At 63.1% G+C, this 56,283-nt stretch carries 53 protein-coding genes, 1 tRNA gene, 1 pseudogene and 1 riboswitch (2 of these 56 only partly in view); of the genes and pseudogenes, 29 read left to right on the top strand and 26 right to left on the bottom strand.

Features of this window, described 5'->3' with window-relative positions:
• The 8 genes from EN861_RS01885 to EN861_RS01850 form a co-directional block, all read left to right on the top strand.
• On the top strand, window positions 1-255 hold the 3' portion of the coding sequence (locus tag EN861_RS01885; RefSeq protein ID WP_135862070.1) for a MerR family DNA-binding transcriptional regulator. Its footprint begins 207 nt before the window's first position; 255 of the gene's 462 nt are visible here — the last part of the coding sequence; the start codon falls outside the window, past its left edge; it ends in the stop codon at window positions 253-255.
• A gap of 271 nt (window positions 256-526) precedes the next feature.
• Window positions 527-2,338: an acyl-CoA dehydrogenase gene (locus tag EN861_RS01880; protein WP_135862068.1), complete on the top strand. Its 1,812-nt coding sequence runs from the start codon at window positions 527-529 to the stop codon at window positions 2,336-2,338.
• Window positions 2,339-2,383: 45 nt separating this feature from the next.
• Window positions 2,384-3,556, top strand: a complete 1,173-nt coding sequence (locus EN861_RS01875) for an acyl-CoA dehydrogenase family protein (protein WP_127279758.1) — start codon at window positions 2,384-2,386, stop codon at window positions 3,554-3,556.
• A gap of 34 nt (window positions 3,557-3,590) precedes the next feature.
• Window positions 3,591-4,799: an acetyl-CoA C-acetyltransferase gene (locus tag EN861_RS01870; RefSeq protein WP_027141981.1), complete on the top strand. Its 1,209-nt coding sequence runs from the start codon at window positions 3,591-3,593 to the stop codon at window positions 4,797-4,799.
• 13 nt (window positions 4,800-4,812) lie between these two features.
• Entirely contained in the window at window positions 4,813-7,032 is a 2,220-nt protein-coding gene (locus EN861_RS01865; RefSeq protein ID WP_135862066.1) for a 3-hydroxyacyl-CoA dehydrogenase NAD-binding domain-containing protein, read from the top strand.
• 9 nt (window positions 7,033-7,041) lie between these two features.
• On the top strand, window positions 7,042-7,587 hold the full coding sequence (locus EN861_RS01860) for a thioesterase family protein (protein WP_135862064.1): 546 nt from the start codon (window positions 7,042-7,044) through the stop codon (window positions 7,585-7,587).
• Between the two features lie 176 nt (window positions 7,588-7,763).
• Window positions 7,764-8,399, top strand: a complete 636-nt coding sequence (locus EN861_RS01855) for a helix-turn-helix transcriptional regulator (RefSeq protein WP_135862062.1) — start codon at window positions 7,764-7,766, stop codon at window positions 8,397-8,399.
• 9 nt (window positions 8,400-8,408) lie between these two features.
• Window positions 8,409-9,260: a thermonuclease family protein gene (locus tag EN861_RS01850; protein ID WP_348630734.1), complete on the top strand. Its 852-nt coding sequence runs from the start codon at window positions 8,409-8,411 to the stop codon at window positions 9,258-9,260.
• Here the strand turns inward: EN861_RS01850 and EN861_RS01845 are convergent.
• The gene (locus EN861_RS01845) at window positions 9,226-10,872 is read right to left on the bottom strand and encodes a lysine--tRNA ligase (protein WP_135862060.1); all 1,647 of its coding nucleotides are present in this window, start codon (window positions 10,870-10,872) and stop codon (window positions 9,226-9,228) included. The two genes, EN861_RS01850 and EN861_RS01845, sit on opposite strands and share 35 nt — an antisense overlap.
• A gap of 158 nt (window positions 10,873-11,030) precedes the next feature.
• Here EN861_RS01845 and EN861_RS01840 point away from each other — a divergent pair, with 158 nt between their 5' ends.
• Window positions 11,031-11,444 carry a tellurite resistance TerB family protein gene (locus EN861_RS01840; RefSeq protein WP_127279875.1) on the top strand — a complete coding sequence of 138 codons (414 nt, stop codon included), beginning with the start codon at window positions 11,031-11,033 and terminating at the stop codon, window positions 11,442-11,444.
• 44 nt (window positions 11,445-11,488) lie between these two features.
• Here EN861_RS01840 and EN861_RS01835 read toward each other — a convergent pair whose 3' ends face one another.
• Window positions 11,489-12,337, bottom strand: a complete 849-nt coding sequence (locus tag EN861_RS01835; protein ID WP_135862058.1) for a transporter substrate-binding domain-containing protein — start codon at window positions 12,335-12,337, stop codon at window positions 11,489-11,491.
• A gap of 259 nt (window positions 12,338-12,596) precedes the next feature.
• Here EN861_RS01835 and EN861_RS01830 point away from each other — a divergent pair, with 259 nt between their 5' ends.
• The 3 genes from EN861_RS01830 (at window position 12,597) to EN861_RS01820 (ending at window position 14,811) form a co-directional block, all read left to right on the top strand.
• On the top strand, window positions 12,597-13,328 hold the full coding sequence (locus tag EN861_RS01830; RefSeq protein ID WP_127279873.1) for a LuxR family transcriptional regulator: 732 nt from the start codon (window positions 12,597-12,599) through the stop codon (window positions 13,326-13,328).
• A 98-nt stretch (window positions 13,329-13,426) separates the two neighbouring features.
• A complete protein-coding gene (locus EN861_RS01825) occupies window positions 13,427-14,065 on the top strand; it encodes an acyl-homoserine-lactone synthase (protein ID WP_127870771.1) in 639 nt (212 codons plus the stop codon).
• Window positions 14,062-14,811 carry an enoyl-CoA hydratase-related protein gene (locus tag EN861_RS01820; RefSeq protein ID WP_127870772.1) on the top strand — a complete coding sequence of 250 codons (750 nt, stop codon included), beginning with the start codon at window positions 14,062-14,064 and terminating at the stop codon, window positions 14,809-14,811. Before EN861_RS01825 ends, EN861_RS01820 begins: the two co-directional genes overlap by 4 nt.
• A gap of 72 nt (window positions 14,812-14,883) precedes the next feature.
• Here EN861_RS01820 and ppk2 read toward each other — a convergent pair whose 3' ends face one another.
• Entirely contained in the window at window positions 14,884-15,792 is a 909-nt protein-coding gene (ppk2, locus tag EN861_RS01815) for a polyphosphate kinase 2 (protein WP_127870773.1), read from the bottom strand.
• 155 nt (window positions 15,793-15,947) lie between these two features.
• On the opposite strand from ppk2, the gene EN861_RS01810 reads away from it, so the two are divergent.
• From EN861_RS01810 to EN861_RS01800, 3 genes are all read left to right on the top strand, one after another.
• Complete coding sequence (locus EN861_RS01810; protein ID WP_135862056.1) at window positions 15,948-17,213, top strand: ATP-binding protein; 1,266 nt, start codon at window positions 15,948-15,950, stop codon at window positions 17,211-17,213.
• A 116-nt stretch (window positions 17,214-17,329) separates the two neighbouring features.
• The gene (gene phoU, locus EN861_RS01805; protein WP_127275608.1) at window positions 17,330-18,055 is read left to right on the top strand and encodes a phosphate signaling complex protein PhoU; all 726 of its coding nucleotides are present in this window, start codon (window positions 17,330-17,332) and stop codon (window positions 18,053-18,055) included.
• A 93-nt stretch (window positions 18,056-18,148) separates the two neighbouring features.
• Window positions 18,149-19,156, top strand: a complete 1,008-nt coding sequence (locus tag EN861_RS01800; protein ID WP_135862054.1) for a magnesium and cobalt transport protein CorA — start codon at window positions 18,149-18,151, stop codon at window positions 19,154-19,156.
• Between the two features lie 68 nt (window positions 19,157-19,224).
• Here EN861_RS01800 and EN861_RS01795 read toward each other — a convergent pair whose 3' ends face one another.
• Complete coding sequence (locus EN861_RS01795; protein ID WP_127275610.1) at window positions 19,225-19,743, bottom strand: GcrA family cell cycle regulator; 519 nt, start codon at window positions 19,741-19,743, stop codon at window positions 19,225-19,227.
• Window positions 19,744-20,099: 356 nt separating this feature from the next.
• Between EN861_RS01795 and EN861_RS01790 the strand changes: the two genes are divergently transcribed.
• The 3 genes from EN861_RS01790 to EN861_RS01780 all read left to right on the top strand — a co-directional run bounded on the left by EN861_RS01790 (window position 20,100) and on the right by EN861_RS01780 (window position 23,405).
• Window positions 20,100-21,299 carry an aspartate aminotransferase family protein gene (locus tag EN861_RS01790; RefSeq protein ID WP_135862052.1) on the top strand — a complete coding sequence of 400 codons (1,200 nt, stop codon included), beginning with the start codon at window positions 20,100-20,102 and terminating at the stop codon, window positions 21,297-21,299.
• Window positions 21,300-21,315: 16 nt separating this feature from the next.
• Window positions 21,316-22,227 (top strand): ornithine carbamoyltransferase, encoded by a 912-nt coding sequence (gene argF / locus EN861_RS01785; RefSeq protein ID WP_127275612.1) that lies wholly within the window; start codon window positions 21,316-21,318, stop codon window positions 22,225-22,227.
• A gap of 146 nt (window positions 22,228-22,373) precedes the next feature.
• Window positions 22,374-23,405: an Hsp33 family molecular chaperone gene (locus EN861_RS01780; protein ID WP_135862049.1), complete on the top strand. Its 1,032-nt coding sequence runs from the start codon at window positions 22,374-22,376 to the stop codon at window positions 23,403-23,405.
• Window positions 23,406-23,514: 109 nt separating this feature from the next.
• Here the strand turns inward: EN861_RS01780 and apaG are convergent, their stop codons facing one another.
• Window positions 23,515-23,907 (bottom strand): Co2+/Mg2+ efflux protein ApaG, encoded by a 393-nt coding sequence (gene apaG / locus EN861_RS01775; RefSeq protein WP_135862047.1) that lies wholly within the window; start codon window positions 23,905-23,907, stop codon window positions 23,515-23,517.
• A gap of 220 nt (window positions 23,908-24,127) precedes the next feature.
• Between apaG and EN861_RS01770 the strand changes: the two genes are divergently transcribed.
• Window positions 24,128-25,279: a ceramide glucosyltransferase gene (locus EN861_RS01770; protein ID WP_127870777.1), complete on the top strand. Its 1,152-nt coding sequence runs from the start codon at window positions 24,128-24,130 to the stop codon at window positions 25,277-25,279.
• 27 nt (window positions 25,280-25,306) lie between these two features.
• Here EN861_RS01770 and EN861_RS01765 read toward each other — a convergent pair whose 3' ends face one another.
• A complete protein-coding gene (locus tag EN861_RS01765) occupies window positions 25,307-26,497 on the bottom strand; it encodes an O-succinylhomoserine sulfhydrylase (RefSeq protein ID WP_127870778.1) in 1,191 nt (396 codons plus the stop codon).
• Window positions 26,498-26,553: 56 nt separating this feature from the next.
• A riboswitch (SAM riboswitch) is annotated at window positions 26,554-26,631 on the bottom strand.
• A gap of 140 nt (window positions 26,632-26,771) precedes the next feature.
• Here EN861_RS01765 and EN861_RS01760 point away from each other — a divergent pair.
• Window positions 26,772-27,866, top strand: a complete 1,095-nt coding sequence (locus tag EN861_RS01760) for a 2'-deoxycytidine 5'-triphosphate deaminase (protein ID WP_127870779.1) — start codon at window positions 26,772-26,774, stop codon at window positions 27,864-27,866.
• Window positions 27,867-27,917: 51 nt separating this feature from the next.
• Here EN861_RS01760 and araD1 read toward each other — a convergent pair whose 3' ends face one another.
• From araD1 to chvE, 4 genes are all read right to left on the bottom strand, one after another.
• The gene (gene araD1, locus EN861_RS01755; protein ID WP_127275617.1) at window positions 27,918-28,910 is read right to left on the bottom strand and encodes an AraD1 family protein; all 993 of its coding nucleotides are present in this window, start codon (window positions 28,908-28,910) and stop codon (window positions 27,918-27,920) included.
• A 203-nt stretch (window positions 28,911-29,113) separates the two neighbouring features.
• Window positions 29,114-30,400: a multiple monosaccharide ABC transporter permease gene (gene mmsB, locus EN861_RS01750; protein WP_127275618.1), complete on the bottom strand. Its 1,287-nt coding sequence runs from the start codon at window positions 30,398-30,400 to the stop codon at window positions 29,114-29,116.
• Window positions 30,397-31,929 (bottom strand): multiple monosaccharide ABC transporter ATP-binding protein, encoded by a 1,533-nt coding sequence (mmsA, locus tag EN861_RS01745; RefSeq protein ID WP_127275619.1) that lies wholly within the window; start codon window positions 31,927-31,929, stop codon window positions 30,397-30,399. The genes mmsB and mmsA overlap by 4 nt, the downstream gene beginning before the upstream one ends.
• A gap of 165 nt (window positions 31,930-32,094) precedes the next feature.
• Window positions 32,095-33,165: a multiple monosaccharide ABC transporter substrate-binding protein gene (gene chvE, locus EN861_RS01740; protein ID WP_127275620.1), complete on the bottom strand. Its 1,071-nt coding sequence runs from the start codon at window positions 33,163-33,165 to the stop codon at window positions 32,095-32,097.
• 292 nt (window positions 33,166-33,457) lie between these two features.
• On the opposite strand from chvE, the gene EN861_RS01735 reads away from it, so the two are divergent.
• A complete protein-coding gene (locus EN861_RS01735) occupies window positions 33,458-34,447 on the top strand; it encodes a LysR family transcriptional regulator (protein WP_015319281.1) in 990 nt (329 codons plus the stop codon).
• An 86-nt stretch (window positions 34,448-34,533) separates the two neighbouring features.
• On the opposite strand, the gene EN861_RS35285 is transcribed toward EN861_RS01735, so the two are convergent.
• Both EN861_RS35285 and EN861_RS36030 read right to left on the bottom strand, forming a co-directional pair.
• On the bottom strand, window positions 34,534-34,797 hold the full coding sequence (locus tag EN861_RS35285) for a hypothetical protein (RefSeq protein ID WP_189343536.1): 264 nt from the start codon (window positions 34,795-34,797) through the stop codon (window positions 34,534-34,536).
• Between the two features lie 282 nt (window positions 34,798-35,079).
• Window positions 35,080-35,412 (bottom strand): hypothetical protein, encoded by a 333-nt coding sequence (locus EN861_RS36030; RefSeq protein WP_245512003.1) that lies wholly within the window; start codon window positions 35,410-35,412, stop codon window positions 35,080-35,082.
• A 3-nt stretch (window positions 35,413-35,415) separates the two neighbouring features.
• Between EN861_RS36030 and EN861_RS36025 the strand changes: the two genes are divergently transcribed.
• On the top strand, window positions 35,416-35,898 hold the full coding sequence (locus tag EN861_RS36025; protein WP_245511999.1) for a Stf0 family sulfotransferase: 483 nt from the start codon (window positions 35,416-35,418) through the stop codon (window positions 35,896-35,898).
• 201 nt (window positions 35,899-36,099) lie between these two features.
• Here EN861_RS36025 and EN861_RS01720 read toward each other — a convergent pair.
• The 9 genes from EN861_RS01720 to EN861_RS01675 form a co-directional block, all read right to left on the bottom strand.
• Window positions 36,100-36,173 (bottom strand) — tRNA-Gly (locus tag EN861_RS01720).
• Between the two features lie 74 nt (window positions 36,174-36,247).
• Window positions 36,248-38,158 (bottom strand): acyltransferase family protein, encoded by a 1,911-nt coding sequence (locus EN861_RS01715; RefSeq protein WP_135862045.1) that lies wholly within the window; start codon window positions 38,156-38,158, stop codon window positions 36,248-36,250.
• 211 nt (window positions 38,159-38,369) lie between these two features.
• On the bottom strand, window positions 38,370-39,860 hold the full coding sequence (locus EN861_RS01710) for a hypothetical protein (RefSeq protein ID WP_135862043.1): 1,491 nt from the start codon (window positions 39,858-39,860) through the stop codon (window positions 38,370-38,372).
• Window positions 39,861-40,091: 231 nt separating this feature from the next.
• Window positions 40,092-40,793, bottom strand: coding sequence for a class I SAM-dependent methyltransferase (locus EN861_RS01700; protein WP_135862041.1), 702 nt, complete (start codon window positions 40,791-40,793; stop codon window positions 40,092-40,094).
• Window positions 40,786-41,769 carry a glycosyltransferase family 2 protein gene (locus EN861_RS01695; RefSeq protein WP_135862038.1) on the bottom strand — a complete coding sequence of 328 codons (984 nt, stop codon included), beginning with the start codon at window positions 41,767-41,769 and terminating at the stop codon, window positions 40,786-40,788. Before EN861_RS01695 ends, EN861_RS01700 begins: the two co-directional genes overlap by 8 nt.
• A 159-nt stretch (window positions 41,770-41,928) precedes the next feature.
• Entirely contained in the window at window positions 41,929-43,359 is a 1,431-nt protein-coding gene (locus tag EN861_RS01690; protein WP_127278851.1) for a HAMP domain-containing sensor histidine kinase, read from the bottom strand.
• Window positions 43,356-44,030: a response regulator transcription factor gene (locus EN861_RS01685; protein WP_135862036.1), complete on the bottom strand. Its 675-nt coding sequence runs from the start codon at window positions 44,028-44,030 to the stop codon at window positions 43,356-43,358. The genes EN861_RS01690 and EN861_RS01685 overlap by 4 nt, the downstream gene beginning before the upstream one ends.
• Window positions 44,031-44,076: 46 nt before the next feature.
• Window positions 44,077-44,463, bottom strand: a complete 387-nt coding sequence (locus tag EN861_RS01680) for a hypothetical protein (RefSeq protein WP_135862033.1) — start codon at window positions 44,461-44,463, stop codon at window positions 44,077-44,079.
• Between the two features lie 180 nt (window positions 44,464-44,643).
• On the bottom strand, window positions 44,644-45,261 hold the full coding sequence (locus tag EN861_RS01675) for an outer membrane protein (protein ID WP_135862031.1): 618 nt from the start codon (window positions 45,259-45,261) through the stop codon (window positions 44,644-44,646).
• A 455-nt stretch (window positions 45,262-45,716) separates the two neighbouring features.
• Here EN861_RS01675 and EN861_RS01670 point away from each other — a divergent pair, with 455 nt between their 5' ends.
• The 3 genes from EN861_RS01670 (at window position 45,717) to EN861_RS01660 (ending at window position 47,854) form a co-directional block, all read left to right on the top strand.
• A complete protein-coding gene (locus EN861_RS01670; RefSeq protein WP_135862028.1) occupies window positions 45,717-46,655 on the top strand; it encodes a hypothetical protein in 939 nt (312 codons plus the stop codon).
• Between the two features lie 5 nt (window positions 46,656-46,660).
• Window positions 46,661-47,494, top strand: coding sequence for a galactosyltransferase Lgt5 (locus EN861_RS01665; protein ID WP_127278855.1), 834 nt, complete (start codon window positions 46,661-46,663; stop codon window positions 47,492-47,494).
• A 96-nt stretch (window positions 47,495-47,590) separates the two neighbouring features.
• Entirely contained in the window at window positions 47,591-47,854 is a 264-nt protein-coding gene (locus EN861_RS01660; RefSeq protein ID WP_127278856.1) for a DUF6460 domain-containing protein, read from the top strand.
• 3 nt (window positions 47,855-47,857) lie between these two features.
• On the opposite strand, the gene EN861_RS01655 is transcribed toward EN861_RS01660, so the two are convergent.
• Window positions 47,858-48,760, bottom strand: a complete 903-nt coding sequence (locus EN861_RS01655; RefSeq protein WP_135862026.1) for a histone deacetylase — start codon at window positions 48,758-48,760, stop codon at window positions 47,858-47,860.
• A gap of 132 nt (window positions 48,761-48,892) precedes the next feature.
• Here EN861_RS01655 and EN861_RS01650 point away from each other — a divergent pair.
• A pseudogene (locus EN861_RS01650) lies at window positions 48,893-50,233 on the top strand (MATE family efflux transporter).
• On the opposite strand, the gene EN861_RS01645 reads toward EN861_RS01650, so the two are convergent.
• Together EN861_RS01645 and EN861_RS01640 are read right to left on the bottom strand one after the other, a co-directional pair.
• Window positions 50,226-51,305, bottom strand: a complete 1,080-nt coding sequence (locus EN861_RS01645; protein ID WP_135862024.1) for a quinone-dependent dihydroorotate dehydrogenase — start codon at window positions 51,303-51,305, stop codon at window positions 50,226-50,228. The pseudogene EN861_RS01650 and the gene EN861_RS01645 overlap by 8 nt on opposite strands.
• A complete protein-coding gene (locus tag EN861_RS01640; RefSeq protein ID WP_127870794.1) occupies window positions 51,302-51,652 on the bottom strand; it encodes a DUF952 domain-containing protein in 351 nt (116 codons plus the stop codon). The genes EN861_RS01645 and EN861_RS01640 overlap by 4 nt, the downstream gene beginning before the upstream one ends.
• 107 nt (window positions 51,653-51,759) lie before the next feature.
• Between EN861_RS01640 and EN861_RS01635 the strand changes: the two genes are divergently transcribed.
• Window positions 51,760-52,188, top strand: coding sequence for a hypothetical protein (locus tag EN861_RS01635; protein WP_127870795.1), 429 nt, complete (start codon window positions 51,760-51,762; stop codon window positions 52,186-52,188).
• Between the two features lie 121 nt (window positions 52,189-52,309).
• Complete coding sequence (locus EN861_RS01630) at window positions 52,310-52,969, top strand: response regulator transcription factor (protein ID WP_127870796.1); 660 nt, start codon at window positions 52,310-52,312, stop codon at window positions 52,967-52,969.
• A gap of 17 nt (window positions 52,970-52,986) precedes the next feature.
• On the opposite strand, the gene EN861_RS01625 is transcribed toward EN861_RS01630, so the two are convergent.
• A complete protein-coding gene (locus EN861_RS01625) occupies window positions 52,987-54,495 on the bottom strand; it encodes an MFS transporter (protein ID WP_135862022.1) in 1,509 nt (502 codons plus the stop codon).
• 132 nt (window positions 54,496-54,627) lie between these two features.
• On the opposite strand from EN861_RS01625, the gene EN861_RS01620 reads away from it, so the two are divergent.
• Complete coding sequence (locus EN861_RS01620) at window positions 54,628-55,542, top strand: LysR family transcriptional regulator (protein WP_189343535.1); 915 nt, start codon at window positions 54,628-54,630, stop codon at window positions 55,540-55,542.
• 140 nt (window positions 55,543-55,682) lie between these two features.
• On the opposite strand, the gene EN861_RS01615 is transcribed toward EN861_RS01620, so the two are convergent.
• On the bottom strand, window positions 55,683-56,283 hold the end of the coding sequence (locus EN861_RS01615; RefSeq protein WP_135862018.1) for a PAS domain-containing hybrid sensor histidine kinase/response regulator. It continues 2,909 nt past the right edge of the window; only the last 601 of its 3,510 coding nucleotides appear in the window; its start codon lies off the right edge, out of view; it ends in the stop codon at window positions 55,683-55,685.

The following is a 56,283-nucleotide window of genomic DNA, read 5'->3' as shown; positions in this document are numbered from 1 at the left end:
AAGCTGATCCTGCTCGGCCGCAAGGTCGGGTTCTCGCTGCGCGACGTCAAGCAGATGATGGACCTCTACGATCCGACCGGTTCCAACACCAAGCAGTTGCGCCTGGCGCTGGACAAGTCGGAGAAGCAGCTCGCTCGCCTGCAGAAGCAGCGGGCGCTGATCGACGACGCCATCAATGAGCTCAGCGGCTCGATGTCGGCGGTGCGTCAGATGTTGGCCGAGCGTTCGGTGCCGCAGGCGAGCGTCGCCAGCTAAGCCAGTCTGCTCACGCCGACCTGTCGGCCCTTCACCATCAAAGCCGCGTGGCCATGCCGCGCGGCTTTTCGCTATCTTTGGCCCGCTGTTTCATCCTGGCTTGCGCGATGCCGCAACGCTAGGCTCCGCGCGCCTGGCGGCGGAAATCTTGTCGCATCGAAAATATTGACGTTTACGCAAACGTCAATATTTGCTATTGCGGCTTCGACATTGGCCCGCTTGCCGCGCACGGCTTGATTTCGAGGCCTAATCCGCATGGTGGAGGAAAAGCATGCCGATCTACAGGGCCCCGGTCCAGGACACGCTGTTCGTGCTCAACGAAGTGCTGGGCTATCAGCGCTATTCGAACCTTCCCGGATTCGCCGACGCAACGCCCGACGTGCTGGAGGCAATTCTCGCCGAAGGGGCCAAGCTCGCCGAGAACGTCATGCATCCGCTCAATCGTGTCGGCGACATGGAAGGCTGCGTGCGCCATGACGACGGCTCGGTGACCACGCCCAAGGGCTTCAAGGAAGCGTTCGACCAGTATCGCGAAGGCGGCTGGATGGGTCTGGCGGCCCCCGTCGAGTTCGGCGGCCAGGGCCTGCCCTATGCCGTACACACGGCGGTGGCCGAATACATGGTGTCGGCCAACATGTCGCTGATGATGTATCCCGGCCTGACCCAGGGCGCGATCGCCGCCATCATCACCCACGGCACCGACGAGCAGAAGGCGACCTGGCTGCCCAGGATGGTCGAGGGCACCTGGACCGGCACCATGAACCTGACCGAGCCGCATTGCGGCACCGATCTCGGCCTGCTGCGCACCAAGGCGGTGCCGAACGGCGATGGCACCTACAAGATTTCAGGCCAGAAGATCTTCATCTCGGCCGGTGAGCACGACATGTCGGACAACATCGTCCATCTGGTGCTGGCCCGCATCGAAGGCGCACCGGAGGGCGTCAAGGGTATCTCGCTGTTCATCCTGCCGAAGCTCAAGCTCGACGCTTCGGGCAATCCCGGAACCAGAAACACCGTTTCCTGCGGTTCCATCGAGGAGAAGATGGGCATCCACGGCAATTCGACCTGCGTCATGAACTATGACGAGGCCGAAGGTACGCTGCTGGGCGAGGCCAATGGCGGCCTCAAGGCGATGTTCACGATGATGAACGAGGCCCGTCTCGGCGTTGGCCTGCAGGGCCTTTCGCTGTCGGAGATCGCCTACCAGAACGCAGTCGCCTACGCCAAGGACCGCTTGCAGGGCCGCTCGCTGTCAGGCCCGAAGGCGCCGGACAAGAAGGCCGACCCGATCATCGTTCATCCCGACATCCGCCGCTCGCTGATGACCATGAAGGCTTTCAACGAGGCCGGCCGCGCACTGGCACTGTGGACTGCGATCAAGTCCGACATCGCGCACCGCTCCGCCGACGACAAGGACCGCCAGGCGGCCGACGACTACACCGGCCTGATGACGCCGGTGGTCAAGGGCGTCCTGACTGACAAGGGCTTCGACCACGCCGTCATGGCGCAGCAGGTGTTCGGCGGCCACGGCTATATCGAAGAACACGGCATGAGCCAGTTCGTGCGCGATGCCCGCATCGCCATGATCTATGAAGGCGCCAACGGCATCCAGGCGCTCGACCTCGTCGGCCGCAAGCTCGGCTTGAACGGCGGCCGCGCCATCCAGGCCTTCTTCAAGGAGGTCGGCGAGTTCTGCGAGGAAAACCGCGCGGACGAGAAGATGGCGCCCCTCACCAAGGGTCTGAAGAAAGGCCTCAACGATTTGCAGGCGGCGACGATGTGGCTGCTGCAGAACGGTATGGCCAAGCCCGACAATGCCGGTGCGGCCTCGACCGACTACATGCATCTCTTCGGCCTCGTGGCGCTGGGTTACATGTGGGCGCAGATGGCCAAGGCGGCTCAGGGCAAGACCGGTGCCAACGGTTCCCAATCTTCCTCTAAAAACAACGTGGCTTTCTACGACAACAAGGTCGTGACGGCGCGCTTCTTCATGGAACGGATCATGCCGGAAACCTCGGCGCACCTCGCCCGTATTTCGAGCGGCGCCGATACGCTGATGGCCCTGCCGGCGGAAGCGTTCTAAACTCGGTCCCGCTAGCCTTCTATCTGTCGATACGCGGAGGAAATCGTGGCGACAAATCCCGCCGAAGTGCTCTCCTTGCCGAAACCAGCCTGGGCGGCCGACGAGGTCGGCATGCTCTACGACATGGCTACACGCTTCATGTCGGAGGAGATCGCACCGCGCTACGACGAGTTCGAGAAGAACGAGATGGTCGACCGCGAAAGCTGGCTGAAGGCCGGTTCCGCCGGCCTGCTCTGCGCCTCGATGCCGGAGGAATATGGTGGCTCGGGCGGCACCTTCGCGCATGAGAGCGCCATCATCGAGGCGATCGGCCATGTCGGCGTCGACGGTTTCGGCATCGGCCTGCACAATTCGATCGTGGCACCCTACATCCTTCACTACGGTTCGGAGGAGCAGAAGAAGAAATGGCTGCCCAAGCTCGCCACCGGCGAACTGATCGGCGCCATTGCCATGACGGAGCCCGGCGCCGGCTCCGACCTGCAAGGTGTCAAGACCCGTGCCGAGAAGGACGGCAACCAGTACAAGATCAACGGTTCCAAGACCTTCATCACCAACGGCCAGCTGGCGAACTTCATCATCGTCGTCACCAAGACCGATCCGGAGAAGGGCGCCAAGGGTACCTCGCTGATGATCGTCGAGACCGATGAGGTCGAAGGTTTTCAGCGCGGCCGCAACCTCGACAAGATCGGGCTGAAGGCCAACGACACCTCGGAACTGTTCTTCAACGATGTGCGTGTGCCGACCGCCAACCTGCTCGGCCATGAGGAGGGACAGGGCTTCGTCCAGCTCATGCAGCAATTGCCGCAGGAGCGGCTGCAGATCGGCACCGGGGCGATCGCCATGATCGAGCGGGCGCTGGCGCTGACCATCGACTACGTCAAGGAGCGCAAGGCCTTCGGCAAGGCGATCATCGACTTCCAGAACACCCAGTTCAAATTGGCCGAGCTGAAGACCGAGGCCACCATCGGCCGCGTCTTCTACAATGACTGCGTCACCCGTCACATCAATGGCGGCCTCGATCCGGTCACGGCCTCGATGGCCAAGTACTGGCTCTCCGACCTGCAGGGCAAAGTCGTCGACGAATGCCTTCAATTGCACGGCGGCTATGGCTACATGAATGAATATCCGATCGCCCGCATGTTCCGCGACGCTCGCGTCCAGCGCATCTACGGCGGCACCAACGAGATCATGAAATTGTTGATCGGACGCTCGCTCTGAGCAGCTCTCTTCAGCGAACCCAAGGAGCATGAAAATGGCCGAAGCTTATGTCTATGACGCCGTGCGCACGCCGCGCGGCAAGGGCAAGAAGGACGGATCGCTGCACGAGGTGCCGGCGGTGCGGCTCGCCGCCAGGACGCTCGAGGCACTGCGCGACCGCAATGGGCTGGACACCGGCACGGTCGACGACATCATCTTCGGCTGCGTCGACCCGGTCGGCGAGGCGGGCTCCGTCATTCCGCGCGCCGCCGCCTTCGAGGCCGGCTACGACACCAAGGCACCCGGCATGCAGATCTCGCGCTTCTGCGCCTCCGGGCTGGACGCCATCAATTTCGGCGCCGCCAAGATCGCGCAAGGCGCCGATGAAATCGTGATCGCCGGCGGCGTCGAATCGATGTCGCGCGTCGGCATGGGGATGTCCGGCGGCGCCTGGTTCATGGATCCTTCGGTCGGCCTGCCCGGCTGGTTCGTGCCGCAAGGCATTTCAGCCGACCTGATCGCCACCAAATACGGCTTCTCCCGCGACGACGTCGACGCCTACGCGGTCGAAAGCCAGAAGCGCGCCGCTAGATCCTGGGCTGATGGCCGCTTCAAGAATTCGGTCATCCCGATCAAGGACCAGAACGGTCTCACAATTCTCGACCATGACGAGCACATGCGGCCGTCGACCGACATGCAGTCGCTCGCCTCGCTCAACCCGTCCTTCGTCATGCCTGGTGAAATGGGCGGCTTCGACGCCGTGGCGGTGCAGAAGCATCCCGAGGTCGAGGAGGTCAACCACGTCCACCACGCCGGCAATTCGTCCGGCATCGTCGATGGCGCCGCCGCCGTGCTGCTAGGCTCGAAGAAGGCCGGCAAGGCCATGGGCCTCAAGCCGCGGGCCAGAATCCGCACCTTCGCCAACATCGGCTCCGAGCCGGTGCTGATGCTGACCGGCCCGGTCGACGTCACCGAAAAGCTGTTGAAGCGCGCCAAGATGAAGCTGTCGGATATCGACCTGTTCGAGCTCAACGAGGCCTTCGCCTCGGTCGTATTGCGCTACATGCAGGCCTTCGAGATCCCGCACGACAAGATCAACGTCAATGGCGGCGCCATCGCCATGGGCCATCCGCTCGGCGCCACCGGCGCGATGATCTTCGGCACCGTGCTTGACGAACTCGAGCGCCGCGACTTGAACACCGCGCTGGTAACGCTCTGCATCGGTGCCGGCATGGGCACCGCAACCATCATCGAACGCGTCTGACGGGGAGAGAACGATGAGCTACACCAATTTCACCCTCGACACCGACACCGACGGTATCGCGCTGGTCACCTGGAACAGCCCGGACCGCTCGATGAACGTCTTCACCGAAGAGGTGATGCGCGAGTTGAGCGCCATCGTCGACAAGGTGGCCGGCGATGCCGCCATCAAGGGCGCGGTGATCACCTCCGGCAAGGACAGCTTCTCCGGTGGCGCCGACATCACCCTGCTGCAGAAGATGCTGACCAGCTTCGCCACTGACAAGGTCAAGGACGTCCAAAAGGCGACCAAGGCGCTGTTCGACAATGCCGGCATCATGACCGGCCTGTTCCGCAAGCTGGAAACCTGCGGCAAGCCATGGGTCTCGGCGATCAACGGCACCTGCATGGGCGGCGCCTTCGAAATGTCGCTGGCCTGCCATGGCCGCGTCGCCGCCGACTCCGACAAGGTCAGGATGGCGCTCCCCGAGGTGAAGATCGGCATCTTCCCCGGTGCCGGCGGCACCCAGCGCGTGCCGCGGCTGACCGACCAGCAACAGGCGTTGCAGATGCTGACCTCCGGCCAGACGCTGTCGCCGCAAAAGGCGAAGTCGATGGGCCTGATCCATGAGATCGCCGAACCGGCGAAGCTGGTCGAGACTGCGAAGGCGATGATCAGGAACGGCCTCAAGCCGGTGGCGCCGTGGGACGAGAAGGGTTTCAAGCTGCCCGGCGGGCCGGTTTATTCTGCCGCCGGCGCCAATCTGTGGCCGCCTGCCATCGCCATCCTGCGCCGCGAGACCCATGGCAATTACCCGGCCGCCGCGGCGATCCTCAAATGTGTCTATGAGGGCCTGCTGGTGCCCTTCGACACCGCGCTCAGGATCGAGCAGCGCTATTTCACCGAGATCATGCAGACGAAGGAAGCGGCGGCGATGATCCGTTCGCTGTTCGTGTCGCTGCAGGAGCTGAACAAGGGCGCGCGCCGCCCGGCCGGCGTGCCGGACACCAAGTTCAGGAAGATCGGCATCCTCGGCGCCGGCTTCATGGGCGCGGGCATTGCCTATGTCACCGCCAAGGCCGGCATTCCGGTGGTTCTGCTCGATCGGGATATGGACTCGGCGCAGAAGGGCAAGGCGCATTCGGACAGCCTGGTCTCGGACCAGGTCAAGAAGGGCCGCGCCAAGCCCGAGGAGAAGGACAAGCTCCTGTCGCTGATCACGCCGACGGCGGACTATGCCGACCTCGCCGGCTGCGATCTCGTCGTCGAAGCGGTGTTCGAGGATTCCGCTGTCAAGAAAGCCGCCACCGAACAGGCGGAGGCCGTGCTCAAGTCGTCGGCGATCTTTGCCTCCAACACCTCGACCATCCCGATCACCGGTCTCGCCAAAAATTCGGCGCGGCCGAAGAATTTCATCGGCATCCACTTCTTCTCGCCGGTCGACAAGATGATGCTGGTCGAGATCATCCTGGGTAAGAAGACCGGCGACAAGGCGCTGGCCACGGCGATCGACTTCGTGCGCGCCATCAAGAAGACGCCGATCGTCGTCAACGACACGCGCGGCTTCTACGTCAACCGCTGCGTGCTGCGTTACATGTCGGAAGCTTACAAGATGCTGATAGAAGGCGTCCCGGCGCCGATGATCGAGAATGCCGCGAAGGCCGCCGGCATGCCGGTCGGCCCCTTGGCGCTGACCGACGAGACCGCCATCGACCTCGCCCAGAAGATCATGAAGCAGACCATCAGGGATCTCGGCGAAAAGGCCGTCGACCCCAGGCAGATGGCGCTGATCAACACCATGGTCGACGACCACGGCCGTTTCGGCCGCAAGAACGGCAAGGGTTTTTACGACTATCCGGCCAAGCCCGCCAAGAAGAAGCTGTGGCCGGGGTTGAAGGACCTCTATCCGCAGCTCGCGCCCGAGAAGGTCGACTATGAGGAGCTGCAGCAGCGCCTGCTGGTCACCATCGCGCTCGAAGCGGCACGGGTGATGGAAGAGGGTATCGTCACCGACCCGCGCGAAGCCGATGTCGGCTCGATCCTGGCCTTCGGCTTCGCGCCCTATACCGGCGGCGCACTGTCCTATATCGACGGGATCGGCGCCAAGCTGTTCGTCAAGATCGCCAAGGGGCTGCAGAAGAAGTACGGCGCCGTGTTCAAGGCGCCCAAGCTGCTCCTCGACATGGCCGAAAAAGGTGAGACCTTCTACGAACGCTTCGATCCCTATGCCAAGGGCGACGTGAAGCAGGCAGCCTGATATCGCGTCATGTATGTCTGGGCGCGCATGGCGCGCATGCTGGCCACGGCGCGCAGCCGTGGCCCCTATGTGATGGGTGGTGAAGGCCGGCTGGCCTTTCGCTGCCTGCCGACCGACATCGATTTCAACGTCCATCTCAACAATGCGCGCTACATGATGCTGGCCGACCTCGGCCGCATCGACCTGTTTGTCCGCGCCGGCCTCATCACGCTGGCGCGGAAGAATGGCTGGGCGCCGATGATGGGCGGATTGCAGGCCGTCTACGCCCGCGAGATCCGGCTGTGGCGGCGTTTCGAAGTGGTGTCCTCGATCGAGACCTGGGAAGGAACCCAGGTCATCGGCAAGCACCGTTTCGTCCTCGACAATGGCGAGACGGCCGCCCTGATCCTGACGACGGCCGGGGTCTATGACCGCAAGGCGCGCCGCTTCCTCGACATTGACGAGGTTGTCGCCGCACTTGGCCGGGCGGTGAACCTGCGTCCGCCGACTGAAGCGGAACGGATTTTCATGACCTCGCACCAAGGGCTGCGCGGCCTGGCCAAATCGTCCGGCTGATCAAGTCGGCGATGGCGGCATTGGCCGGATAGCTTATCCGCGGCTTCGGCCATGACCGTGCCGTCGTTGCGGCACACAGCTTTGTTCGTGATCCGCCGGCCACGCTGGTGGACAACGCAGCCGTTGCGCGTTAGACAGGAAGAGGCATTTTTTCCTGTTTCGAAGGAGAGCACGTCATGCTCTCGCACGACCGCGTCTGGGCTGCCATCGATGCTCTTGCCGAGCGCTATTCGCTTTCGGCGTCGGGTCTGGCAAGGCGCGCGGGACTGGATTCGACCGCCTTCAACAAATCGAAACGCCTGTCCTCGGACGGCCGGCCGCGCTGGCCGTCGACCGAATCGTTGGCCAAGATCATCGAGGCGACGGGCGCTTCGCTGGACGAATTCACGGGACTGATCGAAGGCCGGGGCGTATCGCCCGCCAACAGGCGCGCCGTGCCGTTGCTCGGCTTTGCCCAGGCAGGCGCCGGCGGCTTCTTCGACGATGCCGGTTTTCCTGCGGGGCAGGGCTGGGAGCTCGTCGAATTGCCGGCGCAATCGACCGAAAGTTCCTATGCGCTGCAGGTGCAGGGCGATTCCATGCTGCCGCTCTACCGCAACGGCGACGTCCTCATCGTCGAGCCGGGCGCCGCCACGCGCAAGGGCGATCGCGTCGTCGTCAAGACGACATCAGGTGAGGTGATGGCCAAGGTGCTCGAGCGACAGACCGTCAAGTCGATCGCGCTGGTCTCGCTCAATCCGGAGCATCCGGATCGCGACATCCCAATGCGCGAGGTCGAATGGGTGGCGCGGATCGTCTGGGCAAGCCAATAGGTGCAACGGGTGCGACTTCCTCATCTTGTCCTGGCGGTTCTGATGGTTCCGGCGATGGCGGCACTGGTCGTTGCCGGCGGACGCACGCTGAAGGGCAGCGAAAGCACTGTTGCGTTGGACCAGATCGATCCCGGCGCCGATACGCTCCCCCAGGCTGACGCCGGGACGGTGCCGGAAGAACCTGCGACCTCCGCCATACCTGCATCGCAGCCGCCAAAGCCGGCGGTGCATTCGCGGGCGATCGATCCGGATGTCATCACGCCGCCGGAAATGCCCGCCGGGGAGCCCGAGCGGGTCGAGCCGCGCGCGCCGCTGAGCAAGCTGGCGCTCGCCGTGCCGCCCAAGCCGAAGATGCCCGACGACTGGCACGGCACAAAGCTGTTCCAGCCGGTCGCCCCGGCCGCCGGCCTGATCGAGGCGAAAGGCTATTCGGTCGCCATTTCCGGCATCGATGTCGTCGGGCAGGACGAGACCTGCACCACCGATGGCAAATCCTGGCCGTGCGGCGTCCGTGCCCGCACGGCATTCCGTTCCTTGCTGCGCGGCCGCGCGGTGGTTTGCCTGGTGCCGCCGGAAGGTGGTCGCGACCTGATTGCCGCGGAGTGCCGGATAGGCAAGCAGGATGTCGGTCAATGGCTGGTCGAAAACGGCTGGGCGCGCGCCGCCAAGGGCGGGCCCTATGTGGAAGCCGGTGACAAGGCACAAAGTGCGAAGAAAGGTATTTTCGGACCGGCGCCGAACCTAGCCGGCATCCCGGCGGCGCCGGCCGCCACCGCCCCGGCGCCTCAGGCGCCGGGTTCGATCCTGGAAGAGGATGGCGGCGTCCTCAAGCAAGCTGACCAGCCAACGCCTTCTGAATGAGCGAGCGGGTCTCGGTGACGCCGTAGAGCGCGGCGAAGGATCCGAAGCGTGGGCCGCGTTCCTGGCCAATCAGCACCTGATAGATCATCTGGAAGAAGGCGCCTGAAACGCCGGGGCCGCCTTCTGGGCTCTGCTTGGAATGATCCTGGTAGCGTTCGATCTTGCGCGCCACGTTGAGCGAGGCGTTCTGGATCGCCTCGCCGCTGGCGTCCGTCGGCAAGTCGGCAAGCGCCTTTTCGAGAGCCACCAGCGCTTCGCGTTCGACCTCGTCGGCCGGGCGAAAGGTCTTCGTCGGCTTCACGAAATCGTCGAAATAGCGGATCGCATAGCCCGTCAGCCGGTCGAGCTCGGGATGGGAGGCGGGTGTCACGCCCTGAACATGGCGCGAGATGAAGCCCCACAGCACATCCTTGTTTTGCGCATTGGAGGCGCTGACCAGGTTGAGCAGCAGCGAGAACGGCACCGGCATGTCGATGGCGGGCGGATTGCCGTCATGCATATGCCAGACCGGGTTGCCCAGCCGCTCCTTCCACTCTTGGCGGGGATAGGCCGCGAGGAAAGTGTAGTATTCGTCGACCGCCCGCGGGATGACGTCGAAATAGAGCTTCTTCGCCTGCCTGGGCCGCTGGTACATATAGAGCCCCAGGCTCTCGGTCGGCGCATAGGTCAGCCATTCGTCGATGGTCAGGCCATTGCCCTTCGACTTGGAGATCTTCTGGCCGTTCTCGTCGAGGAACAGCTCGTAGACGAAATGCTCCGGCGCCCGCCCGCCCAGTATGTTGCAGATGCGGTCATAGACCACCGCATTGGTCTGGTGGTCCTTGCCGAACATCTCGAAGTCGACGCCGAGGGCCGCCCAGCGCATGCCGAAATCCGGCTTCCACTGCAGCTTCACTCTGCCGCCGGTGACCGGCAGCGTGGTTTCGGTGCCTTCATCATCGAAGGTGATGGTGCCGGCCTTGGCGTCGACATGCTTCATGGGAACGTAAAGCACGCGCCCGCTCTTCGGCGAAATCGGCAGGAAGGGGCTGTAGGTCGCCTGCCGCTCCGGCCCGAGCGTCGGCAACATCACCGCCATGATCTGGTCGTAGCGTTCGGCGGCGCGCAACAGCATCGCATCGAAGCGGCCTGACTTGTAATATTGCGTCGCGCTGGCGAATTCGTAGTCAAAGCCGAACGTGTCGAGGAAGCGGCAGAGCATCGCATTGTTGTGGTCGGCGAAGCTCGCATAGTCGCCGCCGAAGGGGTTGGGCACCGATGACAGCGGCTTGTGCAGATACGGCTCGAGCGTCGCGCGATCCGGCACGCTGTCGGGTATCTTGCGCATGCCGTCCATGTCGTCCGAAAAACACAGCAGCTTGGTCGCGACCTTGTCCTGCGTCAGCACGCGGAACGCATGGCGCACCATGGAGGTGCGCGCCACTTCGCCGAACGTGCCGATATGCGGCAGGCCCGACGGTCCATAGCCGGTTTCGAACAGGATCGTTTCGGGAAAGTCGGCGCCCTTGTAGCGTTCGATGATTTTTTTGGCTTCCTCGAACGGCCACGCCTTGCTCTCGGCCGCCGCCGCCAGCAGTTCGGGATTGAGATCGATGATGTTTGATCCCGCCATGGTCCTGTTTTCCAAAATTATTCGCCGCTCGGGCTGCAAGTGTCGATTTTCAACCGGTCTCTAGGCGCGCATGGCCGGAGCGTCAACGCGTGGGGCGCTTTTTCCTTGCGGCCTCAGGCTCCCCTTCCTACCTTCGAAGCCCGTCCAAGGAGTAAAGAATGCCGTCGCCCACCCCGCACGAAGCGCTGATCTACCTGATGGTCATCACATCGGCCTCCGACCGTGACATGACCGATGTCGAACTGGCCAGGATCGGCGAGGTCGTCCGCTCGTGGCCGGTGTTCGAGGATTTCAAGCAGGACCGGCTGGTTGCCGTGGCTCAGGCTTGTCAGAAGCTGTTGCATGAAAAGGATGGCCTGGAGGGTGTCCTCACCCAGGTTGCCGAGGCGCTGCCGGAGCGATTGCGCGACACCGCCTATGCGGCGGCCTTCGAAGTGGCTGCCATCGATCTCGAAATGCGCATGGAGGAAGTGCGGGTGCTGCAGTTGATCCGCCGCCAGCTCGATCTCGACACGTTGACCGTGGCGGCCATCGGCCGTGCGGCCAAGGCGCGGCTTCGCACGCTCACCTGAAGGCGAGCATTACGCCGGATCAGAAAAAAGCTGACCGGGCCGGATCAGAAAAAGCTGACCGGGAAATAGCGCAGGTAGAATTCGGCGAAGGTGCCTTTCATCGAAATCTCCTGCAGCGCGTAGTCGAGGGCCGCGGCCAGTGCCGGATTGTCCGCTCGCGTGGCGATCGCCATGCCGGTGCCCAGATATTCGGGCGCCAGATAGGGGCCGCCGGCAAAGCGGCAGCAGCCGGCGGCATCGGAGCCGCCGAGCCAGAAGGCGAAGCGCATGCCATCACCGAAGGCCGCGTCGATCTTGCCGGCCTTGAGATCGCCATAGAGGGCTTCCGGTTTGTCGAAGGGAACGACCTGGACCGTGCTGAAATAGTCGCGCAGCATGCGTTCATGCGCCGAGCCTGATATCACCCCGACGCGCTTGCCGTGCAATTTATCGAAGATCGGTTCCGCCAGCGCCTTGTTCTTCGGCATGATGAAGCGCGCCGGGAACTGCAGGTAGGCGCGCGAGAAGGCGTATGTCTGGCGCGACTGCGGCGTTGCTGCAATGCCGGCGATGATCGCTTCGCCTTCGCCTTTCTCGAGCGCGCCTTGAAGCTCCGCCCAGGGCAGCGCCTGGATCTGGCACTTGTCGACGATGCCGAGCTCCGCGCAGATGGCGCGCGCAAGGTCGATATGGAAACCGGACAGCTTTCCCGCGCCGTCGAGGAAATTGAAGGGCGGAAAATCCGTGGTCGTCAGGAACCGCAGCCGCGGCAGTGCCGAAAGGTCCGGCTTGGGCAGCCGCTCCTTGGCGTCCCACAGCACCGGTACCTGGGGATCCGCGCGTGCTCCGGGAATCCAAGCCAATGCCGCAATGAGCGCCACTGCCAGGACCTGGAACCTCCATTGGAACGCCACAATAGAACTCCCCGCACCGTGCTCGTGCCGGTTTTGGTACGAAAATGGTACAGGCACAATGCTTTTTGATTTCAACGCTTCGATTTCAGGATATGATTCGCTGAGTTTGCAAACAAGCGGTGGCTGCCCTGGTGGGGGTACCAGGGTCGAGAACCACAACCGGAAGCGGGCGCTTTGCAATCCGTGGTCAGTGGCAAAGTGCCGGCAAGGCGCGGACCATGGGCTTTAATGCATGAGGCAACATGGGGTTGATGTTGCGATGAGTCAGTTCGATCGGACGCTGGAATACATAGACCAACTGCAGCACGCCGCGACGGCGGCCGCGGTCTGCGAGAAACTGTTGGGCGTAACATCGGAGTTCGGCCTGACCGCGCTGATGGCCGGAACCGTTCCGAAGCCGGGCACGCCGACGGGTCAGCAAAAGCAGCATGTGCTGCTTTGCGATTGGCCGGTCGAATGGCTGGAGCGCTATGTGGCGCGCAACTATGTCGATCACGATCCCGTCGTCAGTCACATGAAGCAGTTGCAGGCGCCGTTCCAGTGGCGGGAAGCCGCCCAGGGCCTTCGCATCGACAAGAACAGTGGCGAAGTGATGGGCGACGCCGGTGCCTTCAAGCTGCGTGACGGGCTCGCCTTCCCTCTGATCACGCTTGACGGTGAGATCGTCATGGTGTCCCTGGGGGGCGAGGCCGTGGAACTGTCGGCGGCCGAGTTCGGCCTTGTCTCGCTGGTCTCGACCTATGCGGTCGGCCGCGCCATGCAACTCCACACCATGGCCGGCAAGATAATCGACCATATCGAATTGACGCCGCGCGAACGCGAGTGCCTGCAATGGGCCGCCGTCGGCAAGTCCGAATGGGAGATTTCGCAAATCCTCGGCATCTCCGAGCACACGTCGGAGAAACATCTTCTTAACGCCAAAAGCAAACTCGGTGCCGTCAACCGGGTGCAGGCAGTCGCCGAGGCGATAAGGCGCGGCTACATTAGCTAGGTCGGCCGTGCCGGCCTAGCACTTTTCGCCTACGTGATCACGCAATTTTCGCATCGAAGCACGGCCGTATCTTCCCCTGAAACACAGGAGACTACGGAATGCTTTTTTGTCTTTCGACCAAGGAATTGATGGAACGCCCCGATCTCTGGGAGGCCGTCCATCGGCTGCGCTATCAGATATTCGTCGAGGAAATGGGATGGGAGGACCTACGGCGCCCCGACGGATTTGAGGTCGACCAGTTCGATCATGACGAGGCGGTGCATCAGATCGTCATCAGGGGCAATGAAGTCGCGGGCTATCAGAGGATGTTGCCGACCACGCGGCCGCATCTGCTGACCGAGGTGTTGACCGATCTCTCCGAGGGAACGCCGCCGGCGGGTCCCAACATCTGGGAGTTGACCCGCTATGCGGTGGCTCCGGGTTTTCGCGATGGCCGGCGCGGCGTCTCGACCGTCGGCACGGAGTTGATAGCCGGTTTCGTCGAGTGGGGTCTGAAGCGCGGCGTCGACAAGGTGATCATCGAGTTCGAGCCGATGTGGGTGCTGCGCGCGTTGCAACTGCACTTCCTGGCGACGCCGCTCGGCTATCAGCGCACCTATGGCACCCAGCAGGTCGTGGCGACGCTGCTCACCTTCAACGAGCACACGCTGGACGTGGTGCGGTCGCGCCGCAATCATCATGCGCCCGTTCTGGCCAGGGGATATCCCGACATGTTCGGCCAAAGGAGGGCATCATGAACGCGCACCCGCAGCCTGAACTGCGCAACCACGCTCTGATCGTCACCGTATCGTCGAATGACGGCCGGCCGGTGCTCGATAGAAGGGCCTATGAGAGCCTTGCCACGACGTTCCACGAAGCCGCCGAGAACGACGAGGTGCGGGTCGTCGTGCTGCGCGGCCTGGCGGGCTGTTTCTGCCTTGGCGGCGACTTTTCCGAATTCCTGGATGCCACCAAGCATCAGAAGCTGATCGCCGCCGTCACCGACATGTTCCGCATGCTGGCGACGTTTCCGAAGCCCATCCTGGCCTGTGTCGACGGCGACGCCGTCGGCGTCGGTTGCACCATCCTGTTCCATTGCGACATGGTGATCGCGTCGGAAAAAAGCACGTTCCGGGTGCCGTTCGTCGATTTCGGCCTGGTGCCGGACGCGGCGACCAGCATCCTGGCGCCGCAGAAGCTCGGCTATGCCGGAGCTTTCCGCTTCTTCTGCCTCGGCGACACGCTCCGTGCCGAAGACGCCAGGGCGCTCGGCCTCGTCGCAGAGATCGTCCCGGAAGGCAGCGTCGAGGAGGCGACGCTCGGCCGGGCAAGACAATTGGCCAAAAAGCCGGTTGCGGCGTTGCTGCAGACGCGCGGCTTGCTCAAGGGCAACACCACGGCACTTTGCGAGCGCATCGATGAGGAGATATCGCTGTTCCAGCAGGCGCTGCAGGACGACGCCACGCTGCGACGGTTGCAGCGGATCGCGCGCCTGGCGGCCTAGAGCCGCTCGGCTGAGGAAAGAGGACATCCATCAACTGCGCCGCGCTGGCTTTGGCCGCGCGGCGCCAAAGCGTCAGTCCTGCTTGCCCAGGAATGACGGCCCTTCGCCGATGATCTTCTTGTCTTCCTTGCCGACGACATCGAGATCGCGCCCCTCGTAGGGCAGCGACAGGAGGATGCGACGCATCACCGCCAGCCGCGCGCGGCGCTTGTCGTTGGCCCGCACGATGATCCATGGCGCGAACTCCTTGTGGGTGTGCTCGAACATGCTGTCGCGCGCCTTGGTGTAATCGTCCCACTTGGTGATGCCGGCAATGTCTATCGGCGAGAACTTCCAGCTCTTCAGGGGGCTGTAGCGGCGATCGTGAAAGCGCTCGAGCTGCGTCTCCTGGCCGATGTTCAGCCAGAATTTGAAGAAATGGATGCCGTCATTGACGATCATTCGTTCGAAATGCGGCGTCTCGTCGAGAAACTTCTCATGCTGTTCGGGGGTGCAAAAACCCATCACTGGCTCGACGCCGGCGCGGTTGTACCAGGAGCGGTCGAAAGTGACGAATTCGCCCGATGTCGGGAAATGGTCGGCATAGCGCTGGTAGTACCATTGCCCCAGCTCCGTCGGGGTTGGTTTGGTCAGCGCGACGTTGCGCGCCGTGCGCGGGTTGAGGTACTGGCGCACCACGAAGATCGTACCGCCCTTGCCGGCAGCGTCACGCCCCTCGAACAGCGCCATCACCCGCTTGCCGGTCGCCTGCAGCCAGGCTTGCGCCTTGACCAGCTCGATCTGCAATTTCTCGAGCGTCTCGTCATACTCTTCGCTTTTCATCTTCTTGTCGTAGGGATACCCGCCCGCGGTCAGCTTGTTCTCCTCGACCCAGTCCGGAAGCTCGGGATTCTCGATATCGAACTCCCGTTTCTTGCCGCCGATCTTGATGTTCAGCGGACCAGAAGTTGGCGTGACGGAATTTTCCTTGGCGTTTTTCATGCAGGCGAACCCTTTTAAGTGTCTGGACTCATGCTATTGGGAGCCACTACAGGCCGCATGTCCATTTGGACGCGCAAACGACGCTGTAGCACTTTTGATTTGCGGTCCAGCGGAAGTTTCCGTCGCCGTGTGACCGGTGGAGGTTGGGCGCGCGAATGACTGACCTGGGCGCGGAACAGAAAGGCACGGGGCAAGCCATGGCCGCCCGGCTGTGGAACAGCCGCTGGCTGCTTGCGGCCGGGGTCGTGGCGGTTCTGATCGCCTATGGCTTCGCGGGTATTTCCGCCTACGTGCTGGTACCGGCTCTGCTGCTGTTGCTGGCGGCGGCAATATTGCCGGCGGCCGGTGTGCGCCATTCCGCCGAGAGCGCCGGGGCAATCGAGGCGATGGGCTTGCAGCGCCTGTCGGGGGAATATCTCGCGGCCGCCGTCGCCGATCCGCTCATCATCTTCGACCAGGCCGCCACCATCGTCCACGCCAACGCCGCCGCCTTTGCCGCCTTTGGCGGCATCGCGCCCGGCATATCGCTGCCGCTGAAATTCCGGGCGCCGGAAATGCAGGCGCTGCTGGACAGTGTGCTGTCGGGAACCGTCGCCTCGGATGTTGTCGATTACACCGAGAAACTGCCTGTCGAACGGGCCTACCGGGTCAGCGCGTCATCGGTCGGGCATGGCACCGACCTCTATGTGCTGGTCTTCAAGGACCAGAGCGAGGCGCGACGCATAGACCGCATGCGCGCCGACTTCATCGCCAACGCCAGTCACGAGTTGCGCACCCCGCTGGCCTCGATCGCGGGTTTCATCGAGACGCTGCGCGGACCGGCCCGCAACGATCCGGCGGCGCGCGAGCAGTTCCTCCAGATCATGCAGAACCAGACCGGCCGCATGGCGCGCCTGATCGATGACCTGCTGTCGCTGTCGCGGCTGGAGATGAAGCCCTATCTGAGACCGGGAACCGAAGTCGATCTGCGCCAGACCGTCGACAGCGTCATCGATTCGCTCGGACCGCTCGCCCGGGAAAACAATGTCGCCATCGAGCGCGATTTCGCCAAGGGGCCGCTCGATGTGCCGGGCGATCGCGACGAGTTGTTCCAGGTCTTCGAGAACCTTTTGGAAAACGCCTGCAAATACGGCCAGTCGGGCGGCCGCGTCGTGGTGTCGATCGCGCGCGGCGATGACGGTTCCGAACCAGGCATCGACGTGACAATCCGGGATTTCGGCCCCGGCATCCCCGAGGAACATATCCCGCGCATCACCGAACGCTTCTATCGTGTCGATGTCGAGACCAGCCGGACCCAGAAAGGCACGGGACTTGGCCTGTCGATCGTCAAGCACATCCTGACGCGTCACAACGCCAGGCTGACGATCCGGTCCGAGGTCGGCAAGGGCGCCGCGTTCTCAGTCCATTTGCCGGCGCACTGATACTGCCCTAGTTTTCCACGGGACCGTTTCTTTTTTCTGTCATCCGGTTAGCGTATCAGCGGGGATTCGAAGAAACGACTCAAAATCAAGACACCCCGTGGGAAGGCATTTCGTCCATGCAGTCCGTTCACACAATGAGCGCCTTTGACGAGGAACTGAAATATCTCTCCAAGCGCATCGCCGCGATGGGCGGCCATGCCGAGCGCATGGTCGAGCAGGCGGTCGCCGCCTTGGTCAATGCCGATCCGGGATTGGCCCAGAAGGTCATTCGCGATGACCTCGTGCTGGATGAGGGGCAGCGTGAGATCGACGACAAGGCGATCATCATCATCGCCAAGCGCCAGCCGATGGCGACGGACCTGCGCGAGATCGTCGGCGCCATCCGCATTTCGGCCGACCTCGAGCGGGTCGGCGACCTCGGTAAGAACGTCGCCAAGCGGGTGGTCGCCGTCATCGACGGCCGTCAGCCGACCAGCCTTTTCCGCGGCCTGGAGGCTCTGGCCAACCTGGCGCTGACCCAGCTGAAGGAAGTTCTCGACGTCTATGCGTCGCGTTCGGTCGACAAGATCGGCTTCGTGCGCGACCGAGACGACCAGATCGATGCCATGTACACGTCGCTGTTTCGCGAATTGCTGACCTACATGATGGAAGATCCGCGCAACATCACGCCCTGTACGCATCTGCTGTTCTGCGCCAAGAACATCGAGCGTATCGGCGATCACGCCACCAACATCGCCGAGACCATCTACTACATCGTCACCGGCGACCAGATGCCGCCCGATCGGCCGAAAAGCGACAAGACGGACAAGATCGGCCTCCCCGCGGCGCTGCCGGTGAAGTGAACGCACGTCCTCTCGAACGCTTGATCATATTGCGCTAAACTACCCCGAGATAAGCTTGGTTCCCTGGGGAAGGCAACGCTTTCGGAGGCCGCGATGGAATATGTCCGGGAGTTCAAGCCCTCGCCGCCGACATCGGGCATCATTGCCTGCGGTGTCTATACCGCCGGGCGCCGCATCGCCGATATTCCAATCGAGGAAGCCGGCGATTGGGCCAAGAAATCGGGACACGTCGTCTGGATCGGGCTGCTTGAACCCGACCGTGAACTTCTGCTGCGCGTCCAGGCACAGTTTCATCTGCATGAGCTGGCGATCGAGGATGCCGAGCATCCGCACCAGCGGCCAAAGATCGAGCAATATGGCGATGCGCTGTTCATCGTCGCCCGCACGGCGCAGCTGATCGACGGGCGCGTCACCTTCGGCGAGACTCATCTGTTTGTCGGCTCAGGCTACATCGTCAGCGTCAGGCACGGCCCGTCGACATCCTATGCCGCCGTGCGCCAGCACTGGGAAAGCTGCCCGCACTCGCTGGCCAAGGGCGAGGATTTCGTCCTTTACGCCATTCTCGACTTCATCGTCGACAACTACATGCCCGTGCTCGAGCAGATCGAGGACGAGGTCGAGGCGATCGAGGACAAGGTCCTGCTGAAGCCGATGACCGGCCCCGATATCGAACGGCTTTACATGCTGCGCCGCGACCTCTTGCGCCTGCGCAATGCGGCATTGCCCCTGGTGGAAGTCTGCCGCCGGCTGACCAGCGCCGAGCTGCCGCAGATCCATTCTGCCATGCACCCGCTGTTCCGCGACGTGACGGATCACATCCGCACCGTCCAGGAGAAAATCGACAGTCTGCGCGAGGTGCTGGCCTTCGCCTTCGAGGCCAGTCTTCTGGTCGGCCAGAGCCAGGAAACGGCGATCTCCAAGAAACTCGCCTCATGGGCGGCCATCCTGGCGGTGCCAACCGCATTCGCCGGCATCTACGGTATGAACTTTACCGACATGCCCGAGCTGAAGATGGAATATGGCTACCCGATGGTGCTGACCACCATCGCGCTGATCTGCTGCTTCCTGTATTGGCGGTTCAGGAAGAACGGCTGGCTGTGAAAGGGCGAATAGCGAATAGGGGAAAGACTGCATTGCCCCCTCGCGGAAGCTCAATCAGTGGCTATTCCCTATCGGTTCCTGCGCCGCTCCGCCGCTGGCTGGAACGCCACGCGGGCATGGTACTTGCAGTAGGGACCGGTCTCGGCGGCTTCGTTGCCGCAGAAATTGAAGTCCTCCGAAAGCGGATCACCGTTCGGCCATTTGCAGGTGCGCTCGGTCAGTTCGACGAGCTGCAGATGCCGTGAGATCGGTACCACGACGTTCTCGACCGGGCGGATGTAGTGTCTTGCTACAGGTTCGGCGTCGAATTGCGTCTGAAGGGCCGTCGCGCCGATCGAAGTCGTGACATGACGTGCCGTGGTCGCGGCGCGTGCCACCGACTTCTGGACGGTCGATCCTTGCGATGCCTTCTTCTGGCGTGCCGGCGTCGCCGTCGCACGGCCGCGGCCCGACAGTTTCAGCCGGTGCACCTTACCGATGACCGCGTTGCGGCTGACCCCTCCAAGCTGAGCGGCAATCTGGCTTGCGCTCAGACCCTCCGACCACAGTTTTCTCAAGAGTTCTACCCGCTCGTCAGTCCAGTTCATGACCGCGCTCCTCATAAGCGTGCGGCAATCAGAATCCTTTCCCGACCCAGCACCACTGCTGGGGCAGACACCACATATATCTGGTGATTAGGTCCGCCGCACGAAATCTAGTTATTTCTCGACTACAACTACTCTATGCGCTGACTCGGTGACAAGAGTCCCAAGTGCAACACGAATCGGTTTTTTCGGTTTTCCCCAACTTGCCCGGTCGCTCATGAGCCGGCGTCGCGTCAGGGGGCTTGCCGCGCGCCACTACGCGACGTTTTCGTTGACTTCATGACCGAAAAACACGATAAGCCACAGAAGGCCGCCGCTTTGGCGGCTTTTTTGATTTTCCGGTACCGGAGACGCATATAATGAGCGGTTCGGCGCTTTACGAGACCTTTGCTCGCGCACCCCTGGCCTTCGACCATGGGGAAGGCACCTGGCTGGTTACCGACAAGGGCGAGCGATATCTCGATTTCGCCGGCGGCATAGCTGTCAATTCGCTTGGCCACGGCCATCCTCATCTGGTCGCGGCCCTTACCGAACAGGCGGCGAAGCTCTGGCACGTCTCCAATCTCTATGAGATCCCGGGGCAGAGCCGGCTTGGCGAACGATTGGCTGATGCCACCTTCGCCGACAAGGTGTTCTTCACCAATTCCGGCGCCGAGGCGCTGGAATGCGCGATCAAGACGGCGCGGCGCTACCACTTCGTCAAGGGACATCCCGAGCGCTTCCGCATCATCACCTTCGAAGGCGCCTTCCATGGCCGCACGCTGGCGACCATCGCGGCCGGCGGCCAGTACAAATATCTCGAAGGCTTCGGACCCAAGGTCGAAGGCTTCGATCAGGTCGGCTTCGACGACATCGACGCCGCTGAAAAGGCGATCACGCCCGAGACCGCCGCGATCCTGATCGAGCCGGTGCAGGGCGAGGGCGGCATCCGCCCGGTACCGACACAGTCGTTGAAGCGTCTGCGGCAGCTCTGCGAGCAGCACGGCCTGTTGTTGATCTACGATGAGGTTCAGTGCGGCATTGGCCGTACCGGCAAGCTGTTCGCGCATGAGTGGTCGGGTGTGACGCCCGACATCATGGCAATCGCCAAGGGCATTGGCGGCGGCTTCCCGATGGGCGCCTGCCTTGCCACCGATGAAGCGGCCGTCGGCATGACCGCCGGCGTGCACGGCACCACGTTCGGCGGCAATCCGCTGGCAATGGCGGTCGGCAACGCCGTCCTCGACGTCGTGCTGGAAGATGGATTTCTCGAGGATGTCCAGCGCAAGGCGCTGCTGATGAAGCAGGGGCTTGCGTCGGTAGCCGACGAATTCCCCGAGGTGATCGAGGATATCAGGGGCACCGGGCTGATGCTCGGCCTCAAATGCGCGATGCCCAACGGCAAGGTGAACATGGCGCTGCGCGACCAGCATTTGCTGGCGGTTCCGGCCGGCGACAACGTCATTCGCCTGCTGCCGCCGCTGACCGTCACCGATGCCGAGATTCACGAAGCGCTCGGCCGCATCCGCGCCGGCGCCAAGGGCCTGTCGGAGGCCATTGCCTCCGCCGCCGCGAAGTAATCCGGAACCATTCCTGATGTCAGTTCGCCATTTCACCGATCTTTCCACCGTTTCCGAAGGCGATTTGCGCTTCATGCTGGATGATGCGGTGACGCGAAAGGCGCGTCTCAGGGCCGGCGAGCGGACCAAGCCGCTCGAAGGCAAGGTGCTGGCCATGATCTTCGACAAACCGTCGACGCGCACGCGCGTTTCTTTCGACGTCGGCATGCGCCAGCTTGGCGGCGAGACCATCATGTTGACCGGCACCGAGATGCAGCTCGGCCGCTCCGAGACCATCGCCGACACCGCCAAGGTGCTGTCGCGCTATGTCGACGCCATCATGATCCGCACCACCTCGCACGAGCGGCTGCTAGAGTTGACCGAGAATGCCACCGTTCCGGTGATCAACGGGCTGACCGACGACACCCACCCCTGCCAGCTGATGGCCGACATCATGACTTTCGAGGAGCATCGCGGTCCGGTGGCCGGCAAGACCATTGCCTGGACCGGCGACGGCAACAACGTGCTACACTCGCTGCTCGAGGCCTCGGCACGGTTCCGCTTCAATCTCAACGTCGCCGTACCCGAAGGCAGCGAACCGGCGCAGAAGCATGTCGACTGGTCCAAGGCGCATGGCGGCAAGCTGCATTTCACCCGCTCGCCCGAAGAAGCCGTCGACCAGGCCGACTGCATCGTCACCGACTGCTGGGTGTCGATGGGCCAGGAACACCGTGCCCGCGGTCACAATGTCTTCTCGCCCTATCAGGTCAACGCCGCGCTGATGGCCAAGGCAAAGCCCGACGCCCTGTTCATGCATTGCCTGCCGGCCCATCGCGGTGAGGAGGTGACCGACGAGGTCATCGACGGACCGCATTCGGTGGTCTTCGACGAGGCTGAGAACCGGCTGCACGCCCAGAAGGCCGTGCTTGCCTGGTGTCTCGGTGCTTGATGTGTCTTGTTGCTTGATATGTCTTGTTGCTTGATATGTCTTGGCGCCTGAAATGCCCAGGCGCTTGATCTGCGGGGGCGCGATGCCTATCTGCGCCGCATCACGCAAATCAAGCGCGTTTGGACGCATGTGCCCACCAGGGCCGCATGGCCGCGCCCTGGAGCTTTGTCATGTTGGAAAGCCATCAAGTGACTGAACATCACCCCAAACTCGGCGAGTTCGGCTACGCCGGCGACGATCACGTCGTTCCCTTCGAAGTCGGTCCGCTCGACGTGCGTGGCCGCACGGTGCAGCTCGGGCCGATGCTCGACGCTATCCTTGGCCGCCACGACTATCCCGAGCCGGTCGCCCGCCTGCTGGCGGAAGCCTGTGTGCTGACGGTGCTGCTCGGCACCTCGCTCAAGTTCGAAGGCAAGTTCATCCTGCAGACCCGTACCGACGGGCCTGTCGACATGCTGGTCGCGGACTTTTCCACGCCCTCGGCGCTGCGCGCCTATGCGCGTTTCGACGCGGATCGGCTCGAGGCGCTGGTCGCGGCCGGCGAGACCTCGCAGCAAACGCTGCTTGGCAGCGGCGTGCTGGCGCTGACCATCGATCAGGGCGCCCATACGCAGCGCTATCAGGGCATCGTCCAGCTCGACGGCGAAACGCTGGAAGACGCGGCGCGCACCTATTTCCGCCAGTCGGAACAGATCCCGACGGATATCAGGCTCTCGGTCGCCAAGCTGCTGACGCCCGGTATCGGCGGTGCGCGCGAGCAGTGGCGCGCCGGCGGCATACTGGCGCAGTTCCTGCCGCAATCGCCCGGGCGCATGCGCGTCCCGGACCTGCCGGGCGGCGATGGCGATCCGCGCGAGGAAGTCCACGATCCGGCCGATAATTCCTGGCAGGAACTCCTCGCCTTGCTGGGCACCATCGAGCCGACCGAGCTGATCGACCCGACCATCGGCGCCGAGCGGCTGCTCTATCGCTTGTTCCACGAGCATGGCGTACGCGTCTTCGGCGGCGTCCCCGTCACCGACCAGTGCTCGTGCTCCAGGGACAAGATCCGCGATATCCTCGAAGGCTTCTCCGCGCAGGAGATCAAGGACAGCACCGAGGATGGCGGCATCCACGTCGCCTGCGAGTTCTGCTCGACCCAGTACGACTTCGACCCGGCCGAGTTTGCGGCTCAGTAAAGCTAGTCCCTTCTCCTCGTCACTATACGGGGAGAAGTGCCGGCAGGCGGATGAGGGGCCGCGCCAGCGTTAGTACAGGAGCTCCTTGGCTCTATCTGAAGAAAAGACGCTAATTCACCGTGCGCGTTGTCCCCGGCAGATCGAGCGAGAAGGCGGGGATGGCGATGTCGAAGGTCTCGCCGCGCTTGTTGCGCATCGTGTAGCGTCCGACCATGATCCCGGACGGTGTCGAGAGCGGGCAGCCGGACGTGTATTGATAGCTGTCGCCGGGATTGAGTTCCGGCTGGTCGCCGACAACGCCCGGCCCGCGCACTTCCTCGACCCGGCCGGCGCCATCGGTGATGTGCCAATAGCGCGACAACAACTGCACGAACTCGTCCGACTGGTTGTCGATCGTTATCTGATAGCCCCAGACATAGCGGTTCTCCGAGGGATCCGAACGGTCCTCGAGATAGAACGGCCTGACCTGCACTTCGATGTTGCGCGTCACGGCGCGGTACATGAGCGGCTCCAAAACAACCCGATGACTTTCAGCGCTCCCGGTGAGCAGGTCAACGTGCGCGTCTTGTCGCGGCTGACCTTGAACCGCAGGTGCCGGCAAAGAATGTCATTTAAGTGACACACGACAATGGTGGTGTGCACGAACCGGGCGACTCGGCGCTCTGTCGAACTGTTGAAAACGGCCACGATGCCGGCCGCCTTTCCGGAGTGACCAGATCTCGATGGAACTCACCTTCATAGCCGCCTCGCTTTCGACCGCACTCATCCTTTCAAACGCCGCCAGCATTTCGCTCGCCGCTTCACAGCTGAAACGGCGCAACACGATCGCCCCGCCAGCCGGCAAGCCGCAACCGGTCTCGATCGTCGTCCCGTCGCGGGGCGTCGAGCCGTTCACGCATGAGACGCTGGAACGCGCCTTCGCCCTCGACTGGCCACGCTACGAACTGATCTTCTGCGTCGCCCATCCCGACGATCCGGTGGTCAAACTGATAAACAGGGCGATTGCCCGGTTTCCCAAGGTGCCGGCCCGGCTGCTGATCGGTGACGACCGCGTCAGCGCCAATCCAAAGCTCAACAATTGCGTCAAGGGTTGGGAAGCGGCACGCCACAACTGGGTCATCCTTGCCGATTCCAACGTCCTGATGCCGAGGAACTATGTCGAGCACATGATGGCGGCATGGCGGCCCGACACCGGCCTTGTCTGCTCGACGCCGATCGGCTCGCGGCCCGAGGGTTTCTGGGCCGATGTCGAATGCGCCTTCCTTAACACATTGCAGGCCCGCTGGCAGTATGCCGGCGAGGCGCTCGGCCTCGGCTTTGCCCAGGGCAAGAGCATGCTGTGGAACAAGCCGATGCTGGATGCCAATGGCGGCATTCGGGCGCTGGCCGCCGAGATCGCCGAGGACGCTGCCGCCACCAAGCTGGTGAACGGCCTCGGCTTGCGCGTCAATCTCGTTGCCGCGCCCTTCGAGCAGCCGCTCGGCCAGCGCACGCTTGGCGAGATCTGGTCGCGTCAGGCCCGCTGGGCGCGCCTGCGCCGCGTCACCTTCCCGCTGTTCTTCGCGCCCGAAATCCTGACCGGCGCGGCGGTGCCTCTCGCGCTTGCCCTGGTTGCTGCGGCGAGCGCCGGCATCAGCCTCTGGGCAACCGCGATTGCCGTGTTGGCGGCCTTCTACCTTCCGGAGTGCGCACTGGCCTTGTCCAAGGGCTGGTACCTGTCGCCGCGCATGGTCGCGGCCATGATTGCGCGGGACGTGATGCTCCCAACCCTCTGGGCGCGCGGCTGGCTCGGCGGCGCCGTCGACTGGCGCGGCAACGTAATGACCATCCGCACCAAGGCGGCCGAACTGGAGGAGACGCCGTCGCGCGCCTGATCGCCGCGACCGACGCTCCCAAACAGCCTATTTGGCGGTCTTCAGCGCCTGCGCGATGTCTTCCAGCAGGTCGTCGGCGTCCTCCAGGCCGACCGACAGCCTGAGCGTCCCTGGCCCGATGCCGAGTTCGGCGCGGGCCTCGTCGCTCAGGTTCTTGTGCGTCGTCGTCGCCGGATGGGTGATCAGGCTCTTGGCATCGCCGAGATTGTTCGAGATCAGCACGATGTCGAGGGCGTTCTGCAGCGCGAAGGCCGCCGGCTTGCCGCCCTTGACGTCGAGGCAGATCAGCGTCGAGCCGCCCGACATCTGCTTCTTGACGATGGCGGCCTGCGGATGGTCGGCGCGGCCGGGATAGATGACGCGGGCGATCTGCGGCTGCTCGGCCAGGAAGTCGGCGATCCTGCCGGCGCTTTCCGTCTGCTGGCGCACGCGCAGCGGCAGCGTTTCGAGCCCCTTCAGCAAGGTCCAGGCATTGAACGGCGACAGGCTGGGGCCGGTGTGGCGGAAATAGTCGTGCAGGTTTTCGTCGATCCACTTCTTGTCCGACAGGATGACGCCGCCGAGGCAACGGCCCTGGCCGTCAATATGCTTGGTGGCCGAGTAGACGACGATGTGCGCACCAAGCTGCAACGGCTTCTGCTGCAGCGGCGTGGCGAAGACATTGTCGACGACAAGCCGCGCGCCGATCGAATTGGCAAGCGAGGCGACGGCTGATATGTCGACGACTTCCAGCGTCGGATTGGTCGGGCTTTCCAGGAAGAACAGCTTGGTGTTCGGCCTGACCGCCTTTTCCCAATTGGCGATATCGGTGCCGTCGACCAAGGTCGCCTCGATGCCATAGCGCGGCGCCAGCGTCTCGACCACCCAGCGACAGGAGCCGAACAGCGCGCGCGCCGCAATGATATGATCGCCGGCCTTGACGCTGCACAGAAGGGCCGCGGTCACCGCCGCCATGCCCGACGCCGTGGCGCGCGCGTCCTCGGCGCCTTCGAGAGCGCACATGCGCTTTTCGAACATGTCGACGGTCGGGTTGGCGTAACGCGAATAGATGAAGCCAGGCTCTTCGCCCTTGAAGCGGGCTTCCGCCGCCTGGGCGGTTTTATAGACATAGCCCTGGGTCAGGTACATCGCCTCGGCGGTTTCGCCGAATTGGGAACGCAGGGTTCCGCCATGCACGAGTGCCGTCTGAGGTTTCCAGTTGCGCTTCTTGGTGCTCATCGCTTTGTTCCAGACACAAAAAAACCGGCCGCGAAAGTCGCAACCGGTCCATACGGCCTTGCGGCCCGACGGTCCTTTAGCGACTTGTTTAACGTGGCTGCAAGCCGACCGGCCAAATCACCACGGGATAACGACCCTTTAGACCCGCGCCACGCTTGCGTCAATTGCCGGCTTCATTAAGAGGTTTGTACCAAGGCAGGTTCCGCAAAAGTGCCCAGTGGTTTTGCGGCAAGAACCTGCACCAAAAGAGACCAGTCTTGGGCGGAGCCAGACTTTGCGGCAGACAGGCATTCTTCCCGATCAGGACATTTCGGCGCTGTTCAAGTCCGGCGCGCTGAAGTCGCCGCGCGCGCTCGATGCCGATCAGATCCAGCCGGCGAGCCTTGATCTCAGATTGGGGAAAAAGGCCTGGCGGGTGCGCGCCTCGTTCCTGCCCGGCCCCAACCACAAGGTCTCGGAAAAGCTCGATCGGCTGCAACTCCACGAGATTAATCTGACCGAAGGCGCGGTTCTCGAAACCGGCTGCGTCTATATCGTGCCGCTGCTCGAAAGTCTGGCCCTGCCGGCTGGCATTTCGGCTTCGGCCAATCCGAAGAGCTCGACCGGGCGGCTCGACATCTTCACCCGCGTCATGACCGATCGCGGCCACGAGTTCGACAAGATCGCCGCCGGCTATCACGGCCCGCTCTATCTCGAGGTCAGTCCGCGCACTTTTCCGATCGTCGTGCGCACCGGTTCGCGCCTGTCGCAGATCCGCTTCCGTACAGGCAACGCACTGCTATCGGAAGCCGAACTGCATGAATTGCACAACGCCGAAATGCTGGTCGCCACCGATCCGCCGAACATTTCCGGCGGCGGCATCGCGCTGTCGATCGATCTCAATGGCGACAAGGATGGGCTGGTCGGCTATCGCGGCAAGCACCACACCGGCCTCGTCGATGTCGACAAGCGTGCCGCACAGGACGTCGTCGATTTCTGGGAGCCGATCCACAAGAGCGGCGCCGGCGAACTGGTGCTCGATCCCGACGAGTTCTACATCCTCGTCAGCCAGGAGGCGGTGCATGTGCCGCCGCTCTACGCCGCCGAGATGACGCCCTTCGATCCGCTGGTCGGCGAGTTCCGTGTCCACTATGCCGGCTTTTTCGATCCGGGGTTCGGCCATTCGGCGTCCGGCGGCACCGGCAGCCGGGCGGTGCTCGAAGTGCGCAGCCACGAAGTCCCGTTCATCCTCGACCATGGCCAGATCGTCGGCCGGCTGGTCTACGAGCACATGCTGAAGCGGCCGCGGGCGCTTTACGGCACCGACCTGGGCTCGAACTACCAGGCGCAAGGCCTCAAGCTCTCAAAGCATTTCCGCGCGGTGCGCTAAGGTCGAAGCTGCCGATCTCCCCACGAGAGGGGGATGACGCCCCCGTGGCTTTTACAGCGCCTTCACCGCCACCTTCACCGGCTTTTCGATTTCCAGCGGGTTGCGCAGCGGCAGGCCGAAATCCCCTGCCTCGATCTCGAACACGTCGCCTGCTTCCGTGTTGATGCCGTCGGCGAAGGATAGCGTCGCGGTGCCGAACATATGCACATGCACGTCGCCCGGCTGGCGGAAGGCCGAATATTTGAAGTGGTGGTGTTCGAGATTGGCGATGGTGTGCGACATGTTCGTTTCGCCCGACAGGAACGGCTTCTCCCACAATGTCTTGCCGTCTCGCAGGATGCGCGACGTGCCGCGGATGTCCGAAGGCAGGTCTCCGATCAGGATTTCCGGCCCGAACGAGGCATTGCGCAGCTTGGAGTGGGCGAGGAAGAGATAGTTCACGCGCTCGGTCACATGGTCCGAGAATTCGTTCGACAGCGTGAAGCCGACGCGGAACGGCGCGCCGTCGTCGCCGATGACATAGATCCCGGCGACCTCGGGTTCTTCGCCGGCATCCTTGGCAAAGGCCGGCGACATCAGCGCCGCGCCAGGCGCGACCGCCATGGTGCCGTTGCCCTTGTAGAACCATTCCGGCTGTACGCCGACCTGGCCTTTGGCGGGTTTGCCGCCTTCCAGCCCCATGCGGAACATCTTCATCGAATCGGTGAGCTGCTCCTCGCCGTCGGTGCTGAGCTTCTTGTGCATGGAATCGCGCGTCGCGGCCGACCCGAGATGCGTCAGCCCCGTGCCGGTCAGGTGCAGATGCGCCGGGTCGGGGTGATTGATCGGCGACAGGAGCCGTCCCCTCTTGTAGGCGGCGTCGAGATCGACCGTCTCGCCAAGTCCCTTGCGTTCGATCAGGGCGGCCAGGCCGACACCGGTGCGGGCGGCCTCCATCGCCAGCGAATAGACGCTGCGCGCGCCGTTGATGATCCGGGTCTTCCCGCCGCTGCGGGCAACGACACGGATCGTCTCGGCGTCGTCGAGAATCTGCGAGATCAGCATGATCAGTCCTCTCTCATTTTTCCGTGTCCGGCTGCCATCGGCAAAATCCTGACCGGCGCGGCGCGGAAACGCGCCACGGTTGAAACGCTTCGTCCGGATTGCGTTCGCGAGCCTGGTCCTTCCCCGGACTTCTTGGTGCCGACGGGCTGCCGGCAGCTTCGCGATCTAGAACCCGTATGCCTCCTAGTCCTCGCCTCCAGCCCTTAAGCCTTGTTCTTGTTGTAGACGTCGAAGATGACGGCTCCGAGCAACACCAGTCCCTTGACTACCTGCTGCCAGTCGACGTTGACGCCCATGATCGACATGCCGTTGTTCATCACGCCCATGATGAAGCCGCCGACCACCGCGCCGATCACCTGGCCGACGCCGCCCATCGCCGAGGCGCCGCCGATGAAGACGGCCGCGATCACGTCGAGCTCGCTGCCGAGGCCCGCGGCCGGCACGGCCTGGCCGAGACGCGCGGCGATGATCAGGCCGCCGAGCGCCGACAGCACGCCCATATTGATGAACACCAGAAGCGTCAGCCGCTCGGTGTTGATGCCCGACAATTGCGCTGCCTTGGGGTTGCCGCCCATCGCGTAGATGCGGCGGCCGATGGTCATGCGCTTGGTAACGAAGACGAACAGCGAGATCAGCACGCCCATGACGAGCAGCACCACCGGCAGGCCCCTGTAGCTGGCGAATTCATAGACCAGGAACAGCGCCAGCGCGCTGGCAACCAGCGTCTTGATGACGAACAGGGGGAAGGGCTCGGCCTCATAGCCGTGGCGCTCGCGCTTGCGCCGTGTCCTCACCCCGAAATAGGCATAGGCCAGCACGGCGATCAGCCCCAGCACGACCGTCGTCATGTGCAGCGTCAGGCCGCTGCCCAAAATGGTCTTGCCGGCCGCGTTTACCGTCGGCGCAATCAGCGTCAGCGGGCCGATCACATCAGGAATGAAGCCGGAGCTGAGTGCCTTGAAGCCGTCCGGAAGCGGACCCACCGAGGAGCCGCCGCCCAGCAGCGCCTGGCAGATGCCGCGGAAGATCAGCATGCCCGCCAGCGTCACGATGAAGCTCGGTATCCGGTGGTAGGCGATCCAATAGCCTTGCGCCGCGCCGATCAGGCCGCCCACGATCAGGCAGACGATCGAGACCACCAGCGGATTGCTGAGCGGTCCGAGCTGCCAGATGACCATCATGTTCGCCGCCAGCGCGCCGATGAAACCGGCGACCGACCCGACGCTGAGGTCGATGTAGCCCGAAACGATGACCAGCAGCATGCCCAGCGCCATCACGATGATGAACGAGTTCTGCTGCACCAGGTTGCTTAGGTTGACCGGCTTGAACAGCGTTCCCGACGTGGTGAACTGGAAGAACAGCATGATGACGATCAGCGCGATAATCAGACCATATTCGCGCAGGTTCGTCGTCAGCGCCGAGACGGCGATGCGTGGACGCTGTTCTTCGGCGATGTTGCCTTGCGGGGCGGGGGCGCTGTCGGTGCTCATGCTGCTTTTCCTTCTCCACGAACGATGGCCCGCATTATTTTTTCCTGGCTCGCGTCCGCCGCGGGCATTTCGCCCACGATGCGCCCTTCGTTCATGACATAGATTCGGTCGGTGATGCCGAGCAATTCCGGCATTTCCGACGAGATGACCAGGATCGCCTTACCTTCAGCGGCGAGGCGCGCGATGATCGTGTAGATTTCGTACTTGGCGCCGACATCGATGCCGCGCGTCGGCTCGTCGAGGATCAGAACTTCCGGGTCGGCGAACAGCCATTTCGACAACACCACCTTCTGCTGGTTGCCGCCCGAAAGATTGCCGGTCATCTGATAGACGCTCGATGCACGGATGTTGGTTTTCTTTCGATAGTCGTTGGCAACGGCGAGCTCGCGCATGTCGTCGATCACACTGTGGCGCGAGACGCCGCCCAGATTGGCCAGCGTTATGTTGTGCTTGATATGATCGATGAGGTTGAGACCGTAGGTCTTGCGGTCCTCGGTCACATAGGCGATCCCGTGTTGGACCGCCTTGCTCACCGAGGAGACGTCGACCGCCTTGCCCTTGAGCAGCACTTCGCCGGTGATGCGGCGCCCATAGGAGCGGCCGAACAGGCTCATGGCGAATTCGGTGCGGCCGGCGCCCATCAGCCCGGCAATGCCGACCACCTCGCCCTTGCGCACGTTGAGGTCGATGCCCTTGATCACCTGCCGCTCGGCATGGATCGGGTGATAGACCGACCAGTTCTTCACTTCGAACACGACCTCGCCGATGTCAGGCTCGCGCGGCGGATAGCGGTCGTCGAGCGAGCGGCCGACCATGGAGGTGATGATGCGGTCCTCCGAAATATCCTTCTTGGCCAGCGTCTCGATGGTACGCCCGTCGCGGATCACGGTAACCTTGTCGGCGACCCGGTTCACCTCGTTGAGCTTGTGCGAGATCAGGATCGAGGTCATGCCTTGCCGCTTGAATTCGAGCAGCAGGTCGAGCAGCGCCTGGCTGTCCTTTTCGCTGAGCGATGCGGTCGGCTCGTCGAGGATCAGCAGCTTGACTTCCTTGCTCAGCGCCTTGGCGATCTCGACCAACTGCTGCTTGCCGACGCCGATATTGGTGATCAGGGTCTTTGGGTCCTCCTTGAGGCCCACCTTCTTCAACAGGGCGCTGGTGCGCGCCTCGTTGGCGTTCCAGTCGATGACGCCGTATCTGGCGTGCTCGTTGCCGAGGAAGATGTTTTCGGCGATCGACAGCATCGGCACCAGCGCAAGCTCCTGGTGGATGATGACGATGCCCTTGTGTTCGCTGTCATGGATGCCCTTGAATTGGCATTCCTGGCCCTGAAAAATGATCTGGCCGTCATAGGTGCCGGAGGGATAGACGCCCGACAGCACCTTCATCAGCGTCGACTTGCCGGCGCCGTTCTCGCCGACAACGGCGTGGATCTCACCTTCCTCCACGCTGAGGTTGACGTTCGACAGCGCCTTCACGCCGGGGAACGTCTTGGTGATGTCGCGCATCTCCAAAATCGTCGAGGTCATCAGGGCAAGCTCCTCCTAGACTTTCTTGTTTTTACGCAATTCCTGACGGAGAACCGCCGCGCACTTTTCCTGGAATTGCTCTAGGCCGGCAGAAACAATACCGGGGTCGCTTGTGAACGAAAAGGGGCCCTGCGTTGCGCAGGACCCCTGATTTTATAACCGGGATTACTTCAGGTCTTCGGCCTTGATGTAGCCGGAATCGACGACCATCGCCTGGTAGTTCGACTTGTCGACCTCATGCGGCGTCAGCAGGATCGAGGGAACCACCTTGACGTCGTTGTTGTAGGTCTTTTCATCGAGGCCTTCCGGCTTGCCGCCCGAGAGCACCTTGTCGACCAGCTGCACAGTGGCCTTGGCCAGTTCGCGGGTGTCCTTGAACACGGTCGAGTACTGCTCGCCCGAGATGATCAGCTTGACCGAGGCGGTCTCGGCATCCTGACCGGTCACGATCGGCCAGGGCTGTGCGTCCGTGCCGTAGCCGACGGCGCGCAGCGAGGCGGTGATGCCGCGCGACAGGCCGTCATAGGGCGACAGGACGCCGTCGACGCGGCTGCCGTCCGAGTAGTTGGCCGACAGGAGGTTGTCCATGCGAGCCTGGGCGGTGGCGGCGAGCCAGCGCAGCGTGCCGACCTTGTCCATGCCGGTCTGGCCGGACTTGATCTTGATCGAGCCGTCGTCAATCAATGGCTGCAGGACGGAGATAGCACCGTTGTAGAAGAAGAAGGCGTTGTTGTCGTCGGGCGAGCCGCCGAACAGTTCGACGTTCCACGGCTTGGTGTTCGGGAAGCGCTCCTTGAGGCCCTTGACCAGCGAATTCGCCTGGATCACGCCGACGCCGAAATTGTCGAAAGTGGTGTAGTAGTCGACATTGGCGGTCTTCTTGATCAGGCGGTCATAGGCGACCACGACGACGCCTGCGTCGTTCGCCTTCTGCAGCGCATCCGACAGGGTGGTGCCGTCGATCGAGGCGATGATCAGCGCCTTCGGGCCCTTGGTGATTTCGTTTTCCAGCTGGCTGAGCTGGTTGGGGATGTCGTCCTGCGCATACTGCAGGTCGACAGTGTAGCCGAGCGCCTCGAGCTGGGATTTGACGGCGTCGCCGTCATTGATCCAGCGCTGCGAGGTCTTGGTCGGCATCAGCACGCCGACAAGACCCTTGTCGGCCGCGTGCGCCTGATAGCTCATGGCAGCGATGCCAAGGGCCGCGACGGCGGCCAGCGTCTTGATGATTTTCACGTTACTCTCCCTGGTTGATGGACGCGACACCTCGGGGCTTCGCGGGCCGCGCAGCCAGACAGGAGCGCAAAGGCGCCGCTGTCGGCTTTATCGATCTCCGGTATCCTCCCAATCGGCTCCGCGACACAGTTTCAATCGATACGATTTTGTTCGTTACCGACCCTTGCATCTCGGAGCGCGCGAAGGGTGGGTCCCTTTGCCATAACTGTCAAATGCGATCTTTGGTGGTTGCTATACCGAAACCGGTATGATCTAGCATGCGGAAAGAAACCGGCGGAAAGGCTGGAAGATCATGGCGGCATTGCGCGATCCCGATGCGATTCCAGTAAGTTACGAGAAGCTCCCGGGAGATGGGGAGACACTCCTGCGCAGTGGCTTGAGCTTGCGCCACATGCGCATGATCGCCGCCCTCGACGACCACGGACGGGTGAGCGCGGCGGCCCAGGTCATGAACATCTCCCAGCCGGCCGCCTCGCGCATGATCGCCGAGATGGAGGCGGTGCTTGACGTAAAGCTGTGCGAACGGCTGCCGCGCGGCGTGACCCTTACCCCCTACGGCCAGGCGCTCGCCAGGCGGGCCCGGTCGATCCTGCTCGAGATGCGCGAAGCCGACCGCGAGATTGCCGAGCTCAAGGCCGGCAAGGGCGGCTCGGTGTTCCTCGGTGCCGTGACCGCGCCGGCGATCGAATTGGCCGTACCGGCGATTCGCGAGATCCGCCGCATCTACCCGCGCATCGAGATCACCATGCAGGTCGAGACGTCGAACGTGCTCGCCCGCGAGCTGATCGCCTCGCGCCACGACTTCATCATCGCCCGCATTCCCGACGACCTCAATCCGCGGCTGTTCGAATCCCGTGTGATCGGCGTCGAGAAAGCCTGCCTGATCGTGCGCCGCGGCCACCCGCTCGCCGGGGGCAATGTGGTCAGGCTGGAAGACACCGCCGCCTATGACTGGGTCTTCCAATCGGGCGGTTCGCCCTTGCGCCAGGCGATGGAAAGCAATTTCCTGAACCGCAACATCGCGCTGCCGGACCGGATCTTGAACACCAGCTCGCTGCTGCTCACGCTGGTCATGGTTGCACAATCCGATGCCATCGCACCGGTCTCGGTGCAGGTGGCGAAGTTCATCCAGAATCCGGACGGGCTTGCCGGCGCCATCGATGTCGTCCAGACCGAGTTCGACATCGAGGTCAGGCCCTACAGCCTGATCACGGTCCGGAATCGCGTGCTCTCGCCGGCGGCCAAGATGCTGCATGATTTCATCCTGCGCGAAGTAGGGTGACGGAACGAGAACCGACACCGCGCGTTCAGAAGCGATCGGCATGCGCGCTGGAGCCTGTTTCGGGCGAGGGAACGAGGTGTCGATGGTCAACAACTCGAGAGGTTTTTATGGAACGTCGGAAGTTTCTTACTGGAATGCTTGGCGTTGCGGGGGCAGTGGCATTTGCAAGCGTGGCCGGACCCGGCCGCGCGGTTGCCGGTATTCCCCAGGGCACCGGAATTCTTGATGAGCTGGACAAGCCAGATCCGGCTGTCTTCGAAGGGGACGACGAAGTCGCGCTGGAGCAGGTCTCCCATCGCAGCGGCCACCATGGCCACGATTACCACGATGACTACTGGCGTCGCCGCCATGGACGCCGCCGCGGCTGGAGACGGGTTTGCCGCAGCTACTGGCGCCACGGCCGCCGCCGCGTCCGCTGCTGGCGCGAGCGCGTCTGGCTGTAATCGCTTCTGCGGTTGACGCAAAGGCCGACCACCACAACGTGGCCGGCCTTTGCGCGTACGGCGTTGATCGACCAGTGTAACGTGTATGGCCTGCATTTTGCCTTGGCGTGAGGTCGAATCTACGGAACCATATGAGCCTTTGTTCGTTGAGGCGCTGTTTAAGCGGAGCTTTGACATGTCGAGGGGCGATCAGGAAGAACGGCTTTCTGCAATCGAGGTCGGACAGGCCGCGGGCAATCCGCACGCATGAAAGGCGTGGCGATACTTACCGAAGCCCGTAGCGGTTCCGAATGGCTTGGCAGTCTCACAAACAGCACGGGATTGTTCGGCAACTCCGCCGAGTGGCTCGACACGACCAATCTCGGGTGCAAGCCGAAATCCTTCGATGACCTGCTGTCCGCCGTGATCGATCGCGGCGGGACCGCGAACGGCACGTTCGCCGTCAAGCTGTTTCCACGGCACCTTCACTGGTCGCAGGCCAAATATGGAGCCGACTTCCTGGCGGAATGCGGCCGGCGCCATGCCATGGGTTTGGTCCTGCTGGAGCGGCGGGACCGTCTTCGCCAGGCGATTTCCTATTGCCGGGCGAAGGCGTCAGGCCATTGGAGAAGCACGATGGACGGCGCGGACCTGGTTCCGCAATACGACTTCGCCGGCATCTGCCAGGCCTATTTTCTGATCGAGCAGAGCTATGCCTTCTGGGAGGCATATCTGCGGCTGGCCGATCTGCATTACGATCACTTTTTCTATGAGGATCTGTTGGACGATCCTCGTCCGTACGTCGCGTCGGTGGCTCGGCAATTGTCGATGGAAATGCCGGACGGAGAGTTCGAGACGAATTTGCGCCTGCAGCGGGACGACCTCACCGAAGATTGGGCCGAGCGGTTCCGCAACGACGTCAAATCGGAAGACCTACTGGCGCATCTGCCCAGGAAGGTGGCACCGCGGAATATCAGCAACCTCGCCCGGTTCCTCCTCAAGAAGCAGATGCGAACCGGCCAGGCCTGAATGCCTCTTTAGTCTCGCCAAGGGCAATTCCAGGAAAAGTGCATAGCGGTTTTCCCGGGAGAAGCGCGTAGCGCTTCCCCTTGGGAATTGCGTGAAAACAAAGAGTTAGAGCGGGTCAGCGATTCCGTGAAATGCTGAATCGGCTCGGGTGGACAGGTTCCTGCGTGGGCCGGATCAGCAACCGACTTTTCGGTTTCAGGCTGGAGCGGGTAGCGGGAATCGAACCCGCGCGTTCAGCTTGGGAAGCTGACAGGCTACCATTACATCATACCCGCGCTGCAGCCTCGTTATCATGACGGCATGGCTTCGGGCAATCGCAAAGCAGTGTCACGACGCGGGCTTCGCCAACTCACCTGGTGACGGTCGGCGCCTGCTCCCTGACCTTTGCGACTTCGCCGCCGGCGGCGAAGCTCGGCCAGTATTTCGAGATAGCCAGCGTCGCGCCGGCGGAAGAGAAATGGCCATAGTCGAAATAGAGAAACTGCTTGCTGGTGGCATCCGCATAGGAACAGCCGGTGGCGTCGCACAGATAGGTAAGCGGATCGATGAAGGTCGCGCCTTTGGCGAAGGGCTGCACCTGCTTGTTGATGTCGGGATCCATGGCCATCGGCCAGGATGTGTTCACGGCGCCCTCGTGTTTTGCAAAGAAAGCGATCTTCTGGACGTCGGCGATGAACTCCGGAGACTGGCCGATGACATAGACCTTGACACCCATGTCGCGCAGCCGGTCGATCGTCGTTTGCAATCCGTCGAAGCCCCTTGCCTGGTAATCCGTCCATCGTCCGCTCAGGATCACCGCCTGGATATTGGCATCGCGGATGATCGACAGCGCCCGTTCGTTGAAGCGGGTGCAGGCCGGCCGGGCATAGGAAAAATAGGACAGGTTGGGTGGGCAGCCGGCATAGGTATATTGGATGACGTTGGCCTCGATTTTCTGCGCGTTGGCCTCCAGGCCCGAAACATAGTGAGCCGCGAAAGAATCGCCCCACAGCAGCACATTGGTGGGAAAGCCGTGCGTGCGCGTGCAGTCGGCAAGGTTCCAATCCTCGATCCGATTCCCGCCTTCGTTGAAGCAGACGCCGTTGCGCCAGTCACCCACCAGGATGCGTTGCGTCGAAAAATCAGGGAACCGCTGCGGAAAGCCGTTGCCGAGCACGCCGGCCAGACCGCCGACGCACAGCAGGGCAATCGCCGTCGCCGAAAAGGCGAAGATCGGCAGCGGGGCGGTAAAGGGTCGCTTCCGCCGGAAAGGCTGCTCGACATATTTCCACGAGAAGGTCGCCAGGGCGAAGCTCGCCACCGTCATCGCGACGATCGTCGGCACCGAGATGGCTTTCAGCGAGAGATAGTGGACGAAGGAATTGATCGGCCAGTGAACAAGGTAGAGCGAATAGGAGATGAGGCCGACCCAGACCATCGGAGAGAATTGAAGCACGCGCGTGGCGACAGGCACGGGCCGGTCGGGGTGATTCTGGCCCGCATAGATGAGCAGAGCGGTTCCGATGCAGGGAAACAGGGCGTTGTAGCCAGGAAACGGATCGCTCTCCGAAATCGTCAGGAAGCCGAATGCAAGCAGGGCAAAGCCGGCCAGGCCGACCAGTTCCGTTGCCGGCCGGCTGGCTAGTGGCGGCGGCCTTTTCAGCATCAGCATGGCGCCCAGCGCCAGTTCCCAGACACGTGTCGGCAAGAGGTAGAAGCCGGCGGTCGGCGCCAGCGTCGTCGCCATGACCGCCAGGGCAAAACTGCCGATGGCGATCGGCAGAAGTATCGTCAGCCAGCGCTTCGAGGCATACCGGTAGATCAGATACACAAGGATCGGCGCGAAGATGTAATACTGCTCCTCGACCGAAAGCGACCATGTGTGCAGCAGCGGCCGCAGTTCGGCGTCGATCGAAAAATAGTTCGTCGTCTTCCAGAAATAGATGTTCGACCAGAAGGTCGAGGCCGCGATCACGCTGAGGCTGAATTCGTGCAGGTCCGACGGCAGCAGGATGAACCAGGCCGCAATGCTTGCAAGCAGGATGACGAAGGTCAGCGCCGGCAGGATGCGCCGTGCGCGACGCCAGTAGAAGCGTCCGATCGAGAATTGGCCGCGCTCGAGATCATCGAGCAGGCTGCCGCTGATCAGATAGCCCGATATGACGAAGAAGATGTCGACGCCGGTGAAGCCACCGGGAATGGCGGACACGCCGAAATGGAAGAGCACGACGGGCAGCACCGCAACGGCCCGCAGGCCATCGATATCACGCCTGTAATTCATTCGACCGGTCCGTATGCCGTGGCCGGCGATGGTCGTGCGGCGGAGCCTGAAATGCTCCTCATACGGCAATCCCCGGTCGTGCGAAAAATCGTGGCTCGTGGGTCCCACGGAATGTGCTCTGCAGCACAACTTTGCTGCACTGCAACATACATGTCAAGACGAATGCCAGGCTTCGAACGCTGGCGACGCCGATTTGCCGGAACGGGATGAATCAGGCGCCGGGCAGGTAGATCACGGCGTAGTCGTCGGCATAGGCCCGCTTCCAGCCCAGTTCATCGAAGAAGGGGATGCGGGTGTCATCGGCTGTAAGCAGTGCCCAGCCGATGGCGTATTTCTTCAACTGGGCCTCGAGCAGCGGTTTGCCGCCGGTTTGACCCGTCGCCTCATCCGTTTTCGTGAACCCGTCCTGGAACAGTTGGTCCGTCCTGCCGTCGATATAGGTCTTGATGCCGTGGAAAATCAGCGTGCCGCCGAAATTGTAGGAGTTCATCACGTTGCCGGACAGGTGGTGAGCGCTGGCGAACGCAAGGGCGCCGCTGGCCGATGTCTTCGGGCTCGCTGCGACTTGGTAGGCGTTGTTGAGCGCAAGGACCGCGCCGACCAGCAACACGGCCGTCGCGCCGCAGAGCAGATGGAACCGGCTGGCGAAGAACTTTTCCAGTACGTCACGCTTTTCGCTCAGCCAGGCGCCGGCTGACAAAGAGGGGTACTGGCGCGCGACTTCGACCGCCACCACCACAGGAACAAGCAGGAAGAACAGATAGACGAAGCGCTGGTGCGACAGGTAGACATGCAAGGTGAAGACGACGAACAACGCCTTGGCCCAGCCGATCCGCAGCCGTGACGTTATAAGCCCGAAAAGCGCCACCAGTATAGCGGCTTCCTGGAGATCCTGTTCCTGGACATTGAACGGCCGCCACTCCAGGATCAGCGGTACTGCTTCATTGCCATGGGCGACGGTGAACGTGGCCAGAATGGCTTGCACACCATAGGGATGGATCAGGCTGACCAGCGGACAGAGCAGGCCAAACGCAACCCACTTCGTCAAAAGAGCGGGTTTCGACAGGCCGGTGCGCGCCACGAGATCGAGACCGGCGAAGGCGGCGATGACGAAGCTCAAGGTGAAGGTAGCGTGCAGGTTGGCCCAGAGCACAACCAGCGCGAGGAGCCACCACGGCGGGGCCTTCTCCTCCGCCGATGCACGAAACAACACCGCCGTCCAGGTGACGATGATCGGCAAGGTGAAGACGTGGGGACGCGCCGTATAGACAGGTGCGATCAGGATGGCCAGGATGAACGTCAGCGCTACCGCCAGTACCGGCTTCAGCCACGCGCTGAGGAACCATGCCGTCACGGAGACTGTCAGCCCTATCGCGGCGATGATCAGCGTGGCGACACCAGTCCATCCGCCGCTACGGTAGGCAAGGCTCAGAAAGACCTGCCCCAGCCATTCCTTTGCGATCCACGGATGCCCGGCAAAAGTGTAGGAATAGGGATCGACCGTTGGAAATGCCCGGTTTGCCAGGAAATCCAGCCCGACTTTCACGTGCCACCAGCTGTCGGGGTCCTTGAGGGTCGCACCCGCGAATGGGGCCAATCCAGCAGCTGCAATGGAGGCGGCAAACAGGCAGAATATCAGCCTGATGCGCTGTGCATCCTCGAGCCGCGACGTGGTCGGAACGATTGCCTCAGCCTGGTTCATGTCGCGCTCCGGGCCATTTTGCCTCTATTCTTGTCAACCGATCGGGGCATCCGCGCCGCCGGCGGAGAACGAAACGGGCTTAGCCGGAATGAAAAACGGCGGCGAACAGCCGGTTTCCCGCCAGATGGACAAACGGTTTTCGATGAGAGCTCCAGCCCGGCTGGAATGACCGCATATCCCAGCGTCGTGCTCAACAGGCCGACGGCGTCGGATAACAGCATCCCCGGACAGTCAAACGAGCGGCTTGACCACATGCGCAAAATATTGGGCTCCAACAGGTATCTTGGTCAGGAAACGCTCGAACGGCCGCAGCCTTGCAAGCGGTCTGGGAAAGAAAATCCGATAGACGATCCGAGTGCCGGAAAAACCCGCCGCGGCCATTCGCCTGCGTATCTCTGGCGAGCTTATCAGGACCGCGTTCTCGTCGAAGGCGCAATTCCTTACCGCGTGGGTGGTCAAAGGATTCCACGGATTGTGCTCGAAGACAAAGAAACTGCCGCCATTGGCCAGCACCCTGCCGATCTCGGCGAACAATCCGATCTGAAGGTTTTCGGGGATGTGATGGAAAACGCAAGCCGCGAAGACAAGGTCGAAGCTATGGTCGGCGAAGGGGATTGTCTGGCCGTCGAAATGCGTGAACGCGGCCTGATCGGGGAAGCGCTTGCTGGCGATGTCGAGCGATTCCCGCGAAGGATCGAGCAGGACGATCTCGCTGTCGGGAAACGCTGCGCGCATATGGCCGAGCGAATTGCCGACGCCGGCACCGAAGTCGAGGATGCGCCTGGGTTTCACGCCGGCCCGTCTCAGTGTCGCCGCGACGTCGTCGATCTTGTATTTCGCGAAGAAGTCCGGCGTCTCGCCACTAAGCCTTATGCTCGCGGCATGCTGCTCTTGGTACTCGCGCGCAAACTGGTCGAATTCGGCCTCAAGCACGGGCGGCTCTCTTCGCCATCTCCTGCAGACGATGCGCGGGCAGACCCTGGGCTGGCTCGCTGCGCGAAACGATCCCGTTGACGAAATAGAGCGGCCGCCGCTTCGTTTCCATGTACATGCGGCCGAGATACTCGCCGAAGATGCCCAGCACCAGAAGCTGTACGCTTCCTAGTATAAGCATGATCGCGGCAAGGCTCGTCCAGCCGGGCAGCACATTGCCGCGAGACCATTCGAACAGCGTATAGCTGAGCACGACCAGGCCGAGCAGGCCGAACATCATCCCCAGCAGCGAGGCAAAGCGCAAAGGCACGATCGAAAAGCTGGTCATTGCGTCGATCGCCAGAAGAACCATCTTCTTCAGCGGATAGTGGGTGGTGCCGGCAAAGCGCCGGTGCCGTTCATAAGGGAAGGCGACCTGCCTCAGCCCGATCCAGCTCACCATGCCGCGAATGAACCTGTAGCGTTCGGGCATTGCAATCAGATGGTCCAGCGCACGGCGGCTCATCAGCCGGAAATCTCCGGAGTCCGGCGCGATCTCGACATCGACCATCCTGCCGAGCAGGCGGTAGAACATCGAGGCGGAGGCCAGCTTGAACCAGCTCTCGCCCTCCCGTTTCACCCTTTGGCCGTAGACGACGTCGAAGCCTTCATCCATCTTCGCCATCATCGCCCCCAGCAGTTCGGGCGGATCCTGGAGATCGGCGTCGAGAATGAGAATGCGCTGGCCGCGGCAGAACTCCAGCCCGGCGCTCAAGGCGATCTGGTGGCCGTAGTTGCGTGCAAGATCGATGGCGACGACATGGTCGTCCTTTTCGGCCAGGTCGAAAATGGCCTCGCGAGTGCCGTCGGTCGCCCCGTCGATGACGAGCACGATCTCGTAGGGGAGGCTTTGCTCGAGGCATACCGCGCTGACACGCCGATGAAGCTCCGCCACGCCGGCGCGTTCATTGTAGCAAGGCACGACGACCGACAACATGGGTGCGCGGTGCGCGCCGATTTTTCCCGTTCCCGCCAAAGCCTGGCTCCCACTGTGGAGATGACAATAGCAGCAATTGGTTAGAAAACAGATAAGTCAGGAGCCGGCGTGGCCACTGGCTGGCTGGCCGATATGCGTTCGGCGCCGTCAACGGCCGGGTCACGAACGAACCGGCAGTTCCATGCGGATGCGGGCACCGCGCCATGAGCCCGCCAGGATACGGATGGTTCCCTCATGCAGCAGCGCGATCTGCCGGGCGAGATTCAGTCCCAGCCCGGCCCCGCGCGATTGCGGCTGCAGGCGATAGAAGGGCTCGAACACATTCTCGCGCTCTTCCACGGGAATGCCCGGGCCTTCGTCGCGCACCTCGATGCCACCCGTCCGGTCGATCGCAATCGTGATGGTACCGCCGCCGCCGCCATGCTCGATGGCGTTGCGCACGAGGTTGGCGAGCGCCCGCTCGATCTGCAGCACGTTGACTTCGACGCGTGTCTTGTCGGGCGACGGCTCGAAGGCAAGGTCGTAGCCGGCCTCGATGGCGAGCGGCGCGAAGTCGGCCGCCACCCGGCTGACAAGATCGTCGAGATCGACGATCTCGCGCTGGTCGGATGGGCGGTCGAGCAATTGATGATCGAGCAGTTGCTGTGCGAGATGCGACAGGCGCTCGATATCATGCAGCAGCCGCGTGCTTTGCGGCTCCTGCCGCAGCAGCTCGGCGCGTGTACGCAGGATGGCGATCGGCGTGCGCAGTTCGTGCGCCGCGTCGGTGAGGAAACGGTTGTGCCGGTCGTACCCCTGCGCGAGGCGCGCCAGAGCCTCGTTGAAGGCATGCACCAGCGGCGCGATCTCCTGCGGCACGTGCTTGACCGGCAGCTGCATCGCACGGGTGCCGATATCGATGCGCGCCGCCTGGCGGACGGTTTCGACAAGGCCGGCAAGGGAGCGGCGGACCACGGCCGGCGTCGTCACCAGTGTGGTGGCGCCCATGACGAGGACGATGGGCAACAGCAGGATCGCGATGACGAGCGCCAGCGCCGGCAGCGCGCGTTCCCAGTTCCTGCTGCCGTCCGGATACCGGGCGACCTCCACCGTGGCCGAAATGTTGATCTCGAGCCCGTCGGTCTCCTGGCGCGACGACTGCGTCGCGGCGATGATCCGTACCGCGCCGGCTTTGGTCGAAGCGTTTTCGATATAGGCTTCCGGCCGCATGTCCTTGTCGGAGAATCCGATCGTGGCGTGGTCTGCCTCGCCGAGCAGGACGCCGAAGTCCTTGGTGTAGACATCCGGGATCGTGCCGGAACGGACGCTCTGCCCGCTATCGTCGCGAACGATGTACCAGACATTGGGGAAGCTCTGGCGGAACGCGGTAAGCTCTTCCGTTTCACGGACGACCAGCCTGCCGTCCTTGTCGCGGTCGACGGCATCCTTGACGGCCGCGACGGCAGCCTCGTTGTCGATGAGCAGGCTCGGATTGGCGATCCAAAGGGCTGCCGCGCACAGCACGATGAAGAGGAGCAGCGTCGCCGCCTGCAGCAGGATCAGCCGGCGGACCAGGACCCATTGCAACGAGCGTGCGCGCACTTTCTTCACGAGGCTGCCCGCAGGAGATAACCGAGATTGCGGATCGCTCGTATCTCGATGCCGGCGGCGACATCGTCGAGCTTGCGGCGCAGCCGCGACACATGTGCGTCGAGCGCATTCGAGCCGATCTCGTCGTCCAGGGCGTAGACGGCCTCCTCGAGAGCGCTGCGCATGATGGTCCGGCCCGGCCGGCGGATCAGCGTTTCAAGCACCAGCCTTTCACGCCGGGGCAAATCGAGCGCGTGATCCTCGACCAGCGCCTCGCGATGGCGGAAATCATAGGTGAGGCGGCCGACCATTGTCTGATTGGCGCGCGAGGTGAACGAGCGGCGGTGCAAGGCGTGGAGCCGCGCGACGAGTTCCACCGTGGCGAAAGGCTTGACCATGTAATCGTCGGCGCCGGCATCGAGCCCGGCAACCCGGTCCTCCAGCCCGCTCATCGCCGTCAGCGCGATCACCGGCACATCCAGATGCAGGGCGCGCAGGCGCGGGATCAGGCTGAGGCCATCGCCATCCGGCAGCCGGCGGTCCAGCACCACGGCGTCGTGATGGCCCAAACGAGCCACCGCCTCCGCATCGGCCAAGGTCGCGGCATGGTCGACGATGATGTCCAGGCGCTCCAGAGCGGCCTTCAGCACGGAGGCCATTTCCGGTTCATCCTCGATCAGCAGGACGCGCATTGGCGTTCTCCTTAGCGCGTGGCCGCGGAATTTGCGGCACGGCGGTTCACTCGCATTCCAGCTTCGGCCGGCGGAAATTGGTGATGAACCAGCGGCCGCCGGAAGCGCGGGCGTAAAATGTGTAGAAGCATTCCTTGCGCTCGATATAGCCGGGCGTTTCGGTCTCTTCATAGACGGTTCGGTGTTTTGTGTGGCGAACCTCGCCGCTGGATGTCCCGGAAACCGCTGACGTCGAGACCTGGCGCCACTGATAGGCGCGTTCTCCCCGGCCGAGGTCGACGATCGCCGTTGGCGGCCCGTAATCCAGAACGACCGATTCGACCGGCTGTCCGACATAGTTCTTCATGATGTCGGAGGCGCAGCCCGCCAATGCGAGCGCGATAGCAATGAACAATAGCTTGGACGTCCGTCGGCCCGGGCGATGCGTGGACATTGCTGATTCCCATGGTGAAAATTCACGCAGGCGACCTAGATTGCGAAGATTACATCGACATTGCGACAAGCATGGAATGCTTCGTCGCCTCGGGCGGGATGTCTGCGTCCAGGCATCAAGAACAAGAAGATCGCGCGATGCCGCGGCCATCGCGCGATCGAGGTCGGCCGCCTGCTGTTTCTAGAACCGGTAGTTGATGCCGGCTTTCAGCTCGTGGCTGCCGATCGTCTCCTTGGACCTGCCAAGGGCCGACGTCGTTTCCACGTCGGGGGTGCGGACATAGTCGTACTCGACCTTGGCCGAGAGGCCGCCGGCGAAGCCCTGCTCGATGCCGGCGCCGACGAGGTAACCGACCTTCCATCCGTCGCTGCTGCTCACGCCGTCGCCCTTGTCGAACCTGGTCATGGCCACGCCGCCGGTTCCGAACAGCAGCGTCTGGTCGAAGCTCACGCCGGCCTTCGCCTTGGCCGCGCCACGCCATTTTTCCTTGATCTTGCCGCCCTGGACATTGTGCTCGGCACCGCCCAGATAGGAACCTTCGATCTCGGCGCCGAGAACCGCCGGGCCCATCTGTTGGTTGTAGCCTGCCTGGACGCCGCCGCTGAAGCCGTTTCGGCCGGCGAACGGGTTCGGCATTCCCGTGAATGCCGTGCCGCCATGGACGCCGACATAGGCGCCGCTCCATTGGGAGGCAGGAGGGTCGTTGTAGGCAGGCGAGAGGTCGGCGGCTGTTGCCGGCCCGAGGAGGCAGACGGCAAGGGCACCCGCCGTCAGGACGATCTTTGCTTGAGGGGACACTGCATTACTCCAACACAAACGCGCATCCGCACCCGATACGCTGGTTAACTGCTGAGGACCCTGACCATTGGGGCGGTCAGCTCCGATTGGTGTCTTTCTGGATGGCCGCGCGGTTCTGGGACCGGCTTTCGCCGGCTATGTGGTACGGGTAGATCGCCGCGCGGTCCGTCACCTGAAAGACGCCTGGTATCTCGCAAGTGAAAATTGCACGCACATTGCGCAAAACTGGAAAACGGCGATTTTGTGCTTTATTTTCAATAAATTAAAATGAAATTGTTTACCCATATTTAAGAATTGCGAATCTCGGGCAACCGGGAAACTCGATCACTTGTTTGACATGAACAGGCTTCCCAGTTGCCCGCCTCACGCGCGGAAGCGTACAAAATCCGACGGCAATCGGCCTCGAGGGCGGGGCTTCGGTTCGCTGGTGCCAGGCAATTCGGGGGAATTTGCTTTTGCGAATCATTTATTTCCATTCGGACACGCATCCATATGACAAGGCGATCTACCCAGGCGTGGGCCCGGCCTTCGCCAGGCCGTTTTCATGGGAGGCCCGGCCGATCAGCCAGATCGGCAGGGGCCATTGCGAGGTCGCCGTCGTCGACAATCGCCTGGAGCCCGGAGACGTCGAGGTGCTGAAAAAGCACCTGGCGGTCCCCGCAAGCGACAGGCCCGCGCTCTTTTTCCGGGTCAGCGATTCGGACATGCCGGAGACAACCAACCCCTGTGTCAGGTTCATCTTCGATTGCGCCGACCATCCCGGCGTTCACTATGCCACGACCTATGATCCCGAGGGGCCATTCCTGGCATTCGTAGGGACGCTGAAAGTCTCTCGCGTGGTCCATTTGCCCTATCCCTACGATACCTCGCGGGAGGTCGAGATTCCCTTGGCCGGCCGTCGCCGCGGGGTCTTCCTGTCGGGCAGCAATTCCAGAACATTATACCCGGTGCGCTATGCCTTGCGTCGCCGGCGTGCGCGCTTTCCTTGGCTGCGACTGTTCATCTTCGACCTGAAACACCCGGGATATCCCGAACATGGCAAGCCACCCCGTCATGACTTCACGCATGCGCGCTACATCGGTCTTGCGGCGCAATTCAGCCACTTCTTCCTTTGCGGGACGCGCTACAATGTCGAGCTGATGAAATATGTCGAATGCGCCTATGCCGGCTGCGTGCCGGTCGGGGTGCCGGCAGGCTCGCTGGATGCGGTTGCCGGGCGGTATTTTCGCCCATATGGCGGTCCTGGGCTCGATCTCCTGAAGGACCTCTGGCAGCCCATGCGGGAGCTCGAGGAACGGGCGGCCGGATACAGGGCAGCCATGCGTGAACTTCGGTCGCCCGCCAGGATCATCCGCGATTTCACGGCAGAGGTCAGGGGCATCGAGGGCAAGTGATCGGCATGGACAGGCAACATCCGGAAGCAGCGCCGGATGGCGCCATCGAACCTGTCGTCAATGCCGTTTGGATCGGAGCATCCCTGGACGACCTGCATGCCGCGTGCCTGCGTTCCTTCGTGCTGGCGGGCCACCGGGTGCATCTTCATTGTTACGACACCCCACGCAATGTTCCGCCAGGCGTCGAAACGGTCGACGCGTCGAAACTGATGCCAAGGGAGCGGATCGTCTACTACAGGTCGAACGGAAGTCCGTCCCTCTTTTCCAATCTCTACCGCTTGAAGATCCTGGAAGCAGGGCTCGGCCTGTACGTCGATTGCGACGTGTTTTGTCTCAAGCCCATCCCGAAACAGGACTATATCCTTGGTTACCAGTCGAGCGACCAACTTAACGGCGCCGTGCTGAAATTGCCGGCCGGCAACCAGACACTGCTTGAGATGCTGAAATTCGCGGAAGATCCGTATTACATCGTGCCCTGGCTCAACCGCTCCAGGCTGATGCGCTACAGGTTGCGCAAATTCATCGGCCTGCCGATCCACATTTCCAACTATAGCTGGGGCAGGCTGGGCCCCGAGGCGCTCACCTATTTCGCCAGCAGAACCGGCGACATCGGTCACGCGGTTCCCATCGACGTCTTCTATCCGCTTAGTCACCATCAGGTCGCAATGCTGCTCGATCCGGACCTTTCGCTTTCGGATATCGGCACTCCGCGTACGCTGTGCATTCATCTGTTCGACCATACGCTCCGCCAGTGGATGATCGGCCGCACCGTTCCACAGGGCTCGCCTCTGGGGCAGATGCTCGAGCGCTGCGGGCTTTCCACGGCAGCCGGACGCTAGCAACGGTCCTGGCTCGTGCCGGCTTGCTGGATGGCCGCCAAGCACGTATCTCTTGGCCGTGCCCATGAGTCCGGGCATCTCAATCGGGAGACGGCATTGTCCGCACTGACGCGCTTTCTCGGCGACTCGCCGCTCAGGGTTGTCCTGAAGCTGCTGGTGGTATCCTTTCTCGTCGGCCTAGTCATGAACGCCTTCGGCTGGTCGCCGATGGATGTGTTCTACGGTATCCAGAAGTTCTTCATCGACCTTTGGAATCTCGGCTTCCACGCCATCGACCGCTTCCTCGGCTACATCCTGCTCGGCGCCGCGATCGTCGTGCCGGCCTTCATCCTGCTCAGGATCGCCAACTACCGGAAATGACTTTCAGGCGTACCCCGAGGCCACCTCGAACAGGATGGCGTGGCGCGCGGCAAGTGCCGGCACATCGGTGGAATAGCCGCCGCCGATGACACCGCAGACAGGAATGCCGAGCGCCCGAAAATGGCCTATGACCATCTCGTCGCGGGCGCGCAGGCCGTTGTCGGAAAGTGCCAGCCTGCCGAGCCGGTCCTCGGCATGGACGTCGACGCCGGCGTTGTAGAAGACGATGTCCCAACGCGCTCTCGCCGACAGCTCCGGCAGGGTCGCGGCCAGCCTTTCGACATAGGCGGCGTCGCCCGTGCCGTCGGGCAGCGCGACGTCGAGGTCCGAGGCGATCTTGCGGACGGGGTAATTGCGCTCACCATGCATGGAAAAGGTGAAGGCGCGCGGCTCATCGCTCAGAACGTCCGCCGTGCCGTCGCCCTGATGCACGTCGAGGTCGACCACCAGGATGTTGTGTGCGGCGCCCTCTTCAAGCAGAACCAGCGAGGCGACGGCGACATCGTTGAAGGTGCAGAAGCCGGCGCCTTGCGCGCGCCGCGCATGATGGCTGCCGCCGGCGGTGTTGCAGGCGATGCCGTGGCGCAAGGCAAGCCGCGCCGCCGCCACCGTGCCGCCGGCGGCAAGCTGTGCGCGCAGCGAGACGCGCGGGCCGACCGGAAAACCGATCTCCCGCTCGATTTTTTCAGGCACGGCGCAGCGGATGACCTGGTCTACATAGTCCGCCGCGTGGGCGAGCCCGAGCCATGACGCGGGCGCGGGTTCGGCTGTGTTGAGCGCCCCGGGGCTGATCAGGCCGCGTGCCCGCAAGGCCTCCATCAGCAGCGGATATTTGCTCATCGGAAAGCGATGGTTGGTGGCAAAGCCGGCGTCGTAGTCGGGGTGGTGGACGATCTGCAGGGGCATCAAACTGGGTCGGACGGTTTCGCGCCAGAGCGGGATTTCGGTTGGCCGTCGCGGAAGGACGATTGCGCGGTGGCCAAAAAATGGGGCACATCGGTTCCCCGATCAAGCCGCAATCAGCAAGGCAGCAATCCTTTGGACAACGGTGCCATCCCAGCCGACGCCAGAGCCTTTTCCGTCACCAATCGCTCGGTACTTGCCATCGCCGTGCCGATGACGCTCGCCTATCTGACGACGCCGCTGCTCGGCCTGGTCGATACGGCTGTCGTCGGCCAGTTCGGTGATGCCGCCCTGCTTGGCGGCCTGGCGGCCGGCGCGCTGGCTTTCGACGTCGTCTTCACCACCTTCAATTTTCTGCGTTCGGGCACCACCGGCCTCGTCGCCCAGGCCTTCGGGCGTGGCGACGCCCTCGAGGAACAGGCGGTGTTCTGGCGCGCCGTGCTGATCGCGGTCGTTGCCGGCGTCGTGCTGGCAGCGCTTTCGCCGCTCATTGCCGTTGGCGCCCAATGGTTCATGGACGCCGGGCCACGCGTCAGCGAGGCGATGGGTGTCTATGTCAGGATCAGGCTGCTCGCCGCGCCCTTCTCGCTGATCAACTACGCCGTCCTCGGTTACGTGCTGGGCCGCGGCGAGGGCGGGCTCGGGCTTGTCCTGCAACTGGTGCTCAACGGCATCAACATCGCGCTCTGCTTCCTGCTCGGCCTGGAACTTGGCTGGGGCGTTTCCGGCGTCGCCTGGGCAACCGCCACCGGCGAATTCCTCGCCATGCTGCTTGGTCTCGCGATCGTGGTGCGCCGGTTCCGATCCAGCCCGCCCTTGCCTCGCCACCGCCTGCTCGACATGGGCGCCTTCCGGCACATGCTGTCGCTCAACCGCGACATCATGATCCGCTCGTTTTCGTTGCTTGCCGCCTTCGCGCTGTTCACCCGCCAGGGCGCTGAGTTCGGCACGGTGACGCTCGCCGCCAATGCGGTGCTGATGAATTTCTTTCTTGTCGCCGGCTATTTCCTCGACGGCTTTGCTACCGCCGCCGAACAGCTGGCCGGCCGCGCCATCGGCGCGCGGGCGGCGCAACCCTTCCGGCAGGCGGTCCGTCTGACCCTGTTCTGGGGCTTCGGCTTGGCCGGCGGCGCGACATTGGTGCTGTTGCTGGCGGGTGCCAATCTGGTCGCTGTCGTGACGACATCGCAGGAGGTCCGCTAGGTGGCCGATGTCTATCTGCCGTGGGCGGCGTTCACCGCGCTGAGTGGCGTGCTCGCCTTCCAGATGGATGGGGTCTTCATTGGCGCGACATGGTCGCGCGACATGCGCAACATGATGCTGTTGTCATTTCTCGTCTTTGCCGCCGCGCTGATCACGCTGGCGCCCGCCTTCGGCAATGCCGGTCTGTGGGCGGCCCTGCACGTCTTCCTGCTGGTGCGGGGATTGAGCCTGCTGACAATTCTGCGGCTGCGGATACAAACCGCGTTCAGCTGAGCGGCTTCGACGCCCATCGATCGACATGACTGTCGCGCAACTCGCGCATCGACCTGAGTTTCTCTGTCTCGGCAAAGCGCGCCATCCCGGCGACGATCCGGCCCGGCAGCGCCGGTCCGGCATAGATCATGCCGGTGTAGAGCTGGACGAGATCGGCGCCGGCGCGGATCTTTTCCAGTGCGGTTTCGGCGGAGTTGACGCCGCCGACGCCGATGATGGCCATGTCCGGCCCGACGAGCTTGCGCATTTTTGCCAGCACGATGGTCGAGCGCTCGAACAGCGGCGTTCCCGAAAGCCCGCCGGTCTCCCGCGCGGCATTGCCGCTGCGCAGCGCCGGCCGGGAAATCGTGGTGTTGGAAACGATGATGCCATCGATCCGCTTTTCGATGACCTCGGCGGCGATATCCTCCAGTTCGGCCTCGACCAGATCCGGCGCGATCTTGAGGAAGACCGGCGGCCGCGCGATTGCTGTGGCACGCGCGGCCATGACGCGGGACAAAAGCTCGCCGAGCTGTTCGCGCGCCTGCATGGTGCGCAGCCCTGGCGTGTTGGGCGAGGAAATGTTGACGGTGAGATAGCTGGCACGGGGAGCGAAGCGGGCGACGCCGCGCTCATAGTCGCCGACGCGGTCGGTGCTGTCCTTGTTGGCACCGATGTTGACGCCGACGATGCCGCCGCGCCCCTTGCGCGCGGCAAGGCGTTTTTCGGCCGCCGCGTGGCCCTCATTGTTGAAGCCCAGCCGGTTGATGACGGCTTCATCCGATGTCAGCCGAAAGATGCGCGGCTTCGGATTGCCGGCTTGCGGCAGGGGGGTGACGGTGCCGACCTCCGCGAAGCCGAAGCCCAGCCCAAGCAGCGCGTCGGGCACCTCGGCGTTCTTGTCGTAGCCGGCCGCCATGCCAAGCGGATTGGGGAAATCGAGGCCGCAAAGGCTGATCTTCAGCCTTGTATCGCGTACCGTCCGCGCGCCGACCGGCAGGCCGCAGCGCAATGCCGCGATCGACAGGCCGTGCGCGGTTTCCGGATCGAAGGTGAACAGCAGCTTCTGGCCGATCCGGTCGAGCACGCTCATTGCCCCTCCAGGGCCGGGAACTGGTGGCTACCGTCGGCACCGAGCGGCAGCGGCTTGACCCACAGCACCGCCTTCGGGTCGAGCACGCCATAGAGATGCGGAAACAGCGCGCCGCCGCGCGAGACCTCGTATTTCAGCGCATCACCCAGGCTGGCGCCGTCGACGGCGACCAGCAGAAGGTCGGTCTGGCCAGAAAAATGCTTTGCCGCGGTTTCCGCTGCCTGCTCTGCCGTCGAGAAATGGATGAAGCCGTCGGCGATGTCGATTGGCGCGCCGGTGAAGCGGCCATTGGCTTCGGCCTCGCGCCAAGGCGCTTGCGGAGTTATCTTGTAGATAATCTGTGACATGGTTGCGCTATAATCCGAACCAGTCGTCCGGGGAAGGCCAGGCCAAGGGTCTTCCCCATTTCCGGCGCAAAGATGCGATATTTCAGGCTTTGGCCATGGAGGACGACATGCGTCTGCAGCACATCTTGATCCCCGCCGCGCTCGTTTCACTGGTCGCGGCTTCAGCTTATTCGGAAGAAACCGACCGCTACCGGCTGGAAAAGTCGGCCACCGGCTATATTCGCATGGATACCCAGACCGGCGCGATGTCGATCTGCGAAGAGCGTTCGGGCCAGCTCGTCTGCAAGATGGCGGCCGACGAACGCGCCGCTTACCAGGATGAGGTCGATCGCTTGCAGACCTCGATGAAGGCAATGGACGAGCGCGTCACCAGGCTGGAGAATTCGCTCTCCGCCCGCCTCGAATCGAAATTGCCGAGCGAGGAGGATTTCAACAAGACGATGAGCTACATGGAGCGCTTCCTGAAGGGCTTCATGGGCATCGTCAAGGATATGGACAAGGATAGCGGCGCCCAGCTCAACTCGCAGAAGACTTGAGCGCCAGAGACAAGGAAAACGCGGCGCGTTGGCTTTGCCGCTTGAAAACAGCGCGCTGCCCCTCATAATCATCCGACTGATCCCGCAAAAAGCAGTAAATCGGGGATTCGGGGAGGGACATTTGCCGTCAGGCTATTCTTTCGTCATCGCCGACGATCATCCGCTGTTTCGCGGCGCCCTGCGCGAGGCGCTTGCCGGCATCGGCAATGTCACCGCCATTCACGAGGCCGGTGATTTCGAGAGTGCCAAGGCGCTGGTCGTGGCCAATGAAGATGTCGATCTGGTGCTGCTCGACCTGTCGATGCCTGGCGCCAGCGGCCTCTCCGGCCTGATCTCGTTGCGCGGCATCCATCCGGCGGTGCCGCTGGTCGTGGTGTCGGCGCATGACGATCCGGCGACCATCCGGCGCGCGCTCGATCTCGGCGCTTCCGGTTTCATCTCGAAGTCGGCCAGCATGGAGGAAATCCGCGGCGCGGTGCAGTCGGTGCTTGCGGGCGATATCGCGGCACCCGTCGGCGTCGATCTCGGCGTCGAACGCGATCCCGAAATATCGGACCTGATCAAACGGCTGCAGGCGCTGACGCCGCAGCAGACCCGCGTGCTGGGCATGCTGGCCGAGGGCCTGCTCAACAAGCAGATCGCCTATGAGCTCGGCGTCTCCGAGGCCACGATCAAGGCGCATGTCTCGGCCATATTGCAGAAGCTCGGCGTCGACAGCCGCACCCAGGCGGTGATCCTGCTGTCCAAGATCGGCAGCGACCCCCTGCAGCCGGCGGGCTGAGCGCCGGCGTCCTCGGCTCAATCGGAACACTCAACTTCGGCTCGCCGCACCGGCCGGACGCTGAAGACCATGAAACTGACGGCGGCCATGATCCAGACGCCGATGCCGCCATAGAGCATCACCCAGCCAAAGCCATTTCGCAGCGCGTCGCGCATGACCGGATCGGGTAGACCAGGGATGGGATTTCCGGCTGCGATCCCTTCGGCGGCGAGACGCAGCTGGGCGGCATCGAGGTCGGGCAGCACTCGGCTGAGATGTGCCAGCACGCCGCTTGCAAGGATGAAGCCCATCACCGCTATGTTCAGCGCCAGCGAAACCATGCGGGCGCTCATGTCGATGCCCGACGCCATGCCGGCGCGGTCGCTCGAAACCGAACCCGTCGTCGTGTTGGTGACGGGCGTGTTGGTGATCCCGAGGCCGGTTCCGGCGATCAGGCAGCCAGACAGCATCGTCAGCCAGCTGGCCTCGGCGGCCGCGCTGCCGAACTTCATCGCGATGAACCCCACGCCGATGACGGCGAGCCCCGCCGGGATGACAACGCCAGGCTGGTAGCGCAGCGAAAGCCGCTCCGCCAAGGGCGGCATCATGAGCGTCGGCAGTGTGTAAGCGAGCAAGGCAAGGCCGGTGGAAAGGCTGTCATAGCCGAGCCCGGCATGGAACCAGATCGGTAGGTAGATCATGAAAGGCCAGTAGGAGAGGTTCATCGCCGCCGAGCCGACGATGGCGCCGGAAAACGGCCGGATCCGGAAGACCGAGAAATCAAACATCGGCCGCTTGCTGATCCTTTCGGCGATGAGGAAGGCGATGAAGCTCGCGATCGAGACACCGAGGATCACCAGTGCCGTCGGACTGGCGAAACCGAGATCCGGTCCTTGCGTGATGTAGAAGACGAGGCAAAAGACCGATGGCGACAGCGTCACGATGCCCGCCAGGTCGAGCTTGCCCGCCTGTGGATCTTTCGATTCATGGACGCCGGTCAATGCCAGCACAAACGCCATGACTGTTGCCGGCACATGGATGAGGAACACCCATTCCCAGCTCGAGATCGCGACGATGCCGCCACCGACGATGGGCCCGAAGCCAAGACCGACACCGAAGATGACGCCCCACCATCCCCAGGCCACCGCGCGCTCGCGGCCTTCCCTGAATTCGTGCGACAGAACGGCGAGCTGACAAATCAGCATCGCGCCGCCGCTCAGGCCCTGCAGAAACCGGGCGACGATCAAGGTGGATACGTCGTCCGCCAGGCCGCAGATCAGCGACGTCAGGCCGAAGGCGGCGATGGAGACCAGGAAGACGCGCTTGCGCCCGTAACGGTCGGCGATGGTGCCGACCGCCATCAGCACGGTGGTGACCGCGATCGTGTAGGCGTTCATCACCCACTGCAATTGCCTGAAGTCCGCGTGCAACACTTCTTCCAGCGTCGGCAGGATGGCGGGGACGCTTGAAATCTCCAGCCCGAACATCAGGCATGCCAGGCAAGCGGCAAACAGGACGACGATGCCTCGGCGGGTGAGGACAGCCATGGTCAAACCTTTCGAATTCCCGGGCGCGGCGATCTGCTGACGCCTGCCATGCACTGCACAGTTAGGGCAGGCTTGATCATTTGAAAATTGCATGGTTGGCTATTTCAGTGACAACAAAGCGAGATAGCTGACATGACGCTGGACGTAGAAGCGGTGAAGGCGTTCGTCACCGTTGCGGATCTCCGTAGCTTCACGCGTGCCGCCGAAGCGCTCGGCAGCACGCAAGGCGCGGTCAGCGTCAGGCTGAAGCGGCTTGAGGACCGGCTTGGCCAGAGACTGATCGAGCGGACGCCCCGGCTGGTCCGACTTTCCACGCGAGGCGAAATATTCCTGGAGCCGGCGCGCGATTTCCTTGCCGCGCACGACCGCGCCGTCGCGAGCCTGACCGCTGTCCGCCGCCGCTTCAGGCTCGGCATCGCCACCCATGTCGGCGGCGCCGAGGTTCCGACCCTGCTGGCGCGGCTCAACGCGCATGATCCTGCCCTCACCATCGAGGTTCGGCTCGATGATTCACACGATCTGCTCGACGCGTTCGACCGCGGCGAGCTCGATGCGGCGATCATCCGCCGTGAGGACGACCGTCGCGATGGCGAGGTGCTAGCGCCGGAGCATTTCGGCTGGTACGCCGCTCCGGGTTTCGTCCACCGGGCCGGCGAGCCGCTGCACCTGGCCGCATCCTCGCCATCCTGCGGCATCCGCAACATCGCGACCGGCGCGCTCGACGCGGTCGGAATTCCTTGGACGGAAGTGTTCCTTGGCTGCGGCTCCTTTGCGGTGGCCGAGGCCGTCACCGCCGGCCTCGCCACATCGGTCTTTTCCTGCCGGCTGGCGCCGCCCGGAACGATCGAGGTCAGCCGGAAATTCGGGCTGCCGCCACTGCCGGCATCCGAGATCGTGCTGCTTTCGACGCTTTCGGACATCAAGTCGCGCGAGGCACTGCGCACGCTGGCCATGGCCTTTCGCGAGCATCGCCCGCCGGCAACGGCCACCGCCACGCGGCCCCGGTTCCGCAACTCGCAAGGGGCCGACAATCTGTCCGACGCGTAAGTCCCGTGCCCGTTTCAGCGATGATGGCCGGATTGCGCGTCGTCTGACGTTAACGCCTACGGCTGCTCGATGAGCAGCATGCTGATCGGGTCGTCGTCCTTGCCGGGGTGTTCAGCCGAGCCGCACCGACAGCTCCGGCGTCACTCCGCCGCCCGCACCATCGGCCTGAACCTGGCCATCATCGACCGCAGCACCGCCGGCTTCAGCGGTTTGTTGATCATCGGGATGTCGAGGCTCGCCGCGGCTGCCCGCACCTCGTTGGAGCGGTCGGCCGTGACCAGCACGGCCGGCAGGTCGTCACCGTGCGTCGCCCTCAGCTTGATGATAACGTCGAGTCCGGTTTCACGGTCGAGATGGTAGTCGGCAAGCACGATGTCCGGACGTTGGACCGCGACCTTCTCCAGATCCCCCGAGCCGGTCGCCGTGGCGACGTTGCAGCCCCAGCCTTCCAGCAGCAGCCGCATGCCTTCGAGGATACGGATGTCATTGTCGATGCACAGCACATGCAGCCCCGACAGCGAAGCCGCCGCGCGGGCCGGCGCCCGGGTCTCGACCTCGCGTCGCGACTCCTGCGCGGCTGTCACCGGCAGGATGACGGAAAAGCGCGTGCCCTTGCCCGGGTTGGAGAAGATGCGAATCTCGAGCCGCAATACCCTGGCGATGCGGTCGACGATGGAGAGGCCGAGGCCAAGACCTTCGGCTTCGCGGGCGCCTTCGTCCAGGCGGGTGAACTCATGAAAG

Source organism: Mesorhizobium sp. M8A.F.Ca.ET.218.01.1.1 (genome assembly GCF_004791165.1).
Classification (GTDB): Bacteria; Pseudomonadota; Alphaproteobacteria; order Rhizobiales; family Rhizobiaceae; genus Mesorhizobium.
Note: the sequence above shows the minus strand (reverse complement) of the source record. Positions and strands in the feature narration are given on the sequence as shown.

What these genes read in the sequence shown, in the direction of transcription:
- EN861_RS01820 (WP_127870772.1), top strand. Translation starts at nt 14,062, where the DNA reads ATGAACGCGCACCCGCAGCCTGAACTGCGCAACCACGCTCTGATCGTC.
- EN861_RS01855 (WP_135862062.1), top strand. Translation starts at nt 7,764, where the DNA reads ATGCTCTCGCACGACCGCGTCTGGGCTGCCATCGATGCTCTTGCCGAG.
- EN861_RS01865 (WP_135862066.1), top strand. Translation starts at nt 4,813, where the DNA reads ATGAGCTACACCAATTTCACCCTCGACACCGACACCGACGGTATCGCG.
- EN861_RS01845 (WP_135862060.1), bottom strand. Translation starts at nt 10,872, where the DNA reads ATGGCGGGATCAAACATCATCGATCTCAATCCCGAACTGCTGGCGGCG.
- EN861_RS01830 (WP_127279873.1), top strand. Translation starts at nt 12,597, where the DNA reads ATGAGTCAGTTCGATCGGACGCTGGAATACATAGACCAACTGCAGCAC.
- EN861_RS01665 (WP_127278855.1), top strand. Translation starts at nt 46,661, where the DNA reads ATGGACAGGCAACATCCGGAAGCAGCGCCGGATGGCGCCATCGAACCT.
- araD1 (WP_127275617.1), bottom strand. Translation starts at nt 28,910, where the DNA reads ATGCTGATCTCGCAGATTCTCGACGACGCCGAGACGATCCGTGTCGTT.
- EN861_RS01810 (WP_135862056.1), top strand. Translation starts at nt 15,948, where the DNA reads ATGACTGACCTGGGCGCGGAACAGAAAGGCACGGGGCAAGCCATGGCC.
- EN861_RS36030 (WP_245512003.1), bottom strand. Translation starts at nt 35,412, where the DNA reads ATGGCGCCGGCCGCATTCCGCCAGGAAGTCGGCTCCATATTTGGCCTG.
- EN861_RS01655 (WP_135862026.1), bottom strand. Translation starts at nt 48,760, where the DNA reads ATGCCCCTGCAGATCGTCCACCACCCCGACTACGACGCCGGCTTTGCC.
- EN861_RS35285 (WP_189343536.1), bottom strand. Translation starts at nt 34,797, where the DNA reads ATGGCGGCGACGCCAGTAGTCATCGTGGTAATCGTGGCCATGGTGGCC.
- EN861_RS01825 (WP_127870771.1), top strand. Translation starts at nt 13,427, where the DNA reads ATGCTTTTTTGTCTTTCGACCAAGGAATTGATGGAACGCCCCGATCTC.
- mmsA (WP_127275619.1), bottom strand. Translation starts at nt 31,929, where the DNA reads ATGACCTCGACGATTTTGGAGATGCGCGACATCACCAAGACGTTCCCC.
- EN861_RS01870 (WP_027141981.1), top strand. Translation starts at nt 3,591, where the DNA reads ATGGCCGAAGCTTATGTCTATGACGCCGTGCGCACGCCGCGCGGCAAG.
- phoU (WP_127275608.1), top strand. Translation starts at nt 17,330, where the DNA reads ATGCAGTCCGTTCACACAATGAGCGCCTTTGACGAGGAACTGAAATAT.
- EN861_RS01770 (WP_127870777.1), top strand. Translation starts at nt 24,128, where the DNA reads ATGGAACTCACCTTCATAGCCGCCTCGCTTTCGACCGCACTCATCCTT.
- EN861_RS01800 (WP_135862054.1), top strand. Translation starts at nt 18,149, where the DNA reads ATGGAATATGTCCGGGAGTTCAAGCCCTCGCCGCCGACATCGGGCATC.
- EN861_RS36025 (WP_245511999.1), top strand. Translation starts at nt 35,416, where the DNA reads ATGGGTTTGGTCCTGCTGGAGCGGCGGGACCGTCTTCGCCAGGCGATT.
- ppk2 (WP_127870773.1), bottom strand. Translation starts at nt 15,792, where the DNA reads ATGAAAAACGCCAAGGAAAATTCCGTCACGCCAACTTCTGGTCCGCTG.
- EN861_RS01635 (WP_127870795.1), top strand. Translation starts at nt 51,760, where the DNA reads ATGCGTCTGCAGCACATCTTGATCCCCGCCGCGCTCGTTTCACTGGTC.
- EN861_RS01780 (WP_135862049.1), top strand. Translation starts at nt 22,374, where the DNA reads ATGGCCGCGCCCTGGAGCTTTGTCATGTTGGAAAGCCATCAAGTGACT.
- EN861_RS01640 (WP_127870794.1), bottom strand. Translation starts at nt 51,652, where the DNA reads ATGTCACAGATTATCTACAAGATAACTCCGCAAGCGCCTTGGCGCGAG.
- EN861_RS01695 (WP_135862038.1), bottom strand. Translation starts at nt 41,769, where the DNA reads ATGTTGTCGGTCGTCGTGCCTTGCTACAATGAACGCGCCGGCGTGGCG.
- EN861_RS01685 (WP_135862036.1), bottom strand. Translation starts at nt 44,030, where the DNA reads ATGCGCGTCCTGCTGATCGAGGATGAACCGGAAATGGCCTCCGTGCTG.
- EN861_RS01790 (WP_135862052.1), top strand. Translation starts at nt 20,100, where the DNA reads ATGAGCGGTTCGGCGCTTTACGAGACCTTTGCTCGCGCACCCCTGGCC.
- apaG (WP_135862047.1), bottom strand. Translation starts at nt 23,907, where the DNA reads ATGTACCGCGCCGTGACGCGCAACATCGAAGTGCAGGTCAGGCCGTTC.
- EN861_RS01735 (WP_015319281.1), top strand. Translation starts at nt 33,458, where the DNA reads ATGGCGGCATTGCGCGATCCCGATGCGATTCCAGTAAGTTACGAGAAG.
- EN861_RS01860 (WP_135862064.1), top strand. Translation starts at nt 7,042, where the DNA reads ATGTATGTCTGGGCGCGCATGGCGCGCATGCTGGCCACGGCGCGCAGC.
- EN861_RS01840 (WP_127279875.1), top strand. Translation starts at nt 11,031, where the DNA reads ATGCCGTCGCCCACCCCGCACGAAGCGCTGATCTACCTGATGGTCATC.
- EN861_RS01645 (WP_135862024.1), bottom strand. Translation starts at nt 51,305, where the DNA reads ATGAGCGTGCTCGACCGGATCGGCCAGAAGCTGCTGTTCACCTTCGAT.
- EN861_RS01880 (WP_135862068.1), top strand. Translation starts at nt 527, where the DNA reads ATGCCGATCTACAGGGCCCCGGTCCAGGACACGCTGTTCGTGCTCAAC.
- EN861_RS01765 (WP_127870778.1), bottom strand. Translation starts at nt 26,497, where the DNA reads ATGAGCACCAAGAAGCGCAACTGGAAACCTCAGACGGCACTCGTGCAT.
- EN861_RS01620 (WP_189343535.1), top strand. Translation starts at nt 54,628, where the DNA reads ATGACGCTGGACGTAGAAGCGGTGAAGGCGTTCGTCACCGTTGCGGAT.
- argF (WP_127275612.1), top strand. Translation starts at nt 21,316, where the DNA reads ATGTCAGTTCGCCATTTCACCGATCTTTCCACCGTTTCCGAAGGCGAT.
- EN861_RS01795 (WP_127275610.1), bottom strand. Translation starts at nt 19,743, where the DNA reads ATGAACTGGACTGACGAGCGGGTAGAACTCTTGAGAAAACTGTGGTCG.
- EN861_RS01715 (WP_135862045.1), bottom strand. Translation starts at nt 38,158, where the DNA reads ATGAATTACAGGCGTGATATCGATGGCCTGCGGGCCGTTGCGGTGCTG.
- EN861_RS01710 (WP_135862043.1), bottom strand. Translation starts at nt 39,860, where the DNA reads ATGAACCAGGCTGAGGCAATCGTTCCGACCACGTCGCGGCTCGAGGAT.
- EN861_RS01680 (WP_135862033.1), bottom strand. Translation starts at nt 44,463, where the DNA reads ATGTCCACGCATCGCCCGGGCCGACGGACGTCCAAGCTATTGTTCATT.
- EN861_RS01625 (WP_135862022.1), bottom strand. Translation starts at nt 54,495, where the DNA reads ATGGCTGTCCTCACCCGCCGAGGCATCGTCGTCCTGTTTGCCGCTTGC.
- mmsB (WP_127275618.1), bottom strand. Translation starts at nt 30,400, where the DNA reads ATGAGCACCGACAGCGCCCCCGCCCCGCAAGGCAACATCGCCGAAGAA.